Annotated in this window: 52 protein-coding genes and 2 tRNA genes (1 of these 54 running past the window's edge); 23 read left to right on the top strand and 31 right to left on the bottom strand. The window is 63.4% G+C overall.

Annotation, left to right across the window (positions count from 1 at the left end):
• The first annotated feature begins 180 nt into the window (after positions 1-180).
• The 19 genes from dksA (at position 181) to A6723_RS03420 (ending at position 23,634) form a co-directional block, all read left to right on the top strand.
• Positions 181-624 (top strand): RNA polymerase-binding protein DksA, encoded by a 444-nt coding sequence (gene dksA, locus A6723_RS03505; protein WP_015478905.1) that lies wholly within the window; start codon positions 181-183, stop codon positions 622-624.
• 68 nt (positions 625-692) lie between these two features.
• On the top strand, positions 693-1,580 hold the full coding sequence (gluQRS, locus tag A6723_RS03500; RefSeq protein WP_054910800.1) for a tRNA glutamyl-Q(34) synthetase GluQRS: 888 nt from the start codon (positions 693-695) through the stop codon (positions 1,578-1,580).
• 199 nt (positions 1,581-1,779) lie between these two features.
• The gene (locus A6723_RS31610) at positions 1,780-1,956 is read left to right on the top strand and encodes a hypothetical protein (RefSeq protein WP_015478907.1); all 177 of its coding nucleotides are present in this window, start codon (positions 1,780-1,782) and stop codon (positions 1,954-1,956) included.
• Entirely contained in the window at positions 1,940-4,891 is a 2,952-nt protein-coding gene (locus tag A6723_RS03495; protein WP_054910799.1) for a sensor histidine kinase, read from the top strand. The genes A6723_RS31610 and A6723_RS03495 overlap by 17 nt, the downstream gene beginning before the upstream one ends.
• A gap of 26 nt (positions 4,892-4,917) precedes the next feature.
• The gene (locus tag A6723_RS03490; protein WP_054910798.1) at positions 4,918-6,354 is read left to right on the top strand and encodes a sigma-54 dependent transcriptional regulator; all 1,437 of its coding nucleotides are present in this window, start codon (positions 4,918-4,920) and stop codon (positions 6,352-6,354) included.
• A gap of 754 nt (positions 6,355-7,108) precedes the next feature.
• Positions 7,109-8,512 carry a polynucleotide adenylyltransferase PcnB gene (locus A6723_RS03485; RefSeq protein WP_054910797.1) on the top strand — a complete coding sequence of 468 codons (1,404 nt, stop codon included), beginning with the start codon at positions 7,109-7,111 and terminating at the stop codon, positions 8,510-8,512.
• A complete protein-coding gene (folK, locus tag A6723_RS03480) occupies positions 8,509-8,994 on the top strand; it encodes a 2-amino-4-hydroxy-6-hydroxymethyldihydropteridine diphosphokinase (protein WP_054910796.1) in 486 nt (161 codons plus the stop codon). The genes A6723_RS03485 and folK overlap by 4 nt, the downstream gene beginning before the upstream one ends.
• Before the next feature lie 141 nt (positions 8,995-9,135).
• Positions 9,136-9,933, top strand: coding sequence for a 3-methyl-2-oxobutanoate hydroxymethyltransferase (gene panB / locus A6723_RS03475; RefSeq protein WP_054910795.1), 798 nt, complete (start codon positions 9,136-9,138; stop codon positions 9,931-9,933).
• A complete protein-coding gene (gene panC, locus A6723_RS03470; protein WP_054910794.1) occupies positions 9,933-10,784 on the top strand; it encodes a pantoate--beta-alanine ligase in 852 nt (283 codons plus the stop codon). The genes panB and panC overlap by 1 nt, the downstream gene beginning before the upstream one ends.
• 122 nt (positions 10,785-10,906) lie before the next feature.
• Positions 10,907-11,287 (top strand): aspartate 1-decarboxylase, encoded by a 381-nt coding sequence (panD, locus tag A6723_RS03465; protein ID WP_045216800.1) that lies wholly within the window; start codon positions 10,907-10,909, stop codon positions 11,285-11,287.
• Positions 11,288-11,376: 89 nt separating this feature from the next.
• Positions 11,377-13,041 (top strand): glucose-6-phosphate isomerase, encoded by a 1,665-nt coding sequence (pgi, locus tag A6723_RS03460; protein ID WP_054910793.1) that lies wholly within the window; start codon positions 11,377-11,379, stop codon positions 13,039-13,041.
• A 245-nt stretch (positions 13,042-13,286) separates the two neighbouring features.
• A complete protein-coding gene (acs, locus tag A6723_RS03455) occupies positions 13,287-15,224 on the top strand; it encodes an acetate--CoA ligase (RefSeq protein ID WP_064979556.1) in 1,938 nt (645 codons plus the stop codon).
• A gap of 82 nt (positions 15,225-15,306) precedes the next feature.
• Positions 15,307-16,185 carry an oxygenase MpaB family protein gene (locus A6723_RS03450; RefSeq protein WP_054910622.1) on the top strand — a complete coding sequence of 293 codons (879 nt, stop codon included), beginning with the start codon at positions 15,307-15,309 and terminating at the stop codon, positions 16,183-16,185.
• Positions 16,186-16,284: 99 nt separating this feature from the next.
• Positions 16,285-17,463: an acetyl-CoA C-acetyltransferase gene (locus tag A6723_RS03445; RefSeq protein WP_054910621.1), complete on the top strand. Its 1,179-nt coding sequence runs from the start codon at positions 16,285-16,287 to the stop codon at positions 17,461-17,463.
• Between the two features lie 191 nt (positions 17,464-17,654).
• Positions 17,655-18,269, top strand: a complete 615-nt coding sequence (locus A6723_RS03440) for a response regulator transcription factor (RefSeq protein WP_054910620.1) — start codon at positions 17,655-17,657, stop codon at positions 18,267-18,269.
• A 100-nt stretch (positions 18,270-18,369) separates the two neighbouring features.
• Positions 18,370-21,492 (top strand): DUF748 domain-containing protein, encoded by a 3,123-nt coding sequence (locus tag A6723_RS03435; RefSeq protein WP_054910619.1) that lies wholly within the window; start codon positions 18,370-18,372, stop codon positions 21,490-21,492.
• A gap of 11 nt (positions 21,493-21,503) precedes the next feature.
• Complete coding sequence (locus A6723_RS03430; protein ID WP_024765334.1) at positions 21,504-21,794, top strand: DUF2845 domain-containing protein; 291 nt, start codon at positions 21,504-21,506, stop codon at positions 21,792-21,794.
• Complete coding sequence (locus tag A6723_RS03425) at positions 21,791-22,114, top strand: DUF2845 domain-containing protein (protein WP_082450855.1); 324 nt, start codon at positions 21,791-21,793, stop codon at positions 22,112-22,114. The genes A6723_RS03430 and A6723_RS03425 overlap by 4 nt, the downstream gene beginning before the upstream one ends.
• Positions 22,115-22,179: 65 nt before the next feature.
• Complete coding sequence (locus tag A6723_RS03420; RefSeq protein ID WP_054910618.1) at positions 22,180-23,634, top strand: rhomboid family intramembrane serine protease; 1,455 nt, start codon at positions 22,180-22,182, stop codon at positions 23,632-23,634.
• 63 nt (positions 23,635-23,697) lie between these two features.
• Here the strand turns inward: A6723_RS03420 and A6723_RS03415 are convergent, their stop codons facing one another.
• The 18 genes from A6723_RS03415 to rlmE all read right to left on the bottom strand — a co-directional run bounded on the left by A6723_RS03415 (position 23,698) and on the right by rlmE (position 41,164).
• A complete protein-coding gene (locus A6723_RS03415) occupies positions 23,698-23,895 on the bottom strand; it encodes a CsbD family protein (RefSeq protein ID WP_054910617.1) in 198 nt (65 codons plus the stop codon).
• Between the two features lie 41 nt (positions 23,896-23,936).
• Positions 23,937-24,284, bottom strand: a complete 348-nt coding sequence (locus tag A6723_RS03410) for a BON domain-containing protein (RefSeq protein ID WP_054910616.1) — start codon at positions 24,282-24,284, stop codon at positions 23,937-23,939.
• A 193-nt stretch (positions 24,285-24,477) separates the two neighbouring features.
• Positions 24,478-25,899, bottom strand: a complete 1,422-nt coding sequence (locus A6723_RS03405) for a DUF4013 domain-containing protein (protein ID WP_054910615.1) — start codon at positions 25,897-25,899, stop codon at positions 24,478-24,480.
• A 94-nt stretch (positions 25,900-25,993) separates the two neighbouring features.
• The gene (gene pnp / locus A6723_RS03400) at positions 25,994-28,099 is read right to left on the bottom strand and encodes a polyribonucleotide nucleotidyltransferase (RefSeq protein ID WP_054910614.1); all 2,106 of its coding nucleotides are present in this window, start codon (positions 28,097-28,099) and stop codon (positions 25,994-25,996) included.
• Positions 28,100-28,268: 169 nt separating this feature from the next.
• Positions 28,269-28,538 (bottom strand): 30S ribosomal protein S15, encoded by a 270-nt coding sequence (gene rpsO / locus A6723_RS03395; protein ID WP_045216763.1) that lies wholly within the window; start codon positions 28,536-28,538, stop codon positions 28,269-28,271.
• A gap of 98 nt (positions 28,539-28,636) precedes the next feature.
• Complete coding sequence (gene truB / locus A6723_RS03390) at positions 28,637-29,551, bottom strand: tRNA pseudouridine(55) synthase TruB (RefSeq protein ID WP_054910613.1); 915 nt, start codon at positions 29,549-29,551, stop codon at positions 28,637-28,639.
• A gap of 3 nt (positions 29,552-29,554) precedes the next feature.
• Positions 29,555-29,944, bottom strand: a complete 390-nt coding sequence (gene rbfA / locus A6723_RS03385; protein WP_054910612.1) for a 30S ribosome-binding factor RbfA — start codon at positions 29,942-29,944, stop codon at positions 29,555-29,557.
• Between the two features lie 106 nt (positions 29,945-30,050).
• Complete coding sequence (infB, locus tag A6723_RS03380) at positions 30,051-32,579, bottom strand: translation initiation factor IF-2 (protein WP_054910611.1); 2,529 nt, start codon at positions 32,577-32,579, stop codon at positions 30,051-30,053.
• Between the two features lie 27 nt (positions 32,580-32,606).
• Positions 32,607-34,088, bottom strand: coding sequence for a transcription termination factor NusA (nusA, locus tag A6723_RS03375; protein WP_017518943.1), 1,482 nt, complete (start codon positions 34,086-34,088; stop codon positions 32,607-32,609).
• Between the two features lie 45 nt (positions 34,089-34,133).
• A complete protein-coding gene (gene rimP / locus A6723_RS03370; protein ID WP_024765321.1) occupies positions 34,134-34,592 on the bottom strand; it encodes a ribosome maturation factor RimP in 459 nt (152 codons plus the stop codon).
• 127 nt (positions 34,593-34,719) lie between these two features.
• Positions 34,720-34,796 (bottom strand) — tRNA-Met (locus tag A6723_RS03365).
• 92 nt (positions 34,797-34,888) lie between these two features.
• Positions 34,889-34,974, bottom strand: a tRNA-Leu gene (locus A6723_RS03360).
• 16 nt (positions 34,975-34,990) lie between these two features.
• Complete coding sequence (gene secG / locus A6723_RS03355) at positions 34,991-35,383, bottom strand: preprotein translocase subunit SecG (protein WP_024765320.1); 393 nt, start codon at positions 35,381-35,383, stop codon at positions 34,991-34,993.
• A 2-nt stretch (positions 35,384-35,385) separates the two neighbouring features.
• The gene (tpiA, locus tag A6723_RS03350) at positions 35,386-36,141 is read right to left on the bottom strand and encodes a triose-phosphate isomerase (RefSeq protein WP_054910610.1); all 756 of its coding nucleotides are present in this window, start codon (positions 36,139-36,141) and stop codon (positions 35,386-35,388) included.
• Between the two features lie 65 nt (positions 36,142-36,206).
• Positions 36,207-37,547, bottom strand: coding sequence for a phosphoglucosamine mutase (glmM, locus tag A6723_RS03345; protein WP_054910609.1), 1,341 nt, complete (start codon positions 37,545-37,547; stop codon positions 36,207-36,209).
• Complete coding sequence (folP, locus tag A6723_RS03340) at positions 37,544-38,413, bottom strand: dihydropteroate synthase (RefSeq protein ID WP_054910608.1); 870 nt, start codon at positions 38,411-38,413, stop codon at positions 37,544-37,546. The genes glmM and folP overlap by 4 nt, the downstream gene beginning before the upstream one ends.
• Positions 38,414-38,422: 9 nt before the next feature.
• Positions 38,423-40,339, bottom strand: a complete 1,917-nt coding sequence (gene ftsH, locus A6723_RS03335; protein WP_054910607.1) for an ATP-dependent zinc metalloprotease FtsH — start codon at positions 40,337-40,339, stop codon at positions 38,423-38,425.
• Between the two features lie 201 nt (positions 40,340-40,540).
• Positions 40,541-41,164, bottom strand: coding sequence for a 23S rRNA (uridine(2552)-2'-O)-methyltransferase RlmE (gene rlmE, locus A6723_RS03330; RefSeq protein WP_054910606.1), 624 nt, complete (start codon positions 41,162-41,164; stop codon positions 40,541-40,543).
• A 79-nt stretch (positions 41,165-41,243) separates the two neighbouring features.
• On the opposite strand from rlmE, the gene A6723_RS03325 reads away from it, so the two are divergent.
• Positions 41,244-41,558 (top strand): YhbY family RNA-binding protein, encoded by a 315-nt coding sequence (locus tag A6723_RS03325; RefSeq protein WP_024765315.1) that lies wholly within the window; start codon positions 41,244-41,246, stop codon positions 41,556-41,558.
• 42 nt (positions 41,559-41,600) lie between these two features.
• Here the strand turns inward: A6723_RS03325 and A6723_RS03320 are convergent, their stop codons facing one another.
• The 9 genes from A6723_RS03320 to grpE form a co-directional block, all read right to left on the bottom strand.
• Entirely contained in the window at positions 41,601-42,005 is a 405-nt protein-coding gene (locus tag A6723_RS03320) for a hypothetical protein (protein WP_054910623.1), read from the bottom strand.
• A gap of 10 nt (positions 42,006-42,015) precedes the next feature.
• On the bottom strand, positions 42,016-42,492 hold the full coding sequence (greA, locus tag A6723_RS03315) for a transcription elongation factor GreA (RefSeq protein WP_017518953.1): 477 nt from the start codon (positions 42,490-42,492) through the stop codon (positions 42,016-42,018).
• On the bottom strand, positions 42,489-45,710 hold the full coding sequence (gene carB, locus A6723_RS03310; RefSeq protein WP_054910605.1) for a carbamoyl-phosphate synthase large subunit: 3,222 nt from the start codon (positions 45,708-45,710) through the stop codon (positions 42,489-42,491). The genes greA and carB overlap by 4 nt, the downstream gene beginning before the upstream one ends.
• A 19-nt stretch (positions 45,711-45,729) precedes the next feature.
• Positions 45,730-46,383, bottom strand: coding sequence for a leucine efflux protein LeuE (gene leuE, locus A6723_RS03305; RefSeq protein ID WP_139092888.1), 654 nt, complete (start codon positions 46,381-46,383; stop codon positions 45,730-45,732).
• Between the two features lie 43 nt (positions 46,384-46,426).
• The gene (carA, locus tag A6723_RS03300) at positions 46,427-47,563 is read right to left on the bottom strand and encodes a glutamine-hydrolyzing carbamoyl-phosphate synthase small subunit (RefSeq protein WP_054910603.1); all 1,137 of its coding nucleotides are present in this window, start codon (positions 47,561-47,563) and stop codon (positions 46,427-46,429) included.
• A 188-nt stretch (positions 47,564-47,751) separates the two neighbouring features.
• A complete protein-coding gene (dapB, locus tag A6723_RS03295) occupies positions 47,752-48,558 on the bottom strand; it encodes a 4-hydroxy-tetrahydrodipicolinate reductase (protein ID WP_054910602.1) in 807 nt (268 codons plus the stop codon).
• 57 nt (positions 48,559-48,615) lie between these two features.
• The gene (dnaJ, locus tag A6723_RS03290; protein ID WP_045216723.1) at positions 48,616-49,746 is read right to left on the bottom strand and encodes a molecular chaperone DnaJ; all 1,131 of its coding nucleotides are present in this window, start codon (positions 49,744-49,746) and stop codon (positions 48,616-48,618) included.
• A 122-nt stretch (positions 49,747-49,868) separates the two neighbouring features.
• Complete coding sequence (gene dnaK, locus A6723_RS03285) at positions 49,869-51,785, bottom strand: molecular chaperone DnaK (protein WP_045216722.1); 1,917 nt, start codon at positions 51,783-51,785, stop codon at positions 49,869-49,871.
• A gap of 90 nt (positions 51,786-51,875) precedes the next feature.
• Entirely contained in the window at positions 51,876-52,439 is a 564-nt protein-coding gene (gene grpE / locus A6723_RS03280; RefSeq protein WP_024765309.1) for a nucleotide exchange factor GrpE, read from the bottom strand.
• A gap of 198 nt (positions 52,440-52,637) precedes the next feature.
• Here grpE and recN point away from each other — a divergent pair, with 198 nt between their 5' ends.
• Positions 52,638-54,314 (top strand): DNA repair protein RecN, encoded by a 1,677-nt coding sequence (gene recN, locus A6723_RS03275; protein ID WP_054910601.1) that lies wholly within the window; start codon positions 52,638-52,640, stop codon positions 54,312-54,314.
• A 115-nt stretch (positions 54,315-54,429) separates the two neighbouring features.
• Here the strand turns inward: recN and fur are convergent, their stop codons facing one another.
• Positions 54,430-54,834 (bottom strand): ferric iron uptake transcriptional regulator, encoded by a 405-nt coding sequence (gene fur / locus A6723_RS03270; RefSeq protein ID WP_009613072.1) that lies wholly within the window; start codon positions 54,832-54,834, stop codon positions 54,430-54,432.
• Positions 54,835-54,930: 96 nt separating this feature from the next.
• Here fur and A6723_RS03265 point away from each other — a divergent pair, with 96 nt between their 5' ends.
• Positions 54,931-55,467, top strand: coding sequence for an outer membrane protein assembly factor BamE (locus A6723_RS03265; RefSeq protein WP_024765307.1), 537 nt, complete (start codon positions 54,931-54,933; stop codon positions 55,465-55,467).
• A gap of 71 nt (positions 55,468-55,538) precedes the next feature.
• Here A6723_RS03265 and A6723_RS03260 read toward each other — a convergent pair whose 3' ends face one another.
• Both A6723_RS03260 and A6723_RS03255 read right to left on the bottom strand, forming a co-directional pair.
• Positions 55,539-55,847 carry an RnfH family protein gene (locus tag A6723_RS03260; protein WP_054910600.1) on the bottom strand — a complete coding sequence of 103 codons (309 nt, stop codon included), beginning with the start codon at positions 55,845-55,847 and terminating at the stop codon, positions 55,539-55,541.
• Positions 55,840-56,274 (bottom strand): type II toxin-antitoxin system RatA family toxin, encoded by a 435-nt coding sequence (locus A6723_RS03255; protein ID WP_024765305.1) that lies wholly within the window; start codon positions 56,272-56,274, stop codon positions 55,840-55,842. The genes A6723_RS03260 and A6723_RS03255 overlap by 8 nt, the downstream gene beginning before the upstream one ends.
• Positions 56,275-56,450: 176 nt before the next feature.
• Between A6723_RS03255 and smpB the strand changes: the two genes are divergently transcribed.
• Positions 56,451-56,930 carry an SsrA-binding protein SmpB gene (smpB, locus tag A6723_RS03250; protein ID WP_017518965.1) on the top strand — a complete coding sequence of 160 codons (480 nt, stop codon included), beginning with the start codon at positions 56,451-56,453 and terminating at the stop codon, positions 56,928-56,930.
• A gap of 36 nt (positions 56,931-56,966) precedes the next feature.
• Here the strand turns inward: smpB and A6723_RS03245 are convergent, their stop codons facing one another.
• A protein-coding gene (locus tag A6723_RS03245) for an FCD domain-containing protein (RefSeq protein ID WP_054910599.1) crosses the window boundary here: on the bottom strand, positions 56,967-57,671 show its 3' portion. 72 nt of this gene lie beyond the right edge of the window; the window shows 705 of its 777 coding nt (coding positions 73-777); the start codon falls outside the window, past its right edge; its stop codon occupies positions 56,967-56,969.

Raw genomic sequence — 57,671 nt, 5'->3', positions numbered from 1 at the left:
GTCGTGACCAGTGGGTCGGCAAGCTGGCGGTCAGGTATGTGCGGGCACTGCCAGCCTCGACAACCGGGAGTAGCGTCCCCGTTATCGTTCTGGTAAGTTCGCCCGCTGCGAGCGCGGGGCCGGCGGTGCCGGAGAGGGACCATCCGCGAGAGGATTAGCGAGAGTGAGAGGCGGTCATCCATGCCCACCAAAGCAAAACAACAGAGCAGCCAACTGATTCGTGGCTTCGAGCCCTACCAGGAAACCAAGGGCGAGGAGTACATGAGCGATCGCATGCGCGCGCACTTCACCTCCATCCTCAACAAATGGAAAGTTGAGCTGATGGAAGAAGTGGACCGCACTGTGCACCACATGCAGGACGAAGCGGCCAACTTCCCGGACCCGGCCGACCGTGCCAGCCAGGAAGAAGAGTTCAGCCTCGAGCTGCGCGCCCGCGACCGCGAGCGCAAGCTGATCAAGAAGATCGACGAGACCCTGCAACTGATCGAAGACAACGACTACGGCTGGTGCGATTCCTGCGGCGTCGAGATCGGCATCCGCCGTCTGGAAGCCCGCCCCACCGCCACCCTGTGCATCGACTGCAAGACCCTGGCGGAAATCAAGGAAAAGCAGCTGGGCTCCTGAGCCTGGTTGATCCCGAACGGGGCGCTGCGGCGCCCCGTTTCGTTTCTGCTTCCATCTGAAGAGCCGCCATGCCCGCCACCCAGTACATCGGACGCTTCGCCCCCACGCCCAGCGGCTACCTGCACTTCGGCTCGCTGGTGGCCGCTGTCGCTTCCTACCTGGATGCGCGCTCGGTGGGCGGAAAGTGGCTGGTGCGCATGGAAGACCTCGACCCGCCACGGGAAATGCCCGGTGCCCAGGCGGCCATCCTGGAAACCCTGAAACGCTACGGCTTCGAGTGGGACGGCCCGGTGGAGCGCCAGAGCGACCGCCACGCAGCCTACTCCGCGCAAGTCGAACAATGGCTGCGCAGCGGCCTGGCCTACGCCTGCACCTGCTCGCGCAAGCAACTCGAAGGCAGCAACGGCATCTATCCCGGCACCTGCCGCGACGCCCAGCATGACTGGCACGGCGACGTCGCCATCCGCATCCGCGTGCCGGAACTGGACTATCGCTTCACCGACCGCCTGCAGGGCGAATTCCACCAGCATCTGGGCCGCGAAGTGGGTGACTTCATCATCCGCCGCCGCGACGGGCTGTTCGCCTATCAACTGGCGGTGGTGCTGGACGATGCCTGGCAGGGTGTCACCGACATCGTCCGCGGCGCCGACCTGCTGGACAACACCTCGCGCCAGCTCTATCTGCAGGAACTGCTGGGCATCGCCGCGCCGCGCTACCTGCACGTCCCGCTGATCATCCAGCCCGACGGCCACAAGTTGGGCAAATCCTATCGCTCACCGCCGCTGGAGGCCGAACAGGCTGCCCCGCTGCTGGTGCGCGCGCTGAAGGCGCTGGGTCAGAATCCGCCCGCGGGGCTGGCGCAAAGCGCGCCGGGTGATGTCCTCACCTGGGGCATCAGGCATTGGAATGCCGAAGCCATCCCCCATAGCCTGACGCTGGAAGACGCGCAGCTCTAGACTGGTAAACAGCAGCGGCTCTTCGCAGGACCGAGTGGGGCGCCTAGCCCTTGCTCGCGAACCCGAATCCCGCTGCGGGGGCTTGTTCGCGAGCCTGCTCGCTCCCACAAGGTCTGCCGCCCCTTCGGCAAGAGCCGGGCCGGCTTGCCGGCGACTGTGCGCACAGGTAGCCTGCCCGCCGAACCAAGAGAGAGACGACATGTACATCTACCGACTGGTGTTGCTCCTGGTCGTGGGCATCTACCTGTTCTCACCGGCCATCATGGACTGGTGGATCGATCCCCACGGCGCCTGGTACCGCCCGTATCTGCTGTGGCTGATCCTGATCGTCGTCACCTTCATCCTGCAGAGCCAGCGCGATGCTGACGAGCTTTAGCCTCACCCAGCTGATCCTGATCAGCGCCGCTTACCTGATGGTCCTTTTCGGTGTCGCCTGGATCACCGAGCGCGGCTTCATCCCGCGCCGGCTGGTGCGCCACCCGTTGATCTACACCCTGTCGCTGGGCGTGTATGCCAGCGCGTGGGCGTTCTATGGCACGGTCGGGCTGGCCTACCAGTACGGCTACGGCTTCCTGGCGATCTACCTGGGCGTTTCCGGAGCCTTCCTGCTTGCCCCGGTGCTGCTCTATCCGATCCTGCGCATCACGCGGGCGTACCAGCTGTCCTCGCTGGCCGACCTGTTCGCCTTCCGCTTCCGCAGCACCTGGGCCGGCGCGCTGACCACACTGTTCATGCTGATCGGCGTGCTGCCGATGCTGGCCTTGCAGATCCAGGCGGTCACCGACTCGATCAGCATCCTCACCCGCGAGTCGGAGCCCAACCGCGCGGCGCTGGCGTTCTGCGCGCTGATCACGCTGTTCGCCATTCTCTTCGGCGCGCGCCATATCGCCACCCGCGAGCGCCACGAAGGGCTGGTGATGGCGATCGCCTTCGAGTCGCTGGTAAAGCTGGTGGCGCTCTGCTCCATCGGCCTGTTCGCGCTGTATGGCGTATTCGGCGGCCCCGACGGCCTGGAAGTCTGGCTGCTGCAGAACCAGGAAGCGCTGAGCACCCTGCACACGCCACTCGCCGAAGGCCCGTGGCGCACGCTGCTGCTGGTGTTCTTCGCCGCGGCCATCGTGATGCCGCACATGTTCCACATGACCTTCACCGAGAACCTCAACCCGCGCTCGCTGCTCAGCGCCAGCTGGGGATTGCCGCTGTTCCTGCTGCCGATGAGCCTGGCAGTGCCGCCGATCCTCTGGGCCGGCCTGCACCTGGGCGCCTCGACCAACCCGGAGTACTTCACTCTCGGCCTGGGCATCTCGGTGGACAGCCCGGCGCTGGCGCTGACCGCCTTCATCGGCGGCATCTCCGCCGCCAGCGGCCTGATTATCGTGATGACCCTGGCGCTCTCGGGCATGGTGCTCAACCACCTGGTGCTGCCGCTCTACCAGCCTCCAGCCGAGGGCAACATCTACCGCTGGCTGAAATGGACACGCCGCGCCCTGATCGCCGCGATCATCATGGCCGGCTATGCCTTCTACTTGCTGCTGGGCGCCGAGCAGGACCTGTCCAACCTCGGCATCGTCTCCTTCGTCGCCACCCTGCAGTTCCTCCCCGGCGCCCTGGCCGTGCTCTACTGGCCGACCGCCAACCGCCGCGGCTTCATTGCCGGCCTGGTGGCGGGAATGCTGGTGTGGGGCGCGACCATGCTCACCCCGCTGGTCGCGAACATGCAGAGCATCTATCTGCCGCTGTTCAACTCGCTCTACGTACTGGACGACACCACCTGGCACCTTGCGGCGCTCGCCTCGCTGGCCGCCAACGTGCTGGTGTTCACCCTGGTTTCGCTGTTCACCGAAGCCAGCGATGAAGAGAAGGGCGCCGCCGAAGCCTGCGCCGTGGACAATGTCCGCCGCCCGCAGCGCCGCGAGCTGATCGCCGTCTCCCCGCAGGAGTTCGCCAGCCAGCTGGCCAAACCGTTGGGCGCAAAGACTGCACAGCGCGAGGTGGAGCAGGCCCTGCGCGACCTGCACCTGCCCTTCGACGAGCGCCGCCCCTATGCCCTGCGCCGTCTGCGCGACCGCATCGAAGCGAACCTTTCCGGCCTGATGGGCCCGAGCGTGGCGCAGGACATGGTGGAAACCTTCCTGCCCTACAAGGCCAGCAGCGAAGCCTATGTCACCGAGGACATCCACTTCATCGAGAGCCGCCTGGAGGATTACCACTCCCGGCTCACCGGCCTGGCCGCCGAACTCGACACCCTGCGCCGCTACCACCGCCAGACCCTGCAGGACCTGCCCATGGGCGTCTGCTCGCTGGCCAAGGACCAGGAAATCCTCATGTGGAACCGCGCCATCGAGGACCTCACCGGCGTCAGCGCGCAACGCGTGGTCGGCTCCCGCCTGGCCGCCCTGCCCGACCCGTGGCGCGGCCTGCTGGAAGGCTTCATCGATGCGCCCGACGAACACCTGCACAAGCAGCGTCTGTCCATCGAAGGCCAGACCCGCTGGCTGAACCTGCACAAGGCGGCGATCGAGGAACCGCTCGCGCCCGGTAACAGCGGCCTGGTACTGCTGGTGGAAGACCTCACCGAAACCCAGTCCCTGGAAGACAAACTGATCCACTCCGAGCGCCTGGCTTCCATCGGCCGCCTGGCCGCCGGTGTGGCCCACGAGATCGGCAACCCCATCACCGGCATCGCCTGCCTGGCGCAGAACCTGCGGGAAGAGCGCGAGGGCGATAGCGAACTGACCGAGATCAGCGGGCAGATCCTCGAGCAGACCAAGCGCGTCTCGCGCATCGTGCAGTCACTGATGAGCTTCGCCCACGCCGGCGGCAAACAGGTTGCGGCCGAGCCGGTATGCCTGGCGGACGTCGCCCAGGAAGCCATCGGCCTGCTCTCGCTGAACAAGCGCAGTGTCGATGTGCAGTTCTTCAACCTGTGCGACCCGGAACACTGGGTGGAAGGCGACTCTCAGCGCCTCGCGCAGGTGCTGATCAACCTGCTCTCCAACGCTCGTGATGCCTCGCCGCCCAACGGCGCGATCCGCGTGCGCAGCGAAGCCTCCGAGCAAACCGTCGACCTGATCGTCGAGGACGAAGGCAGCGGCATACCCAAATCGATCATCGACCGCCTGTTCGAGCCGTTCTTCACCACCAAGGACCCGGGCAAAGGAACCGGCCTGGGCCTCGCGCTGGTCTATTCGATCGTGGAAGAGCATTATGGGCAAATCACCATAGACAGCCCGGCAGACCCGGAACGCGAATGCGGTACCCGCATCAGCGTCACCTTGCCGCGGCATCCTGGCCCGACGGCCGAGCAGTAAACGAGCACGTCGAGAGAGCTGAATACATGGCACATATCCTCATCGTCGAAGACGAAACCATCATCCGTTCCGCCCTGCGACGGTTGCTCGAGCGGAACCAGTACCAGGTCAGCGAGGCTGGCTCGGTGCAGGAGGCACAGGAGCGCTACAGCATCCCGTCGTTCGACATGATCGTCAGCGACCTGCGCCTGCCCGGCGCCCCCGGCACCGAACTGATCAAGCTGGCTCAGGGCACCCCGGTGCTGATCATGACCAGCTACGCCAGTCTGCGCTCGGCGGTGGACTCGATGAAGATGGGCGCGGTGGACTACATCGCCAAGCCGTTCGACCACGACGAGATGCTCCAGGCTGTGGCGCGCATCCTCAAGGATCGCCAGGAGAACCGTAACGCTCCCGCCGAAACCCGCGGTAACGCCAAGGCCGCCGAGCGTAGCAGCGGTAACACCGCCGCCGCGGATGGCGATATCGGCATCATCGGCTCCTGCCCGCCCATGCAGGAGCTCTACACCAAGATCCGCAAGGTCGCGCCGACTGATTCCAACGTGCTGATCCAGGGCGAGTCCGGTACCGGCAAGGAACTGGTCGCCCGTGCGCTGCACAACCTGTCCAAGCGCACCAAGGCGCCGCTGATCTCGGTGAACTGCGCCGCGATCCCGGAAACCCTGATCGAATCCGAACTGTTCGGCCACGAGAAAGGCGCATTCACCGGCGCCAGCGCGGGCCGTGCGGGCCTGGTGGAAGCCGCCGACGGCGGCACCCTGTTCCTCGACGAGATCGGCGAACTGCCGCTGGAAGCCCAGGCGCGCCTGCTGCGCGTGTTGCAGGAAGGCGAGATCCGCCGGGTCGGCTCGGTGCAGTCGCAGAAGGTCGACGTCCGCCTGATCGCTGCCACCCACCGCGACCTGAAAATGCTGGCCAAGACCGGCCAGTTCCGCGAAGACCTCTATTACCGCCTGCACGTGATCTCGCTGAAGCTGCCGCCCCTGCGCGAGCGCGGAGCCGACGTCATGGAAATCGCTCGCTCCTTCCTGGCGCGCCAGTGCTCCCAGATGGGGCGCCCGGCGCTGACCTTCTCTCACGAAGCCGAACAGGCCATCCGTCACTACCCGTGGCCGGGTAACGCGCGCGAACTGGAGAACGCCATCGAGCGCGCTGTGATCCTCAGCGAAAGCCAGGAAATCCCTGCCGACCTGCTGGGCATCGACATCGAGCTGGACGATCTGGAAGACGACTTCGGCGATGACGGCGACCTGCGCCCGACCAACGGCAGCGCCAGCAATCACGAGCCCACCGAGGATCTGTCGCTGGAGGACTACTTCCAGCACTTCGTCCTCGAACACCAGGACCACATGACCGAGACCGAGCTGGCCCGCAAACTGGGCATCAGCCGCAAATGCCTGTGGGAACGTCGCCAGCGCCTGGGCATCCCACGCCGCAAATCGGGTGCTGCGGCGGACTCGTAACAGGTCACCACACTGTTACCGGAGACATGCTCCGTAACAAAGCCGGGTTCATCGGTAACGGAAACCCGGCTTTTTTGTGCCTGTCGTTCGGAGGTGAATCCTCGCAAACCCTTGAAAAATAAGGATTCGCAAAAGTTGGCACGGCATCTGCTTTGTTATTGGTACAACAACAATAACAAGCACGACCACTCAAAATAAGAACAAGACGAAACGACTCCAGCACAACAAAAACAAAATCGCGGAGGCGCAGCTAACTGATTCTTTTGGAGAAGGGTAGCCGTCGGGAGCAGTCCCGCAACCAGTCAAGAAGAATAAAACTGTCTTGAGGCAGCACGCAAAACTGGTTGGATCGCAAGATCATTGCTCACTCAGCGACCAAAGCAATCCGTTTGCTATTGAACACCTTCCAAGTGTGGAAGGTTCCCCGAAGCACGTAGCTTCGAGGGTCGGGTCTACAAACAAAAACAACAAGCCCGGTAATCATAATAAAAACAAAGCACGCACCTATTTGGGGGGGAGCCTCGGCTCCCCCAGTAGCTTTCGCTACACCCTCTCCCCTTCTCCCCGCAAGTCCCTTTCCCCAGTTTTCTTCATCATCCCACCCCACAATGCTAGAATCGCCGCGGCGCAGACGGCAGACGATTTGCTGCCAATTGTTTCCAGGCAGCAACAGGCACCCGCTATCCTCCAGGAAACGCCGTGAACACGCGGCGCTGCAGACGCCATCCATACACCCATTCCCGATAGTGCACACATGCTGAAAAAGCTGATCCAGTCCATCCGATCCCCATTGCGCCGTCCGCGCGCTGTCCGCACTACTCCGGAAGTCGTTGGCAATCATCAGCACTCGCTGCGGCGGGAACAGTTCAGCAGGAACGCGGTGAACGTCGTGGAGCGCCTGACGAAGGCCGGCTACCAGGCCTACATCGTCGGCGGTGGCGTACGAGACCCGCTGCTCGGCATTCCGCCCAAGGACTTCGACGTAGCCACCAGCGCCACCCCGGAGCAGGTGCGCGCCGAATTCCGCAATGCGCGGGTGATCGGTCGCCGCTTCAAGCTGGTCCATGTCCATTTCGGCCGCGAGATCATCGAGGTCGCCACCTTCCGCGCCAACCATCCGGTCAGCGAAGACGATACCGACAGCGCCCACGCTTCGCGTAACGAAGCCGGCCGCATCCTGCGCGACAACGTCTATGGCACCCTGGAAGACGACGCCCAGCGCCGCGACTTCACCATCAACGCCTTGTACTTCGACGTTACCGGCGAGCGCATCCTCGACTACGCACACGGCGTGCGCGATATCCGCAACCGCCTTATCCGCCTGATCGGCGACCCGGAGCAGCGTTACCTCGAAGACCCGGTACGCATGCTGCGCGCGGTGCGTTTCGCCGCCAAACTGGACTTCGAGATCGAGAAGCACAGCGCTGCGCCGATCCGCCGTCTCGCCCCGCTGCTCAACGAAATTCCGTCCGCGCGCCTGTTCGACGAGGTGCTCAAGCTGTTCCTCAGCGGCAAGGCCGAGCGCACCTTCGAATTGCTCAACGAATATGACCTGTTCGCTCCGCTGTTCCCGGCGAGCGCCAAGGCGCTGAAGGATGACCCGGAATACGCCGGCAAGCTGATGCGCCAGGCCCTGGCCAACACCGACGAGCGCATTCGCCTGGGCAAGCCGGTCACCCCGGCCTTCCTGTTTGCCGCACTGCTCTGGCCAGCCCTGCCCGCCCGCGTGCTGAAACTGCAGGACCGCGGCATGCCGCCGATCCCCGCGATGCAGGAAGCCGCCCACGAACTGATCCTCGAACAGTGCCGTCGCACCGCGGTGCCCAAGCGTTTCACCATTCCGATCCGCGAGATCTGGGACATGCAGGAACGCCTGCCGCGCCGCCAGGGCAAGAAGGCCGACCTGCTGTTGGAGAACCCGCGCTTCCGCGCCGGCTACGATTTCCTCCTGCTGCGCGAGAGCGCCGGCGAGGAAACCGGCGGTCTCGGCGACTGGTGGACCGACTACCAGGAAGCCAGCGACGGCGAGCGCCGCGGCATGATCCGCAACCTGGCCAGCCAGCAGGAAGAAGCCGGCGCAGCCCCGCGCAAGCGCCGGCGTGGCGGTAACAACCGCCGCCGCCGCGGCCCACGCACCGAAGGCACCAGCAGCGAATGAGCGAGCGCGTGTACATCGGGCTCGGCAGCAATCTCGCCGAGCCGCGCCAGCAGCTGGAAGCCGCACTGAAGGCCATGGCGCAGATTCCCGCCAGCAAGGTAGCGGTGGTTTCCCCGCTGTACGCCAGCGATCCACTGGGCCCGCCGGACCAGCCACGCTACGTCAATGCCGTGGCCGCGCTGGATACCGACCTGGAGCCACTTGCCCTACTGGATGCCCTACAGACCATCGAGCTGGAACAAGGGCGCGTACGCAAGGACGAGCGCTGGGGACCACGCACCCTCGATCTCGATATCCTGCTGTTCGGTGACCGGGTGATCGACGAGCCGCGCCTCACCGTCCCGCACTACCACATGCACGCCCGCGCCTTCGTGCTCTACCCGCTGGCAGACCTGGCCCCACAACTGCGTTTCCCCGACGGTCGTACCCTGCCCGAGCTGCTCGCCGCCTGTCCGTTCAGCGGCCTCGAGCGCCTGTCCTGAGGCATGCTGCGCCCCAGGTGTGGGGCGCACTGACAGTAACGCCGTAACAGTCCGGTAACACCTGCAATTGACTTCGCCTTTTTCGATCCGGACTATAGGGCCCCGTTTGCCCCTGCCCGGCGCAGAACCGAGGACACTTTCATGCCTGATGTCACCCTGACCACCCTGCAAGGTCTCAAGCAAAGCGGCGAAAAGATCGCGATGCTGACCTCCTACGATGCCACTTTCGCCCACACCGCCAGCCTGGCCGGTGCCGAAATGCTGCTGATCGGTGACTCCCTGGGTATGGTGCTGCAAGGTCACGACAGTACGCTGCCGGTGACCGTCGAAGACATGGCCTACCACACCGCCGCGGTCAAACGCGGTAACAAGGGCGCACTGATCGTCACCGACCTGCCGTTCGAATCCGGCACTTCCCTGGACCAGTTGCTGCGCGACTCGGTCAAGGTGATGCAGGCCGGCGCCCATATGGTCAAGCTCGAAGGCGGCTCCTGGCTCGCCGAGCCGATCGTCCGCCTGGCCCAGATGGGTATCCCCGTATGCGCACACCTGGGCCTCACCCCGCAGGCCGTCAACCTGTTCGGCGGCTTCAAGGTCCAGGGCCGCCAGGAAAACCAGGCGCGCCAGCTGCGTGCCGATGCCATTGCCCTGGAGCAGGCTGGCGCTGCTGTGCTGCTGCTGGAGTGCGTACCGTCCGCCCTGGCGAAGGAAATCACCGAAGCCGTGAAGATCCCGGTCATCGGTATCGGCGCCGGTGCCGGCACCGACGGCCAGGTGCTGGTGATGCATGACATGCTTGGCCTGTCGCTGTCCGGTCGCTCGCCGAAGTTCGTGAAGAACTTCCTCGAAGGCCAGCCCGATATCCAGTCCGCATTCGCTGCCTATGTGAAGGCCGTGAAGGACGGTACCTTCCCTGGCCCGGAGCACGGTTTCGCCTGATGAACACAGTCAAGACAGTCCGCGAGCTGCGTGCCGCTGTGGCGCGCGCCCGTAGCGAAGGCAAGCGCATCGCGCTGGTGCCGACCATGGGCAACCTGCACGCCGGCCACGCCGCGCTGGTGACCAAGGCCAGCCAGCGCGCCGATTTCGTGGTCGCCAGCATCTTCGTCAACCCGCTGCAGTTCGGCCCCAGCGAAGACCTGGACAAGTACCCGCGCACCCTCGCCGCCGACCAGGAGAAGCTGCTCAGTGCCGGTTGCCACCTGCTGTTCGCCCCCACCGTCGAGGAGATGTACCCGGACGGCATGGACGGCCAGACCCGCCTGCACGTGACTGGCGTCTCCGAGGGCCTGTGCGGCGGCAGCCGACCGGGCCACTTCGATGGCGTCGCCACCGTGGTCTGCAAGCTGTTCAACATGGTCCAGCCCGACATGGCGCTGTTCGGTGAGAAGGACTTCCAGCAGTTGGCGGTGATCCGCAAGCTGGTGCGTGACCTGAACCTGCCGATCCAGATCTTCGGCGAGCCGACCGTGCGCGCGGAGGATGGCCTGGCGCTGTCCTCCCGCAACGGTTACCTGACCGAAGAGCAACGCGCCGTCGCGCCGGTGCTGCAGCGCACGCTGAAGCAACTCGCCGAGCGCATCCGCCAGGGCGAGCGTGACTTCCCTGCCCTGCTGGCCGAGGGTCGTCGGCAGATCGAGGACGCCGGCCTGCGCATCGATTACCTGGAGGCCCGTGAGCCCGCCGGCCTGCACCCGGCCAGCGCGCAAGACCATCAGTTGGTGATCCTGGTCGCCGCCTTCCTCGGCACCACCCGGCTGATCGACAACCTCGCCTTCCACATCGACTGATTCCCCGCCCGACACCCGAATTTTCGCCTCGAAGCCGCGCCAACCGCGGCCTTGAGCGACTTCAGGTGCTCGGGCATACTCGCCCCGCTCTCCTCGACCAGAAGAAAAACAGGAGCCACGTCATGCAGAGCATCATGCTCAAAGCCAAACTGCACCGCGCCGAAGTCACCCACGCCGTGCTCGACTATGAAGGCTCCTGCGCGATTGACGGCGAATGGCTCGATCTCGCCGGAATCCGCGAGTACGAACAGATCCAGATCTACAACGTCGACAACGGCGAACGCTTCACCACCTACGCTATTCGTGGCGAGGAGGGTTCGCGGATGATTTCCGTCAACGGCGCCGCCGCTCACAAGGCCAAGGTGGGTGACCGGGTAATCATCTGCGCGTACGCTCAGTTCAGCGATGCCGAGCTGGAAGGCTACAAACCGCGCATGCTGTACATGGCTCCCGGTAACGAGCTGAGCCATACCAGCAACGCGATCCCGGTCCAGCTCGCCTGATCCGAAGAGACGATGCCCGGAACCACCGGGCATCTTTCCCGTTCGAAAGCCTCAAGCTCAAACACGCACGTCTCACCCGAAGGTACGTCATGGAACACCACCTCACCCCGCTGGATGCCACCAAACTGGCGAGCTGGCAGGCGTTGGCCGCACATCGCCAGGATCTGCAGAACTTCACCATGCGCGAGGCATTCGCCGAGGACCCGGAGCGCTTCAAGCGCTTCTCCCTCAGCGCCTGCGGCCTGTTCCTCGACTTCTCGAAGAACCTGATCCGCCAGGACACCCTCGACCTGCTGGTGAAGCTCGCCGAGGAAGCCAAGCTGGGCGAGGCCATCCAGTCCATGTTCCGCGGCGAGGTGATCAATGCCTCCGAGCGCCGCCCGGTGCTGCACACCGCGCTGCGCCGCCCTATCGGCGACAAGGTGCTGGTGGACGGCAACGATGTGATGCCCGAGGTGCACCGCGTGCTGCACCAGATGACCGAACTGGTCGCCGCCGTGCATAACGGCCTGTGGCGCGGCTACACCGAGAAGCCGATCACCGACGTGGTGAACATCGGTATCGGTGGCTCCTTCCTCGGCCCGCAGCTGGTCTCCGAAGCGCTTCTGCCCTTCGCCCAGAAAGGCGTGCGTTGCCACTACCTGGCGAACATCGACGGCAGTGAATTCCGCGAGATGACCGCCAAGCTCAACGCCGAGACCACGCTGTTCATCGTCTCGTCGAAGTCCTTCAGTACCCTGGAAACCCTGAAGAACGCTCAGGCCGCCCGCGCCTGGTACCTGGCCCAGGGCGGCAGCGAGGCGGAGCTGTACCGCCACTTCATCGCCGTTTCCAGCAACAAGGAAGCCGCTTCCGCCTTCGGCATTCGCCCGGAAAACGTCTTCCCGATGTGGGACTGGGTCGGCGGGCGTTACTCGCTGTGGTCAGCCATCGGCCTGCCAATCGCGATGTCGGTGGGTATCAACAACTTCAAGGAGCTGCTGTCCGGCGCCTACAGCATGGACCAGCACTTCCTCACCGCGCCGTTCGAGAAGAACATCCCGGTGCTGCTGGGCCTGCTCGGCGTGTGGTATGGCGACTTCTGGGGCGCCCGCAGCCACGCGATCCTGCCCTACGACTACTACCTGCGGAACATCACCGACCACCTGCAGCAGCTGGACATGGAGTCCAACGGCAAGAGCGTGCGCCAGGACGGCACCCCGGTGTCCGCCGGCACCGGCCCGGTAATCTGGGGCGGCGTGGGCTGCAACGGCCAGCACGCGTACCACCAGTTGCTGCACCAGGGCACCCACCTGATCCCGGCCGACTTCATTGTCCCGGTGTCCAGCTACAACCCGGTGGCCGATCACCATCAGTGGCTGTACGCCAACTGCCTGTCGCAGAGCCAGGCGCTAATGGTCGGCAAGAGCCGCGCCGAAGCCGAGGCCGAACTGCGCGCCAAGGGCGTGGGCGAGGCCGAAGTGCAGCGCCTGGCGCCGCACAAGGTGATCCCGGGTAACCGCCCGAGTAACACCCTGGTGCTGGAGCGCATCAGCGCCCGCCGCCTGGGCGCGCTGATCGCCATGTACGAGCACAAGGTCTACGTGCAGAGCATCCTCTGGGGCATCAACGCCTTCGACCAGTGGGGCGTGGAACTGGGCAAGGAGCTGGGCAAGGCAGTCTACGGCCGCCTGGTCGGCAGCGAGGAAAGCGCGGCCGAGGACGGTTCCACCCAGGGCCTGATCGACTTCTTCCGCGGCCGTCACCGCGGCTGATGGCTTTACGAACGGGTGAGCGCCTGCTCACCCGTTTGCTCGGCACGGCCCTCTTCGCCATCCCCCTCAGCTCCATCCGCCCTTCCCCACCCTCTGCGCATAGCGCTCTGCAACGCCGATCAGAACACCCGCGCGGGAACGTTCCCGTCTCGTGGCGCGTCGAAACTGCATGGACAACCCTTGAACCCGCCTTGCCTTGGATGCACCCTTGGGGCATCTCGGCTAAACAACAACAAGGATTCCCCATGCATGAGATCAGCCTTCACCCCGTGCCGGAGGCCGTACGCAAGCGTGCCTACCTCGACAACGATGCCTACCAGCGCCTCTACCAGCAGTCGGTAGACGACCCGCATACCTTCTGGGGCGAGCAGGCCAAGACCTTCCTCGACTGGTTCAAGCCCTGGCACTCGGTACACCACGGCGACCTCGCGAAGGGCCAGGCGACCTGGTTCAAGGGCGGCGAGCTCAACGTCACCTACAACTGCATCGACCGCCACCTCGAACAGCGCGCCGAGCAGGTCGCGATCATCTGGGAAGGCGACAACCCGGCCGAATCCGCCAACATCACCTACCGCAAGCTGCACAGCCATGTCTGCCGCCTGGCCAATGTGCTCAAGAGCCGCGGTGTCGGGAAAGGCGACCGGGTCTGCATCTACATGCCGATGATCCCCGAAGCTGCCTACGCGATGCTGGCCTGCGCACGGATCGGTGCGATCCATTCGGTGGTGTTCGGCGGTTTCTCCCCGGACGCCCTGCGTGACCGCATCAACGATGCCGATTGCCGCACCGTGATCACCGCCGACGAAGGCGTGCGCGGCGGCAAGTACGTCCCGCTGAAGAAGAACGTGGAAAAAGCCCTGGCGGACTGCCCGAACGTGTCCACCGTGGTCGTGGTCGAGCGTACCCAGGGCGAGATCCCATGGGTCGAAGGCCGCGACCTCTGGTACCACGAGGCCCTCCGCGAGGCCAGCGAGGACTGCGCACCGGAGCCGATGGACGCCGAGGACCCGCTGTTCATCCTCTACACCTCCGGCTCGACCGGCAAACCCAAGGGCGTGCTGCACACCACCGGCGGCTACCTGCTGGGCGCGGCGATGACCCACAAGTACGTATTCGATTACCACGATGGCGACATCTACTGGTGCACCGCCGACGTGGGCTGGGTCACCGGGCACAGCTACATCGTCTACGGCCCGCTGGCCAACGGCGCCACCACGCTGATGTTCGAAGGCGTGCCGAACTACCCGGACGCCTCGCGCTTCTGGCAGGTGATCGACAAGCACCAGGTGAACATCTTCTACACCGCGCCCACCGCCATCCGCGCGTTGATGCGCGAAGGCGACGCTCCCGTGCAGAAGACCAGCCGCGGCAGCCTGCGCCTGCTCGGATCGGTGGGCGAGCCGATCAACCCGGAAGCCTGGGAGTGGTACTACGAAGTCGTCGGCGAGAAGCGCTGCCCCATCGTCGACACCTGGTGGCAGACCGAAACCGGCAGCATCCTGATCACTCCGCTGCCCGGCGCCACCGACCTCAAGCCCGGCTCGGCGACCCGCCCCTTCTTCGGCGTGCAACCGGTGCTGCTGGATGAGCAGGGCAAGGAAATCGATGGTCCCGGCTCCGGCGTACTCGCCGTGAAAGCCAGTTGGCCCAGTCAGATCCGCAGTGTCTATGGTGATCACCAGCGGATGATCGATACCTACTTCAAACCCTACCCCGGCTACTACTTCACCGGCGACGGCGCGCGCCGCGACGAGGATGGCTACTACTGGATCACCGGCCGTGTGGACGACGTGATCAACGTCTCCGGCCATCGCATCGGCACCGCCGAGGTGGAAAGCGCGCTGGTGCTGCATGACTCGGTCGCCGAGGCCGCCGTGGTCGGCTATCCGCACGACCTCAAGGGCCAGGGCATCTATGCCTTCGTCACCACCATGAACGGCATCGAGCCCAGCGACGCACTCAAGCAGGAACTGCTGGCCCTGGTAAGCAAGGAGATCGGCAGCTTCGCCAAGCCGGAAATGCTGCAGTGGGCGCCGGGCCTGCCCAAGACGCGCTCGGGCAAGATCATGCGGCGCATCCTGCGCAAGATCGCCTGCAACGAACTGGAAAACCTCGGCGATACCTCGACCCTGGCCGACCCCAGCGTGGTCCAGGGGCTGATCAACAACCGCCTCAACCGTTGACCTGCGCTACAGGCCGAGGGCGCAAAGATGCTAGGTTTATGGAACAGACCTGTCGTCCTTGCCCTGAGGCCTGTCCGCCGCAATGGAAACCGTTCGCCGTCATATCGAAAGTCAGGTACTCAGCCTGACCGGCCTCGCTCTGGGCGGGGTCGACTTCGAGTCGCCCAAGGGCGACCCCGGCCTGTTCGGGCCGGAATCCATCAGCTGGAAAGTCCATGGCGACTTCAGCTCGATGCTCATTGGCGGCATCAGTGCCCTGCTCCTGCAGATGCTCCATCCGGCCGCGCTCGGTGGAGTGTGGGACCACTCCAACTTCCGCGCCGACATGCTCGGCCGCCTGCGCCGCACCGGGCAGTTCATCTCCGCTACCACCTACGGTTCGCGCGGTGACGCCGAGAGGCTGATCGAGCGCGTGCGCCGCATCCACGACGGCGTCCACGGCACCCTTCCCGACGGCACCCCCTATGCGGCCAGCGACCCGGACTTGCTCACCTGGGTGCACGTCGCCGAAGTCAGCTGCTTCCTCGCCTCGCACCTGCGCTACCTGAACCCGAATCTTTCCGGCGAAGAACAGGACCGCTACTACGACGAGATAGCCCTGATCGCCGAGCGCCTCGGTGCACGCAATGTCCCGCGCTCGCGGGTGGAGGTTGCTGCCTACCTGCAACGCATGCGCCCACAGCTTCGCTACGACGAACGCACCCGAGAAGTGGTCAGCGTGCTCTTCAACGCCCCTGCCCCCAGCTTCCTCGCCAAGCCCTTCGGCATGCTGATGATGCGCGCCGGCATCGACCTGCTCCCGGACTGGGCGACTGACCAGCTCGGCCTGAGCCTCGGCAGTTTGCAGCGCCAGCTGATCCGTTCCAGCGTGAAGCGCAGCGTGCCGCTGTTGCGCTGGGCGGTACGCAACGGTTCGCTGCACCGCGCGCGCCGGCGCATGGGCCTGCCCCCTCTGCGCTGAAGCGTGACCACTCGGTTCGGAGGGTGGTGAGCCGGCGGCGAGCGTGCAACCATGCTCCTTCGCTGCGGCCGTTGCCGCGCCAGCCAGAGGATTCGCGTCATGCAAGAAGTCGTCATCGTCGCTGCCACCCGTACCGCCATCGGCAGCTTCCAGGGTTCGCTCGCCACATTGCCGGCCCATGAACTGGGCGCCGCGGTGATTCGCAGCCTGCTGCAACAGACCGGCCTGGATCCGGCCCGGGTGGATGAAGTCATCCTCGGCCAGACACTGACAGCCGGTGCCGGCCAGAACCCGGCGCGCCAGGCATCCATTGCCGCTGGCCTGCCCAACACGGTGCCGGCGATGACGGTGAACAAGGTCTGCGGCTCCGGGCTCAAGGCCTTGCACCTGGCTGCGCAGGCCATCCGCTGTGGTGACGCCGATATCGTCATCGCCGGCGGCCAGGAAAGCATGAGCCTCGCCCCCTACGTCATGCCTGGCGCCCGTACCGGCCTGCGCATGGGTCACACCAAACTGGTCGACAGCATGATTCAGGACGGCCTGTGGGATGCATTCAACGATTACCACATGGGCATCACCGCCGAAAACCTGGTGGAGAAGTACGGCATCAGCCGGGAGGACCAGGATGCCTTCGCCGCCGAATCGCAACGCAAGGCCGCCAAGGCCATTGAAGCGGGTCGCTTCAAGGCCGAAATCACCGCCATCGAGATTCCCCAGCGCAAGGGCGAAGCCCTGCGCTTCGACACCGACGAGCAGCCCCGCGCCGGCACCACCGCAGAATCCCTGGCCAAGCTCAAGCCGGCGTTCAAGAAAGACGGCAGCGTCACCGCCGGCAATGCTTCGACCCTCAATGACGGCGCGGCCGCCGTGTTGCTGATGAGCGCGGCCAAGGCTGCGGAACTGGGCCTGCCGGTCCTGGCCCGCATCGCCGCTTATGCCAACGCCGGTGTCGACCCTGCCATCATGGGGATCGGCCCGGTCTCGGCTACCCGCCGCTGCCTGGAGAAAGCCGGCTGGCAGCTCGCCGAACTGGACCTGATCGAGGCCAACGAGGCATTCGCCGCCCAGGCATTGTCCGTGGGCAAGGAGTTGGGCTGGGATGCCGCGAAGGTGAACGTCAACGGTGGCGCCATCGCCCTCGGCCACCCCATCGGCGCATCAGGCTGCCGCGTGCTGGTCACCTTGCTGCACGAGATGCTGCGACGCGACGTGAAAAAGGGCCTCGCCACGCTCTGTATCGGCGGTGGCCAAGGTGTAGCGCTGGCGCTGCAGCGCTGACCTACCTGGATTTGCTGAGCAGAATTCCTTCTGCACAGCAAGTCTCCACGCACGCTTGCAGGCCCATGCCCTCCCAAGTTGACTTCCCGCATGCTTTCGGTCCTACGCATAGGAATATTCCGTAGGTGCTTGAACAACTGGTCTATCTTCAAGATCAATGCGCGCAATCATTTGGACTCAGGGAGTCAACCATGAAGAAACGTGTGGTGCTGATCGAGGATCACCCCGCGATGCGCCTGGCGATCCGTTCGCTGCTTGAACAGGATCCACAGTTCGAAGTAGCACGCGAGGCAGCCGATGGCCATGGCGGCCTGGACGCTGTCCGCAAGGAACGTCCGGACCTCGTGATACTGGACCTCAACCTGCCGGGGATGGACGGCCTCGACCTGCTGGCGCGCATCCACATCTTTGACGAGAACATCCGCCTGCTGGTCTTGAGCTCGCAGGATGAACGCCTGTACTCAAGCAAGGTCGAAGCCGCGGGTGCGCATGGCTTCGTCAGCAAGAACAAGGACACCAGCGCCATTCTCAATGCGGCCCGCATGCTGGTGTCGGGCTATCGCTGCTTCCCGGAAAAGGCACTGAGCATCGACAAGAACGCCGACCCGGTGGCCAGCCTGACGCCACGCGAACTGGTGGTGCTGCGCAGCCTGGTGAGAGGCATGAGCAACAAGGACATCGCCGAGGAGCTCTTCCTCAGCCAGAAGACCGTCAGCACCTACAAGACGCGCATTCTGGAGAAGCTGAACCTCGAAAGCCTCGTGGACCTCGTTGAGTTCGCCCGCACCAATCGCTTGAACGACTGACAGACATCACTGAAAACCGCGTCCGAAGGCGACTTTCGAATCGAACCATCCCAGCCGTGCCATACTGGTTCTGCACGTCACGACGGAAACGACTCTCGCCATGCCCAAAGGATTGAAACGCGCCATCGGCGCGGTCTTGTTGCTGGTCTCTCTCTACTGCCTGCTGGGTTTTCTTATCCTTCCCGGCATTGGCCTGCGTGTAGCCAACCAACAACTGGCTCAATACTCGACCGGCCCGGCGCGCCTGGAACGTATCGAGTTCAATCCCTTCAGCCTGGAACTCACCCTCTGGGGATTGCACCTGGGCGAAGAGGGGCAGGAACAGGTACGTTTCCGCCGCCTCTACGCCAACCTCGAACTCGATAGCCTGTGGAAGCGCCAGTTGCACCTGGCGGATGTCGAACTGGATGCGCCGCACACCGAGTTGCTGTTCGCCGAGAACGGCACGCTCAATCTCACCAAGCTGTTCAAGCTGCCCCCCAGCGAACCGACCCCACCGCCGGCGGAGCCGAGCGATCCCTTCCCGCTGCGCATCGACCGCATTCGCCTGGCCGAGGGCAGCCTGCACTTCCTCGACCGTCGCCCCAGCGAGCCGGTGGAGTTCGTCTTCGACCCTCTGGGGTTCGAGCTGCACAACCTCAGCACGCTGCCCGACGACGGCGCCGAAATGACCTTGGTCGCTACCGGCCCGCACGGCGGCAAGCTCGACTGGAAAGGCGACCTGAGCATCGTGCCCTTCACCTCCAAGGGCAGCTTCACTCTGGACGGCGTGCCACTGAAGGCCTGGTGGCCCTATGTGCGTGACAACGCTCCGCTCAACCTTAACAACGGCATTCTCAGCGTCGCCTCCGACTACCACCTGGACCTGTCGAAAGACACCCAGTTGCTGCTCGACAAGGCGGCCATCAAGCTGCGCGACCTCGACCTGGCATCGCCGGATGGCAAGCCGCTGGCCAAGCTCGCCACCCTGGATGTCGCCGAAACCACGCTGGACCTCGCCAAGCAGGAAGTGATCGTTGGCCAGATCCGCAGCCAGGGCCTGGAAGCCTGGGCGGCGCGGGAGAAGGATGGGCAGCTGGACTGGCAGAAGCTCTTCGCCGACTTCAAACCCTACAAGCGCCCCGAGGAACCAACTCCCCAGGCGCAAGCCGCTCCCGAGCAGAAGCCTGCCGAGAAGCCCGCCAGCGAAGCCAAGGCAGCGTCCGGCGAGACTGTCGCCGGCCAGCCGCAAACGTCCCCTGCGGAGGCCGCCAAGGAGCAGCCGGCGGCCGAGGCCCCCACGGTTTCGGACAACCATACAGCCAAGGCGCCGCCAGCAGCCGCTACCACGACTGCACCCCGGCCCGCAGATACCCACCCCGCCGCACCGGCTGAGCCGAAGAAGACCTGGCACGTGGTCCTGCGCGACACCCAGTTGCGCGGCTACAAGGCCCACCTGGCCGATCGCGCACCGAGCAAGCCGGTGAATCTCGAAGTCGGCCCGCTGGACCTTGACCTGCAGAACCTCGACAGCGGCCTGACCTCACCCCTGCAGCTCAAGCTCAAGACCGGTCTCGGCCCTCGCGGCCAGATCGAGGCCAGCGGCCAGGTCATCCCCAACCCGGTCAGCGCGAAGCTCAAGGTCTCCACGCGCGACATCGACCTGCGCGTCGCCCAGGCCTACATCGATCCGTTCATCCGCCTGGAACTGCGCAGCGGCCTGCTGGCCAGCGACCTCGATGTCGACCTCAAGGGCACCGAGCCGCTGGCTTTCAGCGTCAACGGCAGCGCCCAGGTCACCCAGCTGCACACCCTGGACACCCTCAAGAACCGCGACTTCGTCAAATGGACCAAGCTGACCCTCGACGGCCTGGCCTACAAACATGGCGACAGCCTGGTGATCCAGACGGTGTCGCTGGAAGAGCCCTACGCACGCTTCATCATCAACGAGGACCGCAGCACCAACGTCAGCGAACTGATCATCGCGCAGCCAGAATCCGCATCGCCCTCCGCGAACAAAGGCGGCAGTGGCAACAGCAAGCCGCTGGGCATCCGCATCGGCGGAGTGAAGATCAACAACGGGTCGGCCAACTTCGCCGACCTGACCCTGCGCCCGGACTTCGCCACCGCCATCCAGCAGCTGGGCGGCGAGATCGGCACCATCGACAACCGCAATCCGACACCCGCCTCGGTGGACGTGAAGGGCAAGGTCGACAAGTACGCCCCGGTCACCATCAAGGGCAGCCTCAACCCCTTCTCGCCGCTGGAGAAGCTGGACATCGCCACCAGCTTCAAGCGCGTCGAGCTGACCACCCTGACGCCCTACTCCGGCAAGTTCGCCGGCTATCGCATCCGCAAGGGCCGGCTGAACCTGGACCTGCACTACCAGATCACCCAGGGCAAGCTGAAGGCCGACAACAAGGTGCTGGTAGAACACCTGCAACTGGGCGAGAAGGTCGACAGCCCCGATGCTGTGGACCTGCCGGTGAAACTGGCGATCGCGCTGCTCAAGGACGCCAACGGCAACATCGATATCCAGCTGCCGGTGGAGGGCGACCTGAACAACCCACAGTTCAGCGTCATGCCCATCGTCTGGCAGACCCTGCGCAACCTGGTGGTACGCGCGGTGCAGGCACCCTTCAAATTCATCGCCGGGCTCGCCGGCGGCGGCGACGAGGACCTGGGCAGCGTGACCTTCGCGCCGGGCTCCAGCGAGCTGGATTCCGCCGCCCAGGCCAACCTCGACAAACTGGTCGGCGCGCTCAAGCAGCGCCCGGCCCTGAAGCTGGAAGTCGAAGGTGTCGCCGCCGCAGCCAGCGATGGCCCGCTGCTGGCCGACAAGCGCCTGAAACAGGAATACCAGAAGAACTACTACAGCATGTTGCAGCGCCGCGGCGACAAGGTGCCCAGTGACGCCAGCCAGTTGGAAGTCCCCGAGGACCTGCAGCCGATCCTGCTCGAAGGCGTCTACCGTGCGCGCCTGAAGAAACAACCTCCGGCGGAGTGGCAGGACCTGAGCAAGGACGAGCGTTCGGCGAAGATGCGCCAGGCCGTGCTCGACTCCTGGAGCGACAGCCAATTGCTGCTGCGCAAGCTCGGTCAGGAGCGCGCGACCCAGATCAAGGACTATCTGGTCAGCAAGGGGGGCCTGGGGGACGACCGTATCTACCTCATCGACGTCAGCTTCGGCGAAGCGGAGAATGGTGGCAACGTGGCCACCCAGCTTCACCTCGATAGCGAGTAAGGAGTCGTTCGATGAAAGCCCTGACCTGGATGTCCTGCGCCCTGCTGCTTTGTGCGGCGGGCGCCCAGGCGGAAAGCATGCGCTGCGGTAGTTCCCTGATCAACGCCGGCGACCGTGCCTGGGAAGTCGAGCAGAAGTGCGGCGCGCCGGATCACCGCGATGAAGTCGGCTATACCCTCAGCGGCTACGACCACCGCGAGTACCGGGTCGAGGAGTGGGTGTACGGTCCGCGCAACGGCACCAGCTACATCCTCACCTTTGAGGCCAACAAACTCAAAAGCATCGAGTTCAAACGCAATTGAAGACCACCTTCGCTCTGCGCCTGGCCGCGCTTGTGTTACCGCTCACTGTCATTGCGCTGGACGCGCAGGCCGCCAGCTTGCGCTGCAATAGCAAGCTCATCAGCACCGGCGACGTCACCAGCGACGTGCTCAGCCGCTGCGGCGAGCCAGTCAGCCGCTCCTTCCTGGGTTACAAGCAGGTGCCTGGCCCCCGCTACGGCGAGTCCATGGAAGTGGCCGTGGAGGAATGGATCTACGGCCCCTGGAGCGGCATGTTGTATTTCGTCCGCTTCGAGGGCAATCGGCTGAGCGACATCCAGAGCAAGCGCAGCGGTAACTGACAGTCGTGCTGGCGAGGTGCTAGTCTCGCCGCCACTCATGCCACTTGCGCCAAGGACCGGTCGCCATGGTCATCGTCCCCGCCGAGCATCCGCTGGACTGGAAAAAGCCTCCCGTTATCACGCTGCTGCTCATCGTCATCAACGTCCTGATCTACTTCGGCTACCAGGGGGGCGACAGCACCCGGCGCGAAGAGGCCGTGCGCGTCTATCTCGACCAGGACCTGCTGGGTCATGAACGCCCCTTGTTCAGCGCCTCGCTGGAGCGCCGCGACCGCCTGGAAGCCGACCAGCAGCGCGCCCTGGAGGCTCTGCCACGTCAACAGCTGGCCTGGCTCGTTCTCTCGGACCTGGAGTTCGGCCATGAACTGCGTGCACTGCCGGCCTTCCAGCAGGACAGCGCCTGGCAGGCCGCGCGCCTGAAAGCCGAAGCCGCCCGCGACCTGACCAGCAGCCTGCGCTTCGGCTTCATCCCCGAGCGGTTCACCGTCCAGGGCCTGCTCGGCTCGATGTTCCTTCATGGCAGCTTCTGGCACCTGGCCGGCAACATGGTGTTCCTGTTCATCTTCGGCTTCGCTCTGGAAGCGGCCTTGGGGCGTGCCCTGTACCTGGGCCTCTACCTGTTCAGTGGCCTCTGCTCGGGCCTGCTGTGGTGGGCGCTGGATCCGTCCTGGGTGCCGGGCATCGGCGCCTCTGGCGCCATCTCCGGCCTGATGGGCATGTACATCGGCGTCTATGGCCTGCGGCGCATCCAGTTCTTCTACTGGCTCGGGCCGCTGATGGGCTACCTGAAGGCACCGGCGCTGTGGATCCTGCCGCTGTGGCTGGGCAAGGAACTGTTCGGGCTGGTCCGTGCCGCCGATCATGTGAACTACTACGCGCACATCGGCGGGCTGGTCTCCGGCTTCCTCGCCGTCTGGCTGCCGCGCAAACTGGGGCGGATGCCGGTCGACGAGGCGTACCTGGCGAAAGAAGACCCCGAAGCCCCTTTCAAGCGCGCCCTGGCGTCGCTGGATGAGCAAATCGGCCGCTTCGCCCTCGACCAGGCCGCGGCACGGGGTGCGGAGCTGCTGCGGCAGTTTCCGGGACAACCTTTGCTGGTCGAACGCCTGTACGGCGTAGCCAAGGGGAGGCAGGACCGGGGCTTGATGAGCGAAACTCTCAAGCAGTTGTTTGCCCTGCCTCCTTCGCCGGCAGCCGACGCACTGCTGCGCAGGCTGGCTGAAGAAAGTGCCGCCAGCGATACCGGGCTGCTTGCCCATCCAACCATTCAATTGCACCTGCTGCGCAAGCTGCTGCAACGCAACGAGTCCGTGCAGGCACTGAGCAGCTGGCGCCGCCTGACGCGCTCCGCCCAACGTCCCGAGCTGCTGCCGGGCCTGACCCTGCAACTGGCCAAGCAGGTGGGTCAGAAGGGTGACCTGCAGGCAGTACGCGAGCTGTCGCGCTTCCTCCGCCAGCATTACCCCGAAGCCGATCCGACGCGCCAACTGACGATTTATCAACAACACTTGGCACCGTAACCCAGTCATGAAAAAGCCCCGCCGGGTAGCCGGCGGGGCTTGGGTCATCCTTGGGTACGAACGCTACAGACGGCGGCTGAAGTCGCGGACTTCCTCTTCCGCTTTTTCGCGGGTCCAGCCGTAGCGCTCCTGCAGTTTGCCTACCAGGTACTCGGCGTGTCCGTCCGCCGCCTGCAGGTCGTCGTCAGTGAGCTTGCCCCACTTTTCCTTGAGCGTGCCGGACAGCTGCTTCCACTTGCCTTTGATGACGTCAGTGTTCATGGCGATCCTCCTCTAGCTATCGGTGGAAAAAGGGCTTGGCCTTACTCGACCGACTTCAGTCCATCGGCGGATACAGCGGTCACGCCTTTGATGCCTTTGGCGGTCTGGACGGCCAGTTCCTTCTCGGCGTCGGTTTTCACGTTACCGGATAGGGAAACCACACCTTTGTTGGTTTCGACCTTGATGTTGGTACCGCTGATGTCCTTGTTGGCGATCAGGCTGGATTTCACCTTGCTGGTGATCCAGGTGTCGGAAACCGCCTCTTCAGTTTTCTGGACGGTGTCATTGGCGGCCAGAGTCGTCGGCTGGGCGAACACCGAGTTGGCGAACGAGAAGCTCAGAGCGGTTGCGGTGGCAGCGGCAAGGGCCAGTTTGTTGAAACGTTTCATGGCGGTTTCTCCTGAATTATTGGAAAACTGCGGCCCGTTCCTGGCTGCAGTTGCACTAGGACTATGGCAAGCCCTGTGCCAGCTTTTCCATTCCAGTAAAAACCTTATTAATCAATAAGTTATCAACATAGACCAAACAGTAGTCGCTTGCAGTTTGCAAAGTCTGCCGCTGCGCTCCATGCAGGTTGCACGATCAGGTGCCTGAGCTTCTGCCCAACTTCGCCAGCACGGCCTCAAGCTGCACCACCTCGCCCATCTGCTCGAACGCCGGATAACGCTGGCGAATGAAAGCCAGCAACTGCTGGGCGGGTTCGACCTGCCCCAGCTCCTCCGAAAACGCCCTTGCCGCCATCAGGTAGGCGCGGGGAATGCCGGGGTACTCCGGGTAGCGCTTGTGCAGGTTGCGCAGCAGGCTCAGACCCTCGCGGGCCTTGTGGCGCTCGATCAGCACCTCGGCAATGCGTTCGCAGACGCTCGGGTCCTCGGGCAGGTAGTCCGCCTGCAGTTGCCGGGCATTGAGGAAGGCGCTGGCAGCCAATTGCGGGTTGAGCCGGCTGGCCAGGCCCAGGTAATGCGGCAGGTGGTTCAGGCATTCCGCACGCTCGTTCAGGGCGAACAGCAACTGGTGATAGCGCTCGTTCAGCTTGAGGTCCTGGCGCCCTTCGCGCAGTGCCGCGACGAGGATCTCCAGCGCCGCGCCGGTCTGCCCTTCCTTGACTCGTACCTCCGCCTCGGCCAGTGCCTTGCGGCGATGCCATTCCGGCGCGGCGAAACCGGCCGGGGCGTCCTCTCCGGCGGAGACGTAGCCGAGCTCGCCCTGATACTGGAACACGGCATAGCCCATCATGGCGCACATCACCACGGCGAAATAACCCGTCAGGCCTGCCACCACCGGGACCATCACCACCCGCGGCAGCCCATTGGAGAGGAGCCAAGCGACATAAGTGGGCGACTGCCAGAGGATGAACAGGAACACGCAGAGGATCAGGTAGCGCCAGCCCATGGCCGCGATCACCTGCCCCACTTCGCTGGGGCTCAGCGCGGCCCCCAGGCTCTTGTCCAGGGACAGCCGGATGATGCTCGCCGGCAGTACCAGCATGATGCCGATGTTCGCGGCCCAGTAGATCGCCTCGCTATGGAAATCGGCCGCCAGCCACAGCAGCACCAGGGCGATCAGGAATACCGCCAGTTGCTGGAAGAATGTCCGCAGGCTGTCGGGGCTGAAGGCTTCGAGCAGGCCTGGAGCTTCCTGGCCGCCAAAACTCGCCGTTTCGATCACGCTATGCAGGTATTTGGTTGCCACGCTGAACAGGGCGATCCACAGCACGAACATCGGCGGCATGAACACGCAGGCCAGTGCCAGCAAGGCACAGAAGGCCAACGGCCCGACCTGGAAGCCGTAGGCGAAGAACTTCGGCAGGCGCTCCCAGAAAGGTTGTGCGGTATTCGCCGCGCCGAGGTAGCGCAGATGGCCCTGGCACAACGGGCACGACGGCGCGTACTCCGGCGCGTCGGCATTGAGCGGAATGCAGCAGTCGCCATAATGGCGCTCGCAAGGCTGGCAATGCCAGGTCGCGGGCTGGGCACTGTGGTAGTGACAGTAACGCTTGTCCATCTCGAGGCATCCTTGGAGCGAGATCGGCGAATGTCGCATTCTCAAGGCAAAAAAAGAGGGCCCGCAAGGGGCCCTCTTTCATTTCACCGTTTGCTTATACGCCAGAGGCTTCAGCAGCGGCTACGTCCTTGATGGACAGCTTGATGCGGCCGCGGTTGTCCACGTCCAGAACCAGGACTTTGACTTCCTGGCCTTCCTGCAGAACGTCGGTGACCTTGTCGATGCGCTTGTCGCTGATCTGCGAGATGTGCACCAGACCGTCTTTGCCCGGCAGGATGTTGACGAAGGCACCGAAGTCCACGATGCGCTCGACCTTGCCGACGTAGATCTTGCCGATCTCGGCTTCCGCGGTGATGCCCAGGACGCGCTGCTTGGCGGCCTCGGCAGCTTCCTTGGTTTCGCCGTAGATCTTCACGCTGCCGTCGTCTTCGATATCGATCGAAGCCTTGGTCTCTTCGCAGATGCTGCGAATGGTGGCGCCGCCCTTGCCGATGACGTCGCGGATCTTGTCGGTGTCGATCTTCATCTGGATCATGGTCGGAGCGTTTTCCGACAGCTCTGCACGCGGAGCGGCAATGATCTGGTTCATCTGGCCGAGGATATTCAGGCGAGCTTCCAGGGCCTGGCCCAGGGCAATCTCCATGATCTCTTCGGTGATGCCGTTGATCTTGATGTCCATCTGCAGGGCGGTCACGCCCTTGTCGGTACCGGCGACCTTGAAGTCCATGTCGCCCAGGTGGTCTTCGTCACCCAGGATGTCGGTCAGGATGGCGAACTTGTCACCTTCCTTCACCAGGCCCATGGCGATACCGGCAACCGGCGCCTTGACCGGAACACCGGCGTCCATCAGCGCCAGGGAAGCACCGCAAACGGAAGCCATGGAGCTGGAACCGTTGGACTCGGTGATCTCGGAAACAACGCGAATGGTGTAGGGGAACTCGTCCTGGGTCGGCAGCATGGCAGCGACGCTGCGACGTGCCAGACGGCCGTGGCCGATTTCACGACGGCCCGCGCTGCCCATGCGGCCACACTCGCCCACCGAGAACGGCGGGAAGTTGTAGTGCAGCATGAAGGGGTCTTTGCGCTCGCCTTCGAGGGTATCGAGCAGCTGGGCGTCACGGGCGGTGCCGAGGGTGGCAACGACCAGAGCCTGGGTTTCGCCGCGGGTGAACAGCGCGGAACCATGGGTCTTGCCCAGTACGCCGACTTCGATGCGCAGCGGGCGAACGGTGCGGGTGTCGCGACCGTCGATACGCGGTTTGCCGTTGACGATGTTTTCGCGAACGGTGCGGTATTCGAGCAGGCCGAACACATCCTTGACTTCAGCGGCCGGGAACTGGCCTTCGCCTTCACCGGCGAACTTGGCGACGATCTCGTCGCGCAGGGCGCCCAGGGCCGCGTAACGGTCCTGTTTGATGGTGATGGTGTAGGCTTCGGAGATGGCAGCACCGAACTCGGCCTTGATGGTGTTGACCAAGGCAGTGTTTTCGACCGGAGCGGACCAGTTCCAGGTCGGCTTGCCAGCTTCGGTAGCCAGCTCGGCAACGGCGCGGATGACCGACTGGAACTCTTCGTGTGCGTAGAGCACAGCGCCGAGCATCTGGTCTTCGGTCAGCTCGTCGGCCTCGGATTCAACCATCAGCACGGCGTCGGAGGTGCCGGCCACGACCATGTCGAGGCTGGAGCTCTGCTGCTGCTCGTAGGTCGGGTTGAGGATGTAGCCGATTTCCGGGTGGAAACCAACGCGGGCTGCGCCGATCGGGCCGGCGAACGGAATGCCGGAAATCGCCAGGGCGGCGGAGGTGCCGATCATGGCAGCGATGTCCGGATCGGACTTCTTGTTGGTGGAAACGACGGTGCAGACAACCTGCACTTCGTTCATGAAACCTTCGGGGAACAGCGGTCGGATCGGACGGTCGATCAGGCGCGAGGTCAGCGTTTCCTTCTCGGAAGGACGGCCTTCACGCTTGAAGAAGCCACCGGGGATACGGCCAGCTGCGTAGGTCTTCTCCTGGTAGTGCACGGAGAGCGGGAAGAAGCTCTTGGTCGGGTCGGCCTGCTTGGCGCCGACGACGGTGCAGAGCACGGTGACGTCGTCCATAGTGACCAGTACGGCACCGGTGGCCTGGCGGGCGATGCGGCCAGTCTCGAGGGTTACGGTCGATTGACCGAACTGGAATTTCTTGATTACCGGGTTCACGGTTTCTCTACCTTCTCTTTAGTTGCCTTGGGGGAAATTGTGGAAATGGCGGGAGTCGGACCCGAATTCATTCCCTATAAAAGCGAGAAAGCCGGGAGCCAGAGCCGATGAGCGGTATGAACCACCCATCGACTCCGGACTCCCAGCTTCCCACTTCAGGCTTGCCGTCTTAGCGACGCAGGCCCAGGCGACCGATCAGGGCGCTGTAACGAGAGGTGTCCTTACCCTTCAGGTAGTCCAGCAGCTTACGACGCTGGTTAACCATACGGATCAGGCCACGACGGGAGTGGTGGTCTTTGCCGTTGGCCTTGAAGTGGTCCTGCAGCTTGTTGATGTTGGCGGACAGCAGTGCAACCTGCACTTCCGGGGAACCGGTGTCGCCTTCAGCTTGCTTGTACTCGTTAACGATCTGGGCTTTTTCTTGGACGCTCAGTGCCATGATGGGGCTTCCTCTGAGGTAACAGGCCAGGGACTTCTCCCTGTGTTCATAATAAGAGGAGTGACCGTGCCTGCTGACAGCCACCCTCGGTTTCGGCCTTACGACCGAATCAGTCGACGCGGCGCCAGGCGCCCGTCTTCGACCACTTCACCGATTCCGATGAAGCGGCCTTCGTGATCCTGCACCCGCAGCATGCCGAACTTCGGCATCTCGGGAGCGCGCACTGGCTGACCATGCAGCCAGTAATAGGCGCTGTGCTCAGAGAGCTGCAACAGCGGCCAGTGTTCCAGCCCGGCATCCACCGGCAGCAGGAAACGGTCGAGGGCTTCATTGCCACCCTCGGCATGGACTTTCTCGAGCTCCTCCAACGTCACCGACTGGTTCAGCTGGAAAGGTCCGGCCTGGGTCCGGCGCAGGGCGGCAACGTGTGCACCACACCCGAGCTCGCCGCCGAGGTCTTCGACCAGGGTGCGAATGTAGGTGCCCTTGCTGCAGGAAACGGCCAGCGTCGCACAGGGCGACTCGAAGGCGAGCAAATCCAGGCGCGCAATAGTAACAGAACGCGCCTCGCGCTCCACTACCTCTCCTGCACGAGCCAGCTTGTACAACGGCTGGCCGTCCTTCTTCAGGGCCGAGTACATCGGCGGCACCTGCTCTATGTCGCCACGGAAACGCGGCAGCATGGCCTCGATGGCGTCCCGACCAATGGTCACCTCGCGCTGTTCAAGGACCTCGCCCTCGGCATCGCCGGTGGTGGTGGTCACGCCCAGCTGGGCGACGGTCTCGTAGGCCTTGTCGGCATCGAGCAGGTACTGGGAGAACTTGGTCGCCTCACCGAAGCACAGTGGCAGGACACCAGTGGCCAGCGGGTCGAGGCTGCCGGTATGGCCGGCCTTCTCGGCATTGAGCAGCCAGCGCACCTTCTGCAGGGCCTGGTTGGAACTCATGCCACGCGGCTTGTCGAGAATCAGCACGCCGTTGACCGCGCGGCGAATGCGTTTCACCTGGGCCACGCTTTACTCCTCGGAATCGCCGCCATGACGGCGATCGGCTGCCACTGCGCGCTCGATCAGCGCCGACAGTTCGGCACCTCGGCGAATACTGGCGTCATAGCTGAAGTGCAGTTGCGGCACGGTGCGCAGCTTCATCGCCTTGCCCAATTGCATGCGCAGGAAGCCCGCGGCATCGTTGAGGATGCTGGTGTTCTGCTTCACCACTTCGGCATTGTCGTCCTGGCCCATCACGGTGACGTACACCTTGGCATGGGACAGGTCACGCGCCACGTCGACGCCGGTGATGGTCACCAGGCCCAGACGGGGGTCCTTGATTTCACGCTGGACCAGCAGCGCCAGTTCGCGCTGCATCTGGTCGCCGATACGCTGGGTACGGCTGTACTCTTTGGCCATTTTCCTAACCTGCTTACCCGAGCCGTGAGGCTCCGGGCCTGAAAGCGGCAAACGCCCGGGGCAGCTGGTTAGCTGGCCCGGGCGCTGCGTTCACGCTCGAATACCCTTACAGAGTACGAGCGACTTCGACCTTCTCGAACACTTCGATCTTGTCGCCGACGCGGACGTCGTTGTAGCTCTTCACGCCGATACCGCACTCCATGCCGGCACGAACTTCGGAGACGTCATCCTTGAAGCGACGCAGGGATTCCAGCTCGCCTTCGAAGATGACCACATCGTCGCGCAGTACACGGATCGGACGGTTGCGGTGCACCAGACCCTCGGTGACCATGCAGCCGGCGACCGCGCCGAACTTCGGCGAACGGAACACGTCACGCACTTCGGCGATACCCAGGATGTTCTCGCGAACATCGCTGCCGAGCATGCCGGTCAGGGCTTTCTTGACGTCTTCGATGATGTCGTAGATCACGTTGTAGTAACGCATGTCGAGGCCTTCGGACTCGACGATCTTGCGCGCACCAGCGTCAGCACGGACGTTGAAGCCGAACAGCACCGCGTTGGAGGCCAGCGCCAGGTTGGCATCGGACTCGGTGATACCACCGACGCCGCCACCGACCACGCGAACCTGCACCTCGTCGTTGCCCAGGCCACTGAGCGAGCCCTGCAGGGCTTCCAGCGAACCACGGACATCGGACTTGAGGACGATGTTGAGGGTCTTCTTCTCTTCCTGGCCCATGTTCTCGAAGATGTTTTCCAGCTTGCCGGCGTGGGCACGAGCCAGTTTCACTTCGCGGAACTTGCCCTGACGGAACAGAGCGACTTCGCGGGCCTTCTTCTCGTCGGCGACCACGGTCATCTCGTCACCAGCATCCGGGGTGCCGTCCAGGCCGAGGATCTCGACAGGAATCGACGGACCGGCTTCCTTGATCGGCTTGCCGTTCTCGTCGAGCATCGCACGGACGCGGCCGTAGTTGACGCCGACCAGCACCATGTCGCCCTGACGCAGGGTGCCATCCTGGACCAGCACGGTGGCTACCGGGCCACGGCCCTTGTCCAGACGGGACTCGACCACCACGCCACGGCCCGGGGCCGACGGAGTAGCTTTGAGTTCGAGTACTTCAGCCTGCAGCAGTACGGCTTCGAGCAACTCGTCGACGCCGGTACCCAGCTTCGCGGAAACGTGAACGTACGGAGCATCGCCGCCCCACTCTTCCGGGATCACGTCCAGAGCGGCCAGGCCGTTCTTGATGTTGTCCGGGTTGGCATCGGGCTTGTCGATCTTGTTCACCGCGACCACGATCGGCACGCCAGCCGCTTTCGCGTGCTGCACGGCTTCCTGGGTCTGCGGCATCACGCCGTCGTCCGCTGCCACCACGAGGATGACGATGTCGGTCGCCTGGGCACCACGGGCACGCATCGCGGTGAACGCGGCGTGGCCAGGGGTGTCGAGGAAGGTGACCATGCCGCGGTCGGTTTCCACGTGGTAGGCGCCGATGTGCTGGGTGATGCCGCCGGCTTCGCCCGCTGCAACCTTCGCACGACGGATATAGTCGAGCAGCGAGGTCTTGCCGTGGTCGACGTGGCCCATCACGGTCACGACCGGCGCACGGGAAACCGCCTCACCTTCGAACTTCAGCGACTCGGCCAGTTGCTCTTCCAGGGCGTTCTCGCTGACCAGCTTGACCTTGTGGCCAAGTTCTTCGGCGATCAGCTGGGCGGTCTCCTGGTCGAGTACCTGGTTGATGGTCACCGGGGTGCCCATCTTGAACATGAACTTGACGACTTCAGCGCCCTTCACCGACATCTGCGCAGCCAGTTCGGCCACGGTGATGGTCTCACCGATATTTACTTCACGCACAATCGGTCCTGTCGGGCTCTGGAACCCGTGCTGGTTACGCTTCTTCAGCTTGCCCTTGCCACGGCCACCGCCGCGACGGCCAAAGCTGTCGTCGTCGTCACCACCACTGCGCACGACGCGCGGCGCGGTGGTCTTTTCCTTTTCCTTGATCGACGGGCGATGCTGGGCATGCTTGCGATCGCGGCGCTCGTCTTCCTCGTCACGCTTGGGCACACGACGCGGCTCTTCCTTCTTGCGGTCATCCGCAGCAGGAGCAGCAGCGGCCGGCACAGCCGGAGCAGGAGCCGCGGCGCGCGGGGCGTCGGCAGCAACCGCAGCAGCGGCAGGCGCAGAGGTAGTAGCAGCCTGGCGAGCGGCATCCGCCTGGCGGCGGGCCTCTTCCTCAGCGGCGCGCTGACGGGCCTCTTCCTCGGCCTTCAGACGCACCGCTTCTTCAGCGGCGCGCTGCTCTTCCAGCTCGCGCTGGCGCTCGGCCTCAAGCTCTTCGGGATCGCGCTTGACGTAGGTTTTCTTCTTGCGAACCTCGACGCTGACGGTCTTGCTGCCAGCGACTTTCAAGGTCGAAGTGGTCTTGCGTTGCAGGGTGATCTTGCGCGGCTCATCCGCGCGATCACCGTGGCTGCCTTTCAGGTGGGCCAGCAGCGCTTGCTTCTCGCTGTCGGTCACTACCTGCTCGGCATTGTTATGGGGCAGACCCGCTTCGCGCATCTGCTGCAGCAGGCGCTCCACCGGCGTATCGACCGTCTTGGCCAGTTCTTTCACCGTGACTTGCGTCATGCACTTCTCTCCTCAGGCCGCGAATGCTTACTCGAACCAATGGGCCCGGGCGGCCATGATCAACTTGCCAGCACGCTCTTCATCCATGCCGTCGATGTCGAGCAGATCGTCAATCGATTGCTCGGCAAGATCTTCACGGGTGGTTACACCGCGCAGCGCCAGGTCCACGGCCAGCTCTTTGGTCATGCCATCGAGGCTGAGCAGGTCTTCGGCAGGTTGTGCGTCGGCAAGTTTTTCTTCAGTGGCGATGGCTTTGGTCAGCAGGCGATCCTTGGCGCGCGAGCGCAGCTCGTTGACGATGTCTTCGTCGAAGCCGTCGATGCTGAGCATCTCTTCCATCGGTACGTAGGCGATTTCTTCCAGGGTGGTGAAGCCTTCCTCCACCAGTACCTGGGCGAGCTCTTCGTCGACATCCAGCTCGTCGACAAAGCGCTGCAGGATGTCGCCAGTTTCAGCCTGCTGTTTGGCCTGGATATCGGCCTCGGTCATCACGTTCAGGGTCCAGCCGGTGAGCTGGCTGGCCAGACGTACGTTCTGGCCACTACGGCCAATGGCCTGGGCCAGGTTGTCTTCGGCAACGGCGATATCCATGGTGTGGGTATCTTCGTCGACGATGATCGCCGCCACTTCGGCCGGGGCCATGGCATTGATCACGAACTGCGCGGGGTTGTCGTCCCAAAGGACGATGTCCACACGCTCGCCACCCAGTTCGCCGGAGACGGCCTGGACGCGGGAGCCACGCATACCGATGCAGGCGCCCTGCGGGTCGATACGCTTGTCCTTGGAGCGAACGGCGATCTTGGCGCGCGAACCCGGGTCACGGGCGGCGGCCATCACGTCGATCAGCTGCTCGGCGATTTCCGGTACTTCGATGCGGAACAGCTCGATCAGCATTTCCGGCGCGGTACGCGACAGGATCAGCTGAGGACCACGGTTCTCGCTGCGGATTTCCTTCAGCAGGGCACGCACGCGGGTGCCGACGCGGAAGGTTTCACGCGGGATGATCTGGTCGCGGGCCAACAGCGCTTCGGCGTTGTTGCCCAGGTCGACGATCACGTTGTCGCGGGTGACCTTCTTGACGGTGCCGGAGATGATCTCGTTGACCTTCTCGCGGTAGGCGTCGACCACCTGAGCGCGCTCGGCTTCGCGCACCTTCTGCACGATGACCTGCTTGGCGGTCTGTGCGGCGATGCGGCCGAACTCGATGGATTCGATCTTCTCTTCGATGACTTCACCGGCCTTCATGCCGGGGTGCTCTTCCTGCACGTCTTCGACGGTCAGTTCAGACGCCGGATTGGAGTAGTCCTCGTCTTCGACGATGGTCCAGCGACGGAAGGTTTCGTAGTTGCCGTTGGCGCGGTTGATTTCCACGCGCAGATCAACCTCGTCCTCGAAACGCTTTTTGGTCGCGGTTGCCAGGGCCAGCTCCAGCGCTTCGAAAATCACGCCAGGCGGTACACCCTTCTCGTTGGATACCGACTCAACAACCAGCAGTACTTCTTTGCTCATCGTACGCCTCGCCTTTCAATCCATTGGAATCCGCGCTCTGGCGGCTCACTCAAATCGGGGAATGATGTTGGCCTTGTCGATCGAGTCGACCGGCAGCAGGTATTCATGGTCATCCACCAGGACCACCACATCCTGCTCCTCCACACCACGGAGAATGCCCTGGAAATTGCGCCGCCGTTCGAAGGGCGTGCGCAGCTTGATCTTCACCTGCTCGCCGACATAGCGGGCGAACTGTTCGAGCGTGAAGAGCGGCCGATCCATACCGGGCGACGACACCTCCAGGGTGTACTCGCCACTGATCGGGTCTTCCACGTCGAGGATGCCACTGACCTGACGACTGACGATCTCGCAGTCGTCGATCAGGATGCCTTCCGCACGGTCGATATAAACCCGGAGCAGGGAATGGCGACCTTGGGAAATGAACTCCAGGCCCCAGCACTCATAGCCGAGCGCTTCTACTACAGGGGCCAACAAGGCCTGCAACTGTTCTAGCTTGCTCGACACCTGATCGCCTCGCGTATGCTGTAGAAACAAAAAATGGGCGAAACGCCCATCCCTTAAGGACCGCCCTGAACTGGCGGCGCGGACTGTCCAGCTAGCAAAAAGCCCCTGAAAAGGGGCTCTGCCAAACTGGTTGCGGGAGCTGGATTTGAACCAACGACCTTCGGGTTATGAGCCCGACGAGCTACCAGACTGCTCCATCCCGCGTCAAAGCTGGTGCGAAATTATACGGTTGAGCCCCTTGAAGGTCAACCGAAACTCCGAAACGACAAGGCCCGCACTGCGGGCCCTTTCGTATATGGTACCGAGGAGGGGACTCGAACCCCTACAGCCTATGGCCACTACCACCTCAAGGTAGCGTGTCTACCAATTCCACCACCTCGGCAAAAACTCTTGCCTGCTTACTTCTGCTCAGGAGCCGCCGGAACGTCGCCGTTACCGCCTGCAGGGGCTTGAGGTTGCCCTTGCGCGCCCGGCACGTCGCTAGCTGCCGGAGCCTGTTCCTGCTTCTGCTCCATCACTGCTGGATCAGGAAGCCCAGCGTGACGAATCATATCAGCTTTTTCTTTAGCAAAATACGCTAAACCCAAGCTGGTAATGAAAAAAACCGCAGCGAGTATAGCAGTAAAGCGGCTCAGGAAGGTAGCAGAACCTTGGCTACCGAAAACGGTGGCCGAAGCACCTGCACCGAACGACGCACCAGCGTCGGCACCCTTGCCTTGCTGAAGCAGGACCAGCACAACCAGACCCAGCGCCATCAGCAGGTGAATCACGATTACAACTGTTTCCAACATCTTCAGTTTCCTGCGGCGCGACAGATCGCACCGAACTCATCCGCATTCAGGGACGCCCCACCAATGAGCCCCCCATCGATATCCGGCATCGCGAACAGCTGGGCAGCACTGGCTGCCTTGACGCTGCCGCCGTACAGGAGACGAAGGCCGCTTGCCACCTCTGCGTTTTCCGCCGAGATCTGCGAGCGAATCGCCGCATGTACTTCCTGGGCCTGCTCGGGAGAAGCGGTCAGCCCCGTCCCAATCGCCCACACCGGCTCGTAAGCCACAACGGCGCGGGAAAAAGCCCCGACACCGAGATCTTCGATTACCGAGCCCAACTGGCGCCCGACAACCTCAAGAGTCTTGCCCGCCTCACGCTGCTCACGGGTTTCACCCACGCACAGGATCGGAATCAGGCCACACGATTGAGCCGCCGCAAACTTGCGACTGACCACACCATCGCTCTCACCCAGAATCAGGCGACGCTCGGAGTGACCGACCAGCACCAGGGAGCAACTCGCATCCGCCAACTGGCTGGCTGCGACTTCGCCCGTGAGGGCGCCCTGCATCGGCTCAACCGCGCAATTCTGCGCACCGACGGCAACCGCCTTTCCATTCAGGCCTTGGACGACCTGATTGATGTACAGACAAGGCGGAAACACCGCCACATCGACACCCGTGGGAAGAGCCAGTTGACGCAGGCCTTTGATCAGCTCCGTTACGCTGGAGCGGGTACCGTGCATTTTCCAATTACCGGCCACCAAGGGTCGACGCATGCTGTACCTCGCTGAGCAAAGTGGGCGCAGATATTACTCGACGCTTTTGGAACTGACAAGAGAAATCAAGCACATACCTCTGTAACCACTTTTGCCAGCTGCTCGGCATAGGCGCGCACGCGTGCTTCCTCGTCGCCCTCGACCATCACCCGCACCAATGGCTCGGTGCCGGATTTGCGCAGCAGCACGCGACCACGGCCGGCCATCTCTTCGGTCACCTTGGCGCAGGCTTCCTTCACCGCCGGATGCTCCAACGGGTCTACCCCGCCACCAGCAAAGCGTACGTTGATCAGCACTTGCGGACACTTGCGAATGCCCATGCGCGCCTCGGCCAGGTTCTGACCTCGGGTTTTCAGCGCCATCAGCACCTGCAGTGCGGCGATGATCGCATCACCGGTCGTGGTGTGCTGGCCGCAGACCACATGGCCGGAATTCTCTCCACCCAGCTGCCAGTTGCGCGACTGCAGCTCGGACATCACATAGCGGTCCCCTACCTTGGCACGAGCGAAGGGAATGTGCAGATCCTGCAGAGCCAACTCCAGCCCCAGGTTGCTCATCAGAGTCCCTACCACACCACCGTGCAGCTTGCCGCGATCGAGCATGTCGCGCGCAATGAGGTAGAGGATCTCGTCACCATCAACGATGGTGCCGGTGTGATCAACCAACATCACTCGGTCGCCGTCACCGTCGAAGGCGATACCGATATCCGCATGGTGGGCCAGCACGGCCTCCTGCAGCGCTCCCATATGGGTGGAGCCGCACTGGTCATTGATGTTCAGGCCGTTGGGCTCCGCACCGATGACGAACACTTCGGCACCCAGCTCCCGGAATACATTGGGAGCGATCTTGTAGGTCGCGCCATGGGCGCAATCGAGCGCGATACGCAGGCCGGCGAAACTGGTGTTCGATGGCACGCTGCTCTTGCAGAACTCGATGTAGCGGCCGGCGGCATCGTTGATCCGCGAGACCTTGCCCAGGCGGGCGGACTCGACGACCGTCATCGGCGCATCGAGAAGCTCCTCGATGATCAGTTCCACCTCGTCCGGCAGCTTGGTGCCCTGGCCGGAGAAGAATTTGATGCCATTGTCGTCGTGCGGATTGTGCGAGGCACTGATAACGATGCCCGCCTCCGCATGGAAGGTACGGGTCAGATAGGCGATACCTGGGGTCGGCATGGGGCCCAGCAGCATCACGTCGGCACCGGCGGCGGACAATCCAGCCTCCAGCGCGGACTCGAACATGTAACCGGAAATCCGCGTGTCCTTGCCCACCAGCACGCGACACTTGCCCTGCTGGCGGAAAGCCATGCCCACGGCCCAACCCAGCTTGAGCACGAAGTCTGGGGTGATCGGCGGAGTGCCTACGCGTCCGCGAATTCCATCGGTACCAAAATACTTCCTGCTCATGCGGACATCCCCTCTTCTGTTGCACTTTCCACTGCATGAATCATTCGAACCACATCCACCGTCTCGGCGACATCATGGACGCGGATGATGCTGGCTCCCTTGGCGACCGCCAGAGCCGCAAGGGCCAGGCTGCCGTACAGGCGCTCGCCCACCTCACGACCGAGCGCGCGCCCGACCATGCTCTTGCGCGAAACACCGACCAGTAGTGGACAGCCCATCGACCTCAGGCTCTCCATCTGCCGGAACAGATTCAGGTTGTGACTCTGAGTCTTGGCAAAACCGAAGCCAGGATCGATGACGATCCGCTCGCGGGCAATGCCCACGGCTTCGCAGACCGCGATGCGTTCCTCGAGGAAGTCGCGAACTTCCTCGAGGATATTCGGATAACGCGGATCATCCTGCATGTTCCCCGGCTCGCCGCGCATATGCATCAGGCAAACCGGAAGCCCCGTGTCGACAGCAGCATCCAGGGCCCCATCACGCTGCAGGGAGCGCACGTCGTTGATCAGCCCGGCCCCGAGACGAGCGGCCTCACGCATCACCGCAGGGGTGGAAGTATCTACCGAGATCACCACATCCAGTTCGCGGGCAATGGCCTCGACCACCGGCGCGACGCGCTCCAGCTCCTCGGTGGGCGAAACCACGCGAGCACCGGGGCGGGTCGACTCGCCGCCAATATCGATCAGCGTGGCGCCGGCCGCGACCATCTCCGCGGCATGCCGCAATGCAGCGTCGTGCCGGTTGAAGCACCCACCGTCAGAGAAGGAGTCAGGAGTGACATTGAGGATGCCCATGACGTGCGGGCGACTTAAATCAAGAACCCGGTTGCCGCAAGGCAACCGGGTCGGGTGGTACAACGAACTCATTCAGTGCTCTCAGTGTTCGCCGGCAGGCCCGCCAATGGGGTTTTCCTGGCGACCTTCGTCGCGGGGCGCAGCAGCGTTGCCGGAAGAGCCGGAGTTGCCACCTTGCCAGTCACGCGGCTCGCGAGGGTCGCGGCCGGCCATTATGTCGTCGATCTGATCGGCATCGATGGTTTCGTACTTCATCAGCGCGTCGGCCATCATGTCGAGCTTGTCACGGTTCTCTTCCAGCAAACGCTTGGCAGTGCCGTAGCAGTCGTCGATGATGCGGCGCACTTCCTGGTCGATCAGCTTGGCAGTTTCACCCGAGATATTGGAGTGCTGGCCGCCGGCGCTACGGCCGAGGAAGACCTCGCCCTCTTCTTCCGCGTACATCAGCGGACCGAGCTTTTCGGACAGGCCCCACTTGGTCACCATGTTCCGCGCCAGTTGGGTGGCCCGCATGATGTCGTTGGAAGCACCGGTGGTGACACCTTCGAAGCCCAGGGTCATCTCTTCGGCGATACGGCCACCGAACAGCGAGCAGATCTGGCTTTCCAGGGCACGCTTGGACAGGCTGTAACGATCCTCTTCCGGCAGGAACATGGTCACGCCCAGGGCGCGGCCGCGCGGAATGATGGAAACCTTGTAGACCGGATCGTGCTCCGGAACCAGGCGACCAACGATGGCGTGACCGGCTTCGTGGAACGCGGTGTTCTTCTTCTCCTTCTCGGACATGACCATGGTCTTGCGCTCGGCGCCCATCATGATCTTGTCCTTGGCCAGTTCGAACTCGCGCATGTCGACGATGCGCTTGTTGGAACGAGCGGCGAACAGCGAGGCCTCGTTGACCAGGTTGGCCAGGTCGGCACCGGAGAAGCCTGGCGTACCGCGCGCGATCACGGCCGGATCGACGTTGTCGCCCAGCGGGACCTTGCGCATGTGTACTTTGAGAATCTGCTCACGGCCACGAATGTCCGGCAGGCCAACCACTACCTGGCGGTCGAAGCGGCCTGGACGCAGCAACGCGGGATCGAGCACGTCCGGACGGTTGGTCGCGGCGATGACGATAATGCCGTCATTCATCTCGAAGCCGTCCATCTCCACCAGCAACTGGTTGAGGGTCTGCTCGCGCTCGTCGTGACCGCCACCCAGGCCGGCACCACGATGGCGGCCGACGGCGTCGATCTCGTCGATGAAGATGATGCAGGGCGCGTGCTTCTTGGCCTGGTCGAACATGTCGCGAACGCGCGAGGCGCCCACGCCGACGAACATTTCCACGAAGTCCGAACCGGAAATGGTGAAGAACGGTACCTTGGCTTCGCCGGCGATGGCCTTGGCGAGCAAGGTCTTACCGGTACCGGGCGGGCCGACCATCAGCACGCCGCGCGGGATACGACCGCCCAGGCGCTGGAACTTGCCCGGATCGCGGAGGAATTCCACCAGTTCGCTGACTTCTTCCTTGGCCTCGTCGCAACCGGCGACGTCGGCGAAGGTGGTCTTCACCTGGTCTTCCGACAGCAGGCGCGCCTTGCTCTTGCCGAAGCTCATCGGGCCGCCGCGGCCACCGCCGCCGCCCTGCATCTGGCGCATGAAGAACATGAAGACGGCGATGATCACCAGGATCGGGAAGCTGGCCACCAGGAGCTGAGTCCAGATGCTCTGCTGCTCGGGCTGCTTGCCTTCAACAACGACGTTGTTGTTGACCAGGTCGCCAATCAGGCCGTTGTCGGCGATGGCCGGGCGGATGGTCTTGAAGGTGTCACCGTCCTGGCGCTTGCCAGTGATGACCGCGCCGTCCACGGTCACGCGCTCGACCTTGCCGTCCTTCACCTGCTGGATGAAGTCCGAATAGTTGAGCGTCTGCGGCTCGCTCGGGCTGGAGAAGTTGTTCATCACGGTGACGAGTACCGCCGCGATGATCAGCCACAGAATCAGGTTCTTTGCCATGTCGTTCAATTGACTACCCTCTGAAGCCGGCTCCGCCCTGGAAACCGCTTCTCACGACGGCCAGACTCCTTCCGGCCAAAATTACTACACAACGCCCGCCGCCAGGCAGGCGCCGTCTGTAACCCTTTATGAACCCCGGCTTTCACCGGTACAAGCAAAACCTGCAAGGCATAGACCAGAAGCCGGCCCAATCATTCCAGTCTAGGCGCCGCGAAAGCCTCGTGCGAGCAGATACTGCTCCCGCGAACGGTCGCGGGACGACAGCGGCTTGCGCATCTGCACCTTCTCGAAGTTCTCGCGAACCTGCTTGTGGTAAGCGTCGAAACCCTCACCCTGGAAAATCTTGATCAGGAAATCGCCACCCGGACGCAGCACACGGGTGCACAGGTCCAGGGCCAGCTCGCAGAGGAACATCGCACGGGGCATGTCCACGGCGGGCAGTCCACTCATATTGGGGGCCATATCGGAAATCACAAGGTCTACCGGATTTTCTCCGATGGCCGCGAGCAACTGGGCGAAGACCTCGTCCTCGGTGAAGTCACCCTGGATGAAGGTGACGTCCGGGATGCTGTCCATCGGCAGGATGTCCGAAGCGATCAGGGTACCCTTGTCACCGATCACCCGACTGGTGACCTGCGACCAGCCGCCCGGCGCTGCGCCGAGATCGACCACGGTCATGCCGGGGCGCAGAATGCGATCCTTCTCCTGGATTTCCAGCAGCTTGTAGCTGGCGCGCGAGCGATAACCGTCACGCTGTGCCATCTTCACGTACGGATCGTCGAAATGTTCTTTCAGCCAGCGATGGCTAGTCTTGGAACGGGCCACGTATTACCTCGTCTGAGCGGCATCCCGGTAGTACCGAAACTCGGGTAGAATATCCGCCTTTTTTACCAGGGGTCAGATTATGGCGCTCTCTCAGGAGCAGAAAAAGCAGTTCAAATCTATCGGGCATCACCTGAAACCCGTATTGACCGTTGCTGAAAACGGTCTTTCGGAAGGTGTGATGGCCGAGCTTGAGCGCGCGCTCAACGATCATGAACTGATCAAGGTGCAGTTCCGCATCACTGAACGCGACGACCGTCGCGCGCTGATCGACGAACTTTGCCAGAACGGCAGCTGCGAGCTGGTTCAGACCATCGGCAAGATGGCACTGATCTATCGCCGCAATCCGAAGCCGAACAAGAACCTGTCGAACATCAGCCGCTTCAGCGGCCTCTGACAGTCAAGACCGGCAACGCGGAGCCGGCAAGGCTCCGCTGCGTCAGGCCCGCTCGTCCCGCCCAGGCGCCGGCTGCAGCACCAGCAGCAGACCGCACAGCGCCACCACCAGGTAGTTGAATAGCAGCCAGCGCTGAGCGTCCGGCGCTACCTGGCGCACCACGAAATAAGCCACCACCATCACCAGCACGGTGAGCAGCAATTGCCCTCGCGTTTCACGGATGAAGGCAGCGAACCCGCGCGCCTGCCAGAGCACCAGGACCTGGAGCAGCACGCAGAAACCGGCAAACCCCAGCAGCAACGGCTTCAGCGCGTCGGAGACGGAATCCACCAGCAGCGGGGCCAAGCCGATCTTGTCCAACGCAGGCAACACCACGAACTGCAGCAACCACAGGCCGCCGACCCAGAATGTCTGGGCCAGCAGCCAACTGATGGTGCCTGCACTCAGGGATTGCCGATCAGGCGTGACGGACTTCAACGATCTCGTACTCGACGTCGCCGCCCGGAGTCTTCACCAGAACGGCATCACCTTCGGTCTTGCCAATCAGCGCTCGGGCGATCGGCGAGTTGACGGAGATCTTGCTGTTCTTGATGTCCGCCTCGTCGTCACCGACGATCTGGTAGGTCACCGTCTCGTCGGTTTCGACGTTGGCGATATCCACGGTCGTACCGAAGATCACCTTGCCGCTGTGCGGAATGGTGGTCACGTCGATGATCTGCGCGTTGGACAGCTTGGCCTCGATGTCGCGGATGCGCGCCTCGGACATACCCTGCTGCTCACGGGCTGCGTGGTATTCGGCGTTTTCCTTCAGGTCACCCAGCTCACGCGCTTCGGCGATGGCCTGGGTGATCTGCGGGCGCAGAACGGTCTTCAGGTACTTCAGTTCTTCTTCCAGGGCGCGAGCGCCCTGGACGGTCATTGGAAATTTGCTCATGCGTTGATTCCTGCATGGAGATCCTGCAGACGGCGAACGGTCTTCTCGGGACCGAACTTGAGCGCCTCACAGATCGCCTGACCCGCCGCAATGGTGGTGGTGCAGTAGATCTTGTGCTGCAGGGCGTTACGACGGATGGAGTAAGAGTCAGCGATGGACTGACGACCTTCGGTGGTGTTGATGATCAGGGTGACTTCGTCATTCTTGATCATGTCGACCACGTGAGGACGGCCCTCGGTCACCTTGTTCACGCGACGCACCGGCAGGCCGGCAGCCTCGATCACCTTGGCGGTGCCAGCAGTGGCAACCACCTCGAAGCCCAGCGCGACCAGATCGCGGGCGACCTGAACGGCTTGCGGCTTGTCGTCCTCGCGGACGCTGATGAAGGCGCAACCGGCGTTCGGCAGGATTTCGCTGGCGCCCAGCTGGGCCTTGGCGAATGCCTCACCGAAGCTGTCGCCGACACCCATCACCTCGCCAGTGGACTTCATCTCTGGGCCGAGGATCGGGTCGACGCCGGGGAACTTGGCGAACGGGAACACCGCTTCCTTGACGCTATAGTACGGCGGGATCACCTCCTGGGTGAAGCCGACTTCGGCCAGGGACTTGCCAGCCATGACGCGGGCCGCAACTTTCGCCAGCGACTCGCCGATGCACTTGGAGACGAACGGCACGGTACGGGACGCGCGCGGGTTCACCTCGATCACGTAGATGTCTTCGCCCTGCACGGCCATCTGCACGTTCATCAGGCCGACCACGCCGAGTTCCAGGGCCATTTTCTTGACCTGTTCGCGGATCTCGTCCTGGATATGCGCCGGCAGCGAGTACGGAGGCAGCGAGCAGGCGGAGTCACCGGAGTGCACGCCGGCCTGTTCGATATGCTGCATGATCGCGCCGATCACCACGGTCTCGCCGTCGCACACCGCATCGATGTCGACTTCGATGGCGCAGTTCAGGAAGCGGTCCAGCAGCACCGGGCTGTCGTTGGAGACCTTCACGGCTTCGCGCATGTAGCGCTTGAGCTCTTCTTCCTGGTAGACGATTTCCATCGCGCGGCCGCCCAGCACGTAGGACGGGCGCACCACCATCGGGTAGCCGATGTTCTTCGACAGTTCCAGAGCCTGGTCTTCGCTGCGCGCGGTGGCGTTGGCCGGCTGGCGCAGGTTCAGGCGCTGGACCATCTGCTGGAAGCGCTCGCGGTCTTCGGCGCGGTCGATGGCGTCCGGGCTGGTGCCGATGATCGGCACGCCGGCTTCTTCCAGGGCGCGGCAGAGTTTCAGCGGGGTCTGGCCGCCGTACTGCACGATGACGCCCTTGGGCTGCTCGACGCGGACGATTTCCAGCACGTCTTCCAGGGTCACCGGCTCGAAGTACAGGCGATCGGACGTGTCGTAGTCGGTGGAGACGGTTTCCGGGTTGCAGTTGACCATGATGGTCTCGAAGCCGTCTTCACGCATGGCCAGCGCTGCGTGTACGCAGCAGTAGTCGAACTCGATGCCCTGGCCGATACGGTTCGGACCGCCGCCCAGGATCATGATCTTGTCGCGAGTCGACGGATTGGCTTCGCACTCTTCCTCATAGGTCGAGTACATGTAGGCGGTGTCGGTGGCGAATTCGGCGGCGCAGGTGTCCACGCGCTTGTACACCGGCAGCACCTTGAGCTTGTGGCGATGGTTGCGCAGGTTCTTCTCGGTCACACCCAGCAGGGTGGCCAGGCGCGCATCGGAGAAGCCCTTGCGCTTGAGCTTGAGCATCAGGTCGCGGTCGATGGCAGACAGACCCAGGGTCTTCACACGTTCCTCGTCCTTGATCAGGTCTTCGATCTGCACCAGGAACCACTCGTCGATGCGGGTCAGGTCGAAGACTTCGGCAATGCTCTTGCCAGCGCGGAAGGCGTCGGCGACGTACCAGATGCGGTCGGCATTGGGCACGGTCAGCTCGCGCTTGAGGATGCTCTCGGCTTCCGGGTTGCTCAGGTCGAGCTTGGGATCGAAACCGGTGGCGCCGACTTCCAGGCCGCGCAGGGCTTTCTGCACGGACTCCTGGAAGGTACGGCCGATGGCCATGACTTCACCCACGGATTTCATCTGGGTGGTCAGGCGGGCGTCGGCTTTCGGGAATTTCTCGAAGGCGAAACGCGGGATCTTGGTGACGACGTAGTCGATCGCCGGCTCGAAGGAGGCCGGGGTGCGGCCGCCGGTGATGTCGTTCTGCAGCTCGTCGAGGGTGTAGCCGACAGCCAGCTTGGCGGCGATCTTGGCGATCGGGAAGCCGGTGGCCTTGGAAGCCAGCGCCGAGGAACGCGATACACGCGGGTTCATCTCGATCACGACCATGCGGCCGGTGTTCGGGCAGATGCCGAACTGCACGTTGGAGCCGCCGGTTTCCACGCCGATCTCACGCAGCACCGCCAGCGAGGCGTTGCGCATGATCTGGTATTCCTTGTCGGTGAGGGTCTGTGCCGGCGCGACGGTGATGGAGTCACCGGTGTGCACGCCCATCGGGTCGAAGTTCTCGATGGCGCAGACGATGATGCAGTTGTCCTTCTTGTCGCGGACAACCTCCATCTCGTATTCCTTCCAGCCGATCAGCGATTCGTCGATCAGCAGCTCGTTGGTCGGCGACAGGTCCAGACCACGGGTGCAGATCTCTTCGAATTCTTCGCGGTTGTAGGCGATGCCGCCGCCGGTGCCGCCCATGGTGAAGGACGGACGGATGATGCACGGGAAGTTGACCTTCTCCAGCACGCCGTAGGCTTCTTCCATGGTGTGGGCGATACCCGAGCGCGGGCAGGCCAGGCCGATGTCGCGCATGGCCTTGTCGAAGCGCGAACGGTCTTCGGCCTTGTCGATGGTGTCGGCGTTGGCGCCGATCATTTCAACGCCGAACTGTTCCAGAACGCCGTGGCGCTCCAGGTCCAGGGCGCAGTTCAGAGCGGTCTGGCCACCCATCGTCGGCAGCAGCGCGTCAGGGCGCTCCTTCTCGATGATCTTGGCGACGGTCTGCCACTTGATCGGCTCGATGTAGGTGGCGTCGGCCATGGCCGGGTCGGTCATGATGGTGGCCGGGTTGGAGTTCACCAGGATGACACGGAAGCCTTCTTCCTTCAGGGCCTTGCAGGCCTGCGCGCCGGAGTAGTCGAACTCACAGGCCTGGCCGATGACGATCGGGCCGGCGCCGAGGATCAGGATGCTCTTGATGTCTGTACGCTTGGGCATGGGACTCTCGTTGCAATATTCAGGAAAGGGTTGCGCTGGCCAGCTTCACGCCAAAGCCGACGAACAGGGCGCCGACGCCGCTCGAGGCGCCGGCAGCCAGCCGTTGCCGCCGACGGAACCAGGCCGCCAGACGCACACCGGAGAAAATCAGGAAGCTGAGGTACAGGGCGCTGATGATCTCGAGGATCGTGCCCAGTACCAGGAACGACAGGCCGGGATAGGCGTAACCCGGGTCGACGAACTGGATGAAGAAGGAGATGAAGAAGAGGATCGCCTTGGGATTGGACAGGCTCAGCAGCAGCGCCTTGCGAAACGGCTGGTTGACGTCCACTTCCTTGGCTGGCGCGGCGGCCGCATCCAGTGGCTGGCGCAGCTTCTGCCAGCCTCCGCGGAGCATGCCTAACCCTAAGTAGAACAGGTAGGCGGCGCCGACGTACTTCAGGCCCAGGAACAGCATCGGCTCGGCCTTGAGGACCGAGGCGATACCCAGCGCCGACAGGAACATCAGGATCGCATCGCCCAGGAACACCGCGCTCGCTGCCCGGTAGCCCGAAGCCACGCCGCGCTGGGCGGCGGTGGCGAGGACGAACAGCGAGTTCGGCCCCGGCAACAGGACGATGAACAACGTACCCAGGACGTAGGTCCAGAGGTCGGTGATTCCCAGGATCGGCATCATCTTCTTCTACCTCTTCCGTCTCTTTCGAGAAAGCCGGGACTCAGCGGCGCTCGGCCATCGCCGCGATGAAGCGGTCGAACAGCGGAGCCACGTCGTGCGGGCCGGGGCTGGCTTCCGGGTGTCCCTGGAAGCTGAAGGCCACCTTGTCGGTGCGCTCGACGCCCTGCAGGGTGCCATCGAACAGCGACTTGTGGGTGGCGCGCAGGTTGGCCGGCATGCTCGCTTCATCCACGGCGAAACCATGGTTCTGGCTGGTAATCATCACCACACCCGAATCCAGGTCCTGCACCGGGTGGTTGGCGCCATGGTGACCATGGCCCATCTTCACGGTCTGGGCGCCGGAGGCCAGGGCCAGCAGCTGGTGACCCAGGCAGATGCCGAAGATCGGCGTCTCGGTGTCGAGGAACTCGCGAATGGCCTGGATGGCGTAGTCGCACGGAGCGGGGTCACCGGGGCCGTTGGAGAGGAAGATGCCGTCCGGATTCAGGGCCAGCACTTCGCTCGCCGGGGTCTGCGCCGGCACCACGGTCAGGCGGCAGCCGCGGGCAACCAGCATGCGCAGGATGTTCAGCTTCACGCCGAAGTCATAGGCGACTACGTGGTATGGCAGGTCGGCGGCGGCGATTTCCGGGTGACTGTCGGTTTCCAGGTTCCAGACGCTGGAGCGCCACTCGTACTTTTCGGTGGAGGACACGACTTTCGCCAGGTCCATGCCCTTCAGCCCCGGGAAGCCGCGTGCCAGTTCGAGGGCTTTTTCCTCGGTGGCATCGTCGCCGACCAGGATGCAGCCGTTCTGCGAACCCTTCTCGCGCAGGATGCGGGTCAGGCGGCGGGTGTCGATGCCGGCGATGGCAACGGTGCCGTTCTCTTTCAGGTAGTCCGGCAGGGACTGCTTGTCGCGCCAGCTGCTGGAGAGCAGCGGCAGATCGCGAATGATCAGGCCGGCGGCCCAGACCTTGTTCGACTCGGCATCTTCCGGCGTGGTGCCGGTGTTGCCGATGTGCGGGTAGGTCAGGGTGACGATCTGTTGGGCGTAGGAAGGATCGGTAAGGATTTCCTGGTAGCCGGTCATGGCGGTGTTGAACACCACCTCTCCGACGGTCTGGCCGTCGGCGCCGATGGCTTCACCGCGAAAAACGCTGCCGTCGGCAAGTGCAAGTATGGCTGGCTTAGTCAAGAAGACCTCCCGTAGTTCAAGCCTGGCTGGGCGTGCGCAGATTGTAAAAAAGCGGGATGACATCAGAAGAAGTCATCCCGCTTTTTATGTGATTCATGCTGCGCTGCTTTTAGTGGACACACTAAAGCTGTAGTTTACAGAAATGCGACATCATGGTCCACCTTTTGCACGACGTACGGCCATGCCACTCAGCGAAGGCCGAGTACGTCCTGCATGTCGTACAAGCCATTGGCCTGCCCTTCCAGCCATTGCGCGGCACGCACGGCGCCACGAGCAAAGGTCATGCGGCTCGAGGCCTTGTGGGTAATCTCCACACGCTCGCCATCCGCGGCGAACAGCACGGTGTGGTCGCCCACCACGTCGCCGGCACGCACGGTGGCAAAGCCGATGGTCTCGCGCGGACGAGCGCCAGTCTGGCCTTCGCGACCATAGACAGCGACCTTCTCCAGATCACGACCCAGCGCATTGGCAACGACTTCGCCCATTCGCAGCGCGGTGCCGGACGGCGCGTCGACCTTGTGGCGGTGATGCGCCTCGAGGATCTCGATGTCCACATCGTCGCCCAGCACGCGGGCAGCGGTGTCGAGCAACTTCAGACAGAGATTGACGCCAACGCTGTAGTTGGCCGCGAAGACGATCGGGATTTCCTTCGCCGCGTCGTTCAGCAGTTCCTTCTCCGCCGCGGAGAAGCCCGTGGTGCCGATGACCATGGCCTTGCCGGCCTTGCGGCAGACTTCCAGGTTCTTCAGGGTCACGGTCGGGTGAGTGAAGTCGATCAGCACATCGAACTCGTCGACCACCTTGGCGAGATCGCCCGACAGCGGCACACCGATACGGCCCAGGCCGGCCAGCTCGCCCGCGTCGGCGCCCACCAGGGTGCTGTCCGGGCGGTCCACCGCAGCAGTCAGGCCAGCGCTGCCGCCAGTCTGCTGCACGGCCTCGATCAGGGTCTTGCCCATGCGCCCGGCGGCGCCCATTACGGCTATACGTCGCATATAAAACAGCTCCAAGCTAAAAAGGCCCCGGGCGATTCGCACCGCCGGGGCCCTGCATCATAGATCGTCGAAGAAGCGCTTCATGCCCTCGAACCAGCCACTGGCCTTGGGCGAGTTGGAAGAGTTGCCCTGCAGGGTGCCACGGAACTCTTCGAGCAGCTCGCGCTGACGCTTGTCCAGCTGCACCGGCGTCTCCACCACCACGCGACACATCAGGTCGCCAGCACCGCCGCCGCGCACCGGGGCAACGCCCTTGCCGCGCAGACGGAACAGCTTGCCGGTCTGGGTACCTTCGGGAATCTTCAGCTTCACGCGACCATCGAGCGTCGGTACTTCAAGCTCGCCTCCAAGGGCGGCATCGGCGAAGCTGATCGGTACTTCGCAGTACAGATGCTTGCCGTCGCGCTGGAAGATATCGTGCTCGCGCACGTTCACCACCACGTACAGGTCGCCTGCCGGGCCACCGTGGGCGCCGGCCTCGCCCTCGCCGGTCAGGCGAATGCGGTCACCGGTATCGACACCGGCCGGCACTTTCACCGACAGGGTCTTGTGTTCTTCTACGCGGCCCTGGCCGTGGCAGGAGCCACAAGGGTCGGTGATCATCTTGCCGCTACCATGGCAGCGCGGGCAGGTCTGCTGCACCGAGAAGAAACCCTGCTGCATACGCACCTGGCCGATACCACCGCAGGTGGTACAGGTGACCGGCGTAGTGCCGGGCTTGGCGCCACTGCCGCTGCAGGTCTTGCAGCCGACCAGGGTCGGAACACGGATAGTCACGGTAGTGCCGCGAACCGCGTCTTCCAGGTCCAGGTCCAGGGTGTAGCGCAAGTCCGCGCCACGCGCCGGACCGCCACGGGAACCACCGCGACCGCCAGCACCGCCGAAGAAATCGCTGAAGACATCACCGAAGATGTCCGAGAAGCTCGCCCCACCAAAGCCTGCACCACCGCCACCCATCTGCGGATCGACACCGGCATGGCCGTACTGATCGTAGGCCGCGCGCTTGCTGGCATCGGACAGGACCTCGTACGCCTCGTTGGCCTCCTTGAATTTATCCTCGGCCTCCTTGTCGCCGGGATTGCGGTCCGGGTGGAACTTCATGGCGAGCCGGCGATAGGCCTTTTTCAGGTCCGCTTCGCTGGCGCCGCGCTCGACACCCAGTACCTCGTAAAAATCACGTTTGGCCATAACTTTCCTGCACTCTGAAAACCGTTCCCCCAGACACGCCAACGCGGGAGCAAGCCCCCGCGTGACGTTTCATGCGCACCGACACGCTGGTCGGTGCGCCGGAGCGGAAGCAAGCACGCGGCTTACTTGTTCTCCTTGACCTCTTCGAACTCGGCATCGACGACATCGTCGCCAGCCTTGTCGTCAGCGGCCTCGCCCTGAGCGGCAGCACCCGGCTGCGGCTGTTCGGCGTACATCTTCTGCGCCAGCGGGGTGGACGCCTGGGACAGCGCGTTCATCTTCGCTTCGATCTCGGCCTTGTCGTCGCCCTTCACGGCAACTTCCAGCTCGCCAAGAGCCTTCTCGATGGCAGCCTTCTCCTCGGCAGTGGCCTTGTCGCCAGCCTCGGTGACCATCTTGCGAGTCGCATGGACCAGCGCGTCACCCTGGTTGCGGGCAGCGGCCAGTTCCTCGAACTTGCGGTCTTCCTCGGCATTCGCCTCGGCGTCGCGGACCATCTGCTGGATCTCGTCCTCGGACAGACCGGAGGAGGCCTTGATCACAATGGACTGCTGCTTGCCGGTGGCCTTGTCCTTGGCGCCGACATGCAGGATGCCGTTGGCGTCGATGTCGAAGGTCACTTCGATCTGCGGCACGCCGCGCGGAGCCGGCGGGATGTCGGCCAGGTCGAACTTGCCCAGCGACTTGTTCTGCCCGGCTTGCTTGCGCTCGCCCTGCAGCACATGGATGGTCACGGCGCCCTGGTTGTCATCGGCAGTGGAGAACACCTGCGACTTCTTGGTCGGGATGGTGGTGTTCTTGTCGATCAGCGCGGTCATCACGCCACCGAGGGTTTCGATACCCAGGGTCAGCGGGGTGACGTCGAGCAGCAGCACGTCCTTCACGTCGCCGGCCAGCACGGCGCCCTGGATGGCAGCACCCATGGCAACGGCTTCATCCGGGTTGACGTCCTTGCGCGCTTCCTTGCCGAAGAACTCGGCAACGGTCTTCTGCACCAGCGGCATGCGGGTCTGACCGCCGACCAGGATCACTTCGTCGATCTTCGAGACGTCCAGGCCGGCGTCTTTCAGCGCAACGCGGCACGGCTCGATGGTACGGGTAACCAGGTCTTCCACCAGGGATTCAAGCTTGGCACGGGAAACCTTGACGTTCAGGTGTTTCGGGCCGGATGCATCAGCGGTGACGTACGGCAGGTTGACGTCGGTCTGCTGGGTCGAGGACAGCTCGATCTTGGCCTTCTCGGCAGCTTCCTTCAGGCGCTGCATGGCCAGCGGGTCGCCCTTGAGGTCCATGCCGGATTCTTTCTTGAACTCTTCAACGAGGTAGTCGATCAGGCGCAGGTCGAAGTCTTCACCACCCAGGAAGGTGTCGCCGTTGGTGGCCAGTACTTCGAACTGATGCTCGCCATCGACTTCCGCGATCTCGATCACGGAGACGTCGAAGGTACCACCGCCCAGGTCGTAGACGATGATGGTGTGGTCACCCTTGGCCTTGTCCAGGCCATAAGCCAGCGCAGCCGCGGTCGGCTCGTTGATGATGCGCTTGACGTCCAGACCGGCGATGCGGCCGGCGTCCTTGGTGGCTTGACGCTGGCTGTCGTTGAAGTAGGCCGGAACGGTGATGACCGCTTCGGTGACCGGCTCGCCCAGGTAGTCCTCGGCGGTCTTCTTCATCTTCTTCAGGACTTCGGCGGAGACCTGCGGCGGAGCCATCTTCTGGCCCTTGGCCTCGACCCACGCGTCGCCGTTATCAGCCTTGACGATCTTGTACGGGACCATCTTGATGTCTTTCTGTACGACGTCTTCTTCGAAACGGCGGCCGATCAGGCGCTTGACGGCGTACAGGGTGTTGGTCGGGTTGGTCACAGCCTGGCGCTTGGCCGGCTGACCTACCAGGATTTCGCCGTCGTTGGCATAGCCGATGATCGACGGGGTGGTACGAGCGCCTTCGGCGTTCTCGATGACCTTGACGTTACCGTTCTCCAGGATGGACACACAGGAGTTGGTGGTCCCCAGGTCGATACCAATGATTTTGCCCATATTTCACTCTCCAGAAATTAGATTCCGCGCTGACCCTGTTGCGGGTCTTTGGCTCGGTTGATTACCCAGATGGGGACCGGGTGGTGGATTTCAAGCCTTCTCGTCGATCGAAGGCGGAGTTTGTTCCGGTGCCTTGCTGACCACGACCATGGCCGGACGCAGCAGGCGACCATTGAGCAGGTATCCCTTCTGGAACACCTTGACCACGCTGCCCGGCTCGAGGCGGATGCTCTCTTCCATGGCCATGGCCTGGTGGTGCTCAGGGTTGAACGGCTCGCCGTGCGGGTCGACAGGCTCGAGGTTGTAGCGCACCAGCGTGTCGTGGAACATCTTCAGCGTCAGCTCGATGCCTTCGCGCATCGGCTTGATCGCCTCATCTTCCGGGTTCGACATCTCCAGCGCGCGCTCGAGGGTATCGACGATCGGCAGCAGGTCGCCGGCAAATTTCTCCAGGGCGAACTTGTGCGCTTTTTCCACGTCCTGCTCGGCACGGCGGCGGACGTTCTGCAGCTCAGCAACGGCGCGCAGGCTCTGATCCTTCGCCGCGGCTACCTGTTCTTCCAGTTCCAGCACGCGGGCGTTCAGATCCCCGGTAGCGCCGGCTTCGGGCTGCTCGTTGAACTGGGAATCCTGAGTCTGTTGTTCGTCAGACATGCCACTCTCCTAAAAAGAAAATAAGCCTTTGAAAACAAGGCGAACCCAATGGTCCGCGGCTCTGCCGTGTATATGGGGTGCGTTTTTTTTACTTCAAGGGCTTTGACTTCAAGGACCAACCAGCAGGCGACGAGGGAGAATTGCCAGTCGCAAAAAATACTGTATAAATAAACAGACCTATCTGCGGAGCCGCCGCCCATGCTGGTTCATCTGTCCGTTCACAATTACGCCATCGTCGAGCACCTCGATCTCGAGCTCGCCGCCGGCATGACCGTGATCACCGGCGAAACCGGCGCCGGCAAGTCGATCATGCTCGACGCCCTCGGCCTCGCCCTGGGTGATCGTGCCGACAGCGGCGTGGTACGCCCCGGCTCCGACAAGGCCGACATTCTCGCCAGCTTCGATGTCAGCGCGATTGCCGAAGCCCGCGACTGGCTCGCCGAGCGCGACCTGGAACAGGACGGGCCATGCATCCTGCGCCGGGTCATCACCGCCGAAGGCCGCTCCCGCGCCTACATCAACGGCACGCCCTGCCCGCTGGGCGACCTCAAGCACCTGGGCGAACTGTTGATCGACATCCACAGCCAGCACGAACACCAGTCGCTGCTCAAGGCCGACACTCACCGCCGCCTGCTCGACGAATTTGCCGGCAGCCAGGACCTGGCGCGCCAGGTGCACCTCGCCGCACAGCGCTGGAAGCAGACCCATCAGGAATTGGACCGCCTGTCACGCAACGGAGAGGAACAGCGCGCTCGTCACCAGTTGCTCAGCTATCAGCTGGAAGAGCTGGAGAATCTCGGCCTGGGTGACAACGAACTGGAGGCCCTGGAAGCCGAACACAAGACCCAGAGCAACGCCGGCAGCCTGATCGCCGCCTGCCGCCAGGTGGTCGAACTGTGCAGCGAAAACGACGCTGGCAATGTCCTCTCCGCACTGACCTCCAGTCTCAACCGCCTCACTGCCTTCCAGAGCCAGCCGGCCGCGCTGAGCGAAGCGGTGAACCTGCTGTCCAGCGCGCAGATCCAGGTCGAGGAAGCCATCGGCGAGCTGAATCGCTTCGTCGACCACTTCGACGCCGACCCTCTGCGCCTGCAGCAACTGGAAGAGCGCATGGACGCTATCTATAGCCTCGCCCGCAAGCACCGCGTGCAGCCCCACGAGCTACAGGACCTGCAGCAACGCCTGCTCGACGAACTGGAGGCGCTGAACGCCGACGACGAAGCCGTGGAACGCCTGGGCGACGAATTGGCCGCCTACGCCCGCCATTATCAGGAGAAGGCCGAAGAGCTCAGCCAGATCCGTCGGAGCGCCGCGCCACAACTGGCCAAGGCCGTAGAAGTGGAAATGCAGCGCCTGGGCATGCCCGGCGGTCGCTTTGCCATCGACCTGCGCGAATCCAGCTCGGACGAGCCCCAGATCAATGGCCTCGAACAACTGGAATTCCTGGTCAGCGCCAACCCCGGCCAACCGCTGAAAGGCTTGGCCAAGGTTGCCTCCGGTGGTGAACTGTCGCGCATCAGCCTGGCGATCCAGGTGATTACCGCGCAGACATCACGCACTCCCACGCTGGTCTTTGACGAGGTGGACGTTGGCATCGGCGGCCCCACAGCCGAAGTGGTCGGCCAGTTGCTGCGCCGCCTCGGCGATCGCGGCCAGGTGCTGACCGTCACCCACCTGCCGCAGGTCGCCGCGCAGGGCCACCAGCACCTGTTCGTGCACAAGGACCGCGACACCAGCGAAACCCGTACCGCCGTGGCCAACCTGAAGAAGGCCGAACGCATCGAGGAAGTCGCGCGCATGCTCGGTGGCGTCGACCTGACCAAGGAATCCCTGGCCCACGCGCGCAAGATGGTGGACTCGGCCGTACAAGGCTGATCACTCGCAAGCACCTTGGGCCTCTTTTGTAGGAGCGAGCTTGCTCGCTCCTACAAAAGAGGCCCACAAACGAAAACGGCGACCCGAGGGTCGCCGTTTCTGCATCTGCGTACGCTTACTTCTTCTTGCGCACGTAGAGCACCAAGTTGTGATCGACGAGCTCGAAGCCGCGCTCCTTGACGATCTCTTTCTGGCGTTTCTCGATTTCCGAGTCCATGAACTCGATGACTTCGCCGGTATCGACGCAGACCATGTGGTCATGGTGACCGCTGTCGGCCAGCTCGAAGACGGCATGGCCGCCATCGAAGTTGTGGCGCACCACCAGGCCGGCGGCTTCGAACTGGGTCAGGACGCGGTAGACAGTGGCCAGACCGACGTCTTCACCCGCCTCCATCAGCGCTTTGTAAACATCCTCTGCGCTCATGTGGCGCTGCTCGGCGGAGTCGAGCATCTGGAGGATCTTGACGCGCGGCAGCGTGACCTTGAGTCCGGCTTTGCGCAGTTCGCTATTTTCAACCATGTGTGCTTTCTCGCCGCGGAATGCTTCGCAGCACCCCTCAATACAGGTATGATCGGGATTTCGTCGCTCAGCCAAGATAGTGGAAGTCACCCCTTGATGCAAAACGCCAAGCTCATGCTGACCAGTCTCGCTTTCGGGCTGGGACTCGCCGCACTCGCCGGTTGCTCGTTCCCGGGGGTCTACAAGATCGATATCCAGCAGGGCAACGTTGTAACGCAGGATATGATAGACCAGTTGAAGCCCGGAATGACCCGACGCCAAGTGCGGTTTATCATGGGCAACCCGTTGATCGTGGATACTTTCCACCCCAATCGCTGGGATTACCTGTACAGCATCCAGCCCGGCGGCGGTCAGCGCCAGCAGGAGCGGATGAGCCTGTATTTCGGCCAGAACGACCAACTGGTCGGCCTGAACGGCGACTTCATGCCCGGCGTCAGCCGCGACGAGTCGATCCTCGGCAAGGATGGCGTCACCCCGCCACTGGCCCCGGAAGCGCCTCAGCAGCAGCCCGAGCAACCCAAGGAGCAACCGGCCAAGCCCGGCTCCGTGGAAGAGCAGATCCAGAAGGAAGTCGATCAGGTGGAAACCGTACCGATCCCGACTCCGGAACCGCTGGACAAGAATCCCCAGTAAGGGATTCGCACCAACGAAAAAGCCCGGCCAATGCCGGGCTTTTTGTTGCCTGTGATTTCACTTCCGGAGATTCAACCGCGCGCCGCCTTGGCTCTTGCCGCGCGCTGCTTGCGCACTTCCTTGGGGTCGGCGATCAGCGGGCGATAGATTTCAACCCGCTCCCCCTCCTCCAGCACACGCTCATCGGGCCTGGCTACCACCTTGCCGAAGATGCCCAGCGGACAGCTCTGCACATCCAGATCGGGAAAATGAGCGGAAATATCCGACAGCACCACCGCCTCGCGCATCCGCGTGCCACGGGGAACACTCAGGCGCAGCAGCATCTGTTTTTCCGGCAAGGCGTAGACCACCTCGATAGCGATGCTCGCGGATTCAACCATGCAACTGCTTGGCGCGCTGGCAGAAGGCGTCGACCATGGTGTTCGCTGCCTGGGTGAACAGCGGGCCGAGCGTGGCTTTCACCAGCGCCCCGGCGTAGTCGAAGGTCAGGTCCAGGGAAATCTTGCAGGCCTTGTCGCCCAGCGCCTTGAAGGTCCACACCCCATGCAGTTGGGTGAACGGCCCCTCCTCAAGGTTCATCTCGATGCTCTGCCCCGGCACCAGCACGTTACGGGTGGTGAAGCGCTGGGTAATGCTGCCCTTGGCCACGGTCAGCTCGGCGCGCATGGCGGTATCGCTTTCCGCAAGCACGGTGGAGGCCGAACACCAGGGCAGGAACTCCGGGTAGCGCGCCACATCGTTGACCAGGTCGTACAGCGCCTTCGCCGGATAGGGCAGCAGGGCCGAACGCTGGATATGCGTGCTCATAGATTTCTCGCTTTGTGTTGTGGGGCATCTGACCGGCATCTGACCGGACAGCAGCGCCCTCTGATCAAAAAAACAGCGCGCATTCTCCGAGATTAGCCACGCACCCTCAAGCTTGCATGCCGTCGCATGCTGTCCCGATAGCGGCGCGGCGAGTGACTCCCTATAATGCGCGGCCTATGGCTAAACAGAAGAAACACCCTTCGGGGACTATCGCGCAGAACAAGAAGGCTCTGCACGACTACTTCATCGAGCAGCGCTTCGAGGCGGGCGTCGCCCTGGCCGGCTGGGAAGTGAAAAGCCTGCGCGCCGGCAAGGCGCAGCTGGTGGACAGCTACGTGCTGCTCAAGGATGGCGAGGCCTGGCTGCTGGGCAGCCACATCACGCCGCTGACCACTGCCAGCACTCACGTCATCGCCGACCCGGTGCGCACGCGCAAGCTGCTGCTGCACAAACGCGAGCTGGGCAAGTTGTTCGGTGCCGTGCAGCAGAAAGGCTACGCCTGCGTCGCGCTGTCGATGTACTGGAAGAAGCACCTGATCAAGTGCGAGATCGCACTGGCCAAGGGCAAGAAAGAGTACGACAAGCGTGGCACCGAGAAGGAGCGCGACTCCGATCGTGAGATCCAGCGCGCCATCCGTCACGGCAAGGACGACTGAGCCCCCACCCGCCCTCCTGCGAGGGCGTGTTGCAGATCAGGCATCCACCGCGCCCTGGCGTCGCTGTGCCCGCTGCAGGCGTAACTCTTTCGCCTGTACCTCGGCCAGCACTTCCTGCACGTAGTCGATATGCCGCTGGGAAATCTCCCGCGCAGCCTCCGCGTGCCCGCCGACAATTGCCTCGTACAACTCGCGGTGCTGGCGCATCAACTGCTCGCGGGTCTCGTCGCGTTGCGCGTACATCCCGCCGATGTTGGTCACCACGTTGCGCTTGAGCAGGTCGAACAGCCCGCGGATGGTGTGCAGCAGGACAGCGTTATGGCTGGCCTCGGCGATGGCCAGGTGGAAGGCTGCGTCCGCCGCGCCTTCTTCCGCACGGCTCACCTTGCCAACACGCTGGTAGCAATCCTGCAGGGCATCGAACGCCTGCTTCAGGCGCTGGTGATCCACCTCGGTCGCGCGCTGCGCCGCGTAGTAGGCGCAGGAACCTTCGAGGGTATGGCGGAATTCCAACAGGTCGCGCTGCGCCTCCGGGTTGCTTTCCAGCAGGTGCAGCAACGGGTCGCTGAACATCGAGCCCAATCCCTCGCTGACATAGTTGCCCCCACCCTGGCGGCTGACCAGCAACCCCTTGGCGCCGAGCTTCTGGATCGCCTCGCGCAGTGAGGGCCGCGACACGCCGAACTGCTCGGCCAGCACGCGCTCGGCGGGCAAGCGCTCGCCGGCCTTGAGAGTGCCCTC

This window comes from Pseudomonas sp. AU11447, assembly GCF_001672555.2.
In the GTDB taxonomy this organism is placed as follows: Bacteria; Pseudomonadota; Gammaproteobacteria; order Pseudomonadales; family Pseudomonadaceae; genus Pseudomonas; species Pseudomonas nitroreducens.
Note: the sequence above shows the minus strand (reverse complement) of the source record. Positions and strands in the feature narration are given on the sequence as shown.

What these genes read in the sequence shown, in the direction of transcription:
- rpsO (WP_045216763.1), bottom strand. Translation starts at nt 28,538, where the DNA reads ATGGCACTGAGCGTCCAAGAAAAAGCCCAGATCGTTAACGAGTACAAG.
- recN (WP_054910601.1), top strand. Translation starts at nt 52,638, where the DNA reads ATGCTGGTTCATCTGTCCGTTCACAATTACGCCATCGTCGAGCACCTC.
- tpiA (WP_054910610.1), bottom strand. Translation starts at nt 36,141, where the DNA reads ATGCGTCGACCCTTGGTGGCCGGTAATTGGAAAATGCACGGTACCCGC.
- dksA (WP_015478905.1), top strand. Translation starts at nt 181, where the DNA reads ATGCCCACCAAAGCAAAACAACAGAGCAGCCAACTGATTCGTGGCTTC.
- grpE (WP_024765309.1), bottom strand. Translation starts at nt 52,439, where the DNA reads ATGTCTGACGAACAACAGACTCAGGATTCCCAGTTCAACGAGCAGCCC.
- glmM (WP_054910609.1), bottom strand. Translation starts at nt 37,547, where the DNA reads ATGAGCAGGAAGTATTTTGGTACCGATGGAATTCGCGGACGCGTAGGC.
- A6723_RS03495 (WP_054910799.1), top strand. Translation starts at nt 1,940, where the DNA reads ATGCTGACGAGCTTTAGCCTCACCCAGCTGATCCTGATCAGCGCCGCT.
- infB (WP_054910611.1), bottom strand. Translation starts at nt 32,579, where the DNA reads ATGACGCAAGTCACGGTGAAAGAACTGGCCAAGACGGTCGATACGCCG.
- dnaK (WP_045216722.1), bottom strand. Translation starts at nt 51,785, where the DNA reads ATGGGCAAAATCATTGGTATCGACCTGGGGACCACCAACTCCTGTGTG.
- smpB (WP_017518965.1), top strand. Translation starts at nt 56,451, where the DNA reads ATGGCTAAACAGAAGAAACACCCTTCGGGGACTATCGCGCAGAACAAG.
- nusA (WP_017518943.1), bottom strand. Translation starts at nt 34,088, where the DNA reads ATGAGCAAAGAAGTACTGCTGGTTGTTGAGTCGGTATCCAACGAGAAG.
- panC (WP_054910794.1), top strand. Translation starts at nt 9,933, where the DNA reads ATGAACACAGTCAAGACAGTCCGCGAGCTGCGTGCCGCTGTGGCGCGC.
- rbfA (WP_054910612.1), bottom strand. Translation starts at nt 29,944, where the DNA reads ATGGCCAAAGAGTACAGCCGTACCCAGCGTATCGGCGACCAGATGCAG.
- A6723_RS03485 (WP_054910797.1), top strand. Translation starts at nt 7,109, where the DNA reads ATGCTGAAAAAGCTGATCCAGTCCATCCGATCCCCATTGCGCCGTCCG.
- fur (WP_009613072.1), bottom strand. Translation starts at nt 54,834, where the DNA reads ATGGTTGAAAATAGCGAACTGCGCAAAGCCGGACTCAAGGTCACGCTG.
- secG (WP_024765320.1), bottom strand. Translation starts at nt 35,383, where the DNA reads ATGTTGGAAACAGTTGTAATCGTGATTCACCTGCTGATGGCGCTGGGT.
- A6723_RS03420 (WP_054910618.1), top strand. Translation starts at nt 22,180, where the DNA reads ATGGTCATCGTCCCCGCCGAGCATCCGCTGGACTGGAAAAAGCCTCCC.
- dnaJ (WP_045216723.1), bottom strand. Translation starts at nt 49,746, where the DNA reads ATGGCCAAACGTGATTTTTACGAGGTACTGGGTGTCGAGCGCGGCGCC.
- panB (WP_054910795.1), top strand. Translation starts at nt 9,136, where the DNA reads ATGCCTGATGTCACCCTGACCACCCTGCAAGGTCTCAAGCAAAGCGGC.
- gluQRS (WP_054910800.1), top strand. Translation starts at nt 693, where the DNA reads ATGCCCGCCACCCAGTACATCGGACGCTTCGCCCCCACGCCCAGCGGC.
- leuE (WP_139092888.1), bottom strand. Translation starts at nt 46,383, where the DNA reads ATGCCGATCCTGGGAATCACCGACCTCTGGACCTACGTCCTGGGTACG.
- greA (WP_017518953.1), bottom strand. Translation starts at nt 42,492, where the DNA reads ATGAGCAAATTTCCAATGACCGTCCAGGGCGCTCGCGCCCTGGAAGAA.
- folK (WP_054910796.1), top strand. Translation starts at nt 8,509, where the DNA reads ATGAGCGAGCGCGTGTACATCGGGCTCGGCAGCAATCTCGCCGAGCCG.
- A6723_RS03325 (WP_024765315.1), top strand. Translation starts at nt 41,244, where the DNA reads ATGGCGCTCTCTCAGGAGCAGAAAAAGCAGTTCAAATCTATCGGGCAT.
- ftsH (WP_054910607.1), bottom strand. Translation starts at nt 40,339, where the DNA reads ATGGCAAAGAACCTGATTCTGTGGCTGATCATCGCGGCGGTACTCGTC.
- A6723_RS03440 (WP_054910620.1), top strand. Translation starts at nt 17,655, where the DNA reads ATGAAGAAACGTGTGGTGCTGATCGAGGATCACCCCGCGATGCGCCTG.
- carB (WP_054910605.1), bottom strand. Translation starts at nt 45,710, where the DNA reads ATGCCCAAGCGTACAGACATCAAGAGCATCCTGATCCTCGGCGCCGGC.
- A6723_RS03405 (WP_054910615.1), bottom strand. Translation starts at nt 25,899, where the DNA reads ATGGACAAGCGTTACTGTCACTACCACAGTGCCCAGCCCGCGACCTGG.
- A6723_RS03265 (WP_024765307.1), top strand. Translation starts at nt 54,931, where the DNA reads ATGCAAAACGCCAAGCTCATGCTGACCAGTCTCGCTTTCGGGCTGGGA.
- A6723_RS03410 (WP_054910616.1), bottom strand. Translation starts at nt 24,284, where the DNA reads ATGAAACGTTTCAACAAACTGGCCCTTGCCGCTGCCACCGCAACCGCT.
- A6723_RS03490 (WP_054910798.1), top strand. Translation starts at nt 4,918, where the DNA reads ATGGCACATATCCTCATCGTCGAAGACGAAACCATCATCCGTTCCGCC.
- A6723_RS03260 (WP_054910600.1), bottom strand. Translation starts at nt 55,847, where the DNA reads ATGGTTGAATCCGCGAGCATCGCTATCGAGGTGGTCTACGCCTTGCCG.
- A6723_RS03445 (WP_054910621.1), top strand. Translation starts at nt 16,285, where the DNA reads ATGCAAGAAGTCGTCATCGTCGCTGCCACCCGTACCGCCATCGGCAGC.
- folP (WP_054910608.1), bottom strand. Translation starts at nt 38,413, where the DNA reads ATGAGTTCGTTGTACCACCCGACCCGGTTGCCTTGCGGCAACCGGGTT.
- A6723_RS03450 (WP_054910622.1), top strand. Translation starts at nt 15,307, where the DNA reads ATGGAAACCGTTCGCCGTCATATCGAAAGTCAGGTACTCAGCCTGACC.
- A6723_RS03435 (WP_054910619.1), top strand. Translation starts at nt 18,370, where the DNA reads ATGCCCAAAGGATTGAAACGCGCCATCGGCGCGGTCTTGTTGCTGGTC.
- acs (WP_064979556.1), top strand. Translation starts at nt 13,287, where the DNA reads ATGCATGAGATCAGCCTTCACCCCGTGCCGGAGGCCGTACGCAAGCGT.
- A6723_RS03255 (WP_024765305.1), bottom strand. Translation starts at nt 56,274, where the DNA reads ATGAGCACGCATATCCAGCGTTCGGCCCTGCTGCCCTATCCGGCGAAG.
- A6723_RS03415 (WP_054910617.1), bottom strand. Translation starts at nt 23,895, where the DNA reads ATGAACACTGACGTCATCAAAGGCAAGTGGAAGCAGCTGTCCGGCACG.
- A6723_RS03430 (WP_024765334.1), top strand. Translation starts at nt 21,504, where the DNA reads ATGAAAGCCCTGACCTGGATGTCCTGCGCCCTGCTGCTTTGTGCGGCG.
- panD (WP_045216800.1), top strand. Translation starts at nt 10,907, where the DNA reads ATGCAGAGCATCATGCTCAAAGCCAAACTGCACCGCGCCGAAGTCACC.
- pgi (WP_054910793.1), top strand. Translation starts at nt 11,377, where the DNA reads ATGGAACACCACCTCACCCCGCTGGATGCCACCAAACTGGCGAGCTGG.
- A6723_RS31610 (WP_015478907.1), top strand. Translation starts at nt 1,780, where the DNA reads ATGTACATCTACCGACTGGTGTTGCTCCTGGTCGTGGGCATCTACCTG.
- dapB (WP_054910602.1), bottom strand. Translation starts at nt 48,558, where the DNA reads ATGCGACGTATAGCCGTAATGGGCGCCGCCGGGCGCATGGGCAAGACC.